At 64.7% G+C, this 57,671-nt stretch carries 49 protein-coding genes, 2 tRNA genes and 2 pseudogenes (1 of these 53 running past the window's edge); 36 read left to right on the forward strand and 17 right to left on the reverse strand.

The window, feature by feature from the left end:
* Positions 1-178, reverse strand: a pseudogene (locus tag DIE06_RS39115) (electron transfer flavoprotein-ubiquinone oxidoreductase); the annotation flags it as partial.
* 106 nt (positions 179-284) lie between these two features.
* Here DIE06_RS39115 and DIE06_RS25685 point away from each other — a divergent pair.
* Together DIE06_RS25685 and DIE06_RS25690 are read left to right on the forward strand one after the other, a co-directional pair.
* A complete protein-coding gene (locus DIE06_RS25685) occupies positions 285-1,061 on the forward strand; it encodes an SDR family oxidoreductase (protein ID WP_059467666.1) in 777 nt (258 codons plus the stop codon).
* Between the two features lie 32 nt (positions 1,062-1,093).
* Positions 1,094-1,525, forward strand: coding sequence for a thioesterase family protein (locus DIE06_RS25690; protein ID WP_124663791.1), 432 nt, complete (start codon positions 1,094-1,096; stop codon positions 1,523-1,525).
* 107 nt (positions 1,526-1,632) lie between these two features.
* On the opposite strand, the gene DIE06_RS25695 is transcribed toward DIE06_RS25690, so the two are convergent.
* Positions 1,633-2,178, reverse strand: coding sequence for a PAS and helix-turn-helix domain-containing protein (locus DIE06_RS25695; RefSeq protein ID WP_124663792.1), 546 nt, complete (start codon positions 2,176-2,178; stop codon positions 1,633-1,635).
* A gap of 223 nt (positions 2,179-2,401) precedes the next feature.
* Between DIE06_RS25695 and DIE06_RS25700 the strand changes: the two genes are divergently transcribed.
* Entirely contained in the window at positions 2,402-3,106 is a 705-nt protein-coding gene (locus DIE06_RS25700; RefSeq protein WP_124663793.1) for a CoA transferase subunit A, read from the forward strand.
* 1 nt (position 3,107) lies between these two features.
* Positions 3,108-3,749, forward strand: a complete 642-nt coding sequence (locus tag DIE06_RS25705; protein ID WP_124663794.1) for a CoA transferase subunit B — start codon at positions 3,108-3,110, stop codon at positions 3,747-3,749.
* Positions 3,750-3,849: 100 nt separating this feature from the next.
* On the opposite strand, the gene DIE06_RS25710 is transcribed toward DIE06_RS25705, so the two are convergent.
* Positions 3,850-4,788 (reverse strand): LysR family transcriptional regulator, encoded by a 939-nt coding sequence (locus DIE06_RS25710; RefSeq protein ID WP_124663795.1) that lies wholly within the window; start codon positions 4,786-4,788, stop codon positions 3,850-3,852.
* A gap of 92 nt (positions 4,789-4,880) precedes the next feature.
* On the opposite strand from DIE06_RS25710, the gene DIE06_RS25715 reads away from it, so the two are divergent.
* The 13 genes from DIE06_RS25715 to DIE06_RS25780 all read left to right on the forward strand — a co-directional run bounded on the left by DIE06_RS25715 (position 4,881) and on the right by DIE06_RS25780 (position 17,965).
* Positions 4,881-5,765: a DMT family transporter gene (locus DIE06_RS25715; protein WP_124663796.1), complete on the forward strand. Its 885-nt coding sequence runs from the start codon at positions 4,881-4,883 to the stop codon at positions 5,763-5,765.
* A gap of 271 nt (positions 5,766-6,036) precedes the next feature.
* Positions 6,037-6,933: an alpha/beta fold hydrolase gene (locus DIE06_RS25720; protein ID WP_124663797.1), complete on the forward strand. Its 897-nt coding sequence runs from the start codon at positions 6,037-6,039 to the stop codon at positions 6,931-6,933.
* 81 nt (positions 6,934-7,014) lie between these two features.
* Complete coding sequence (locus DIE06_RS25725) at positions 7,015-7,368, forward strand: RidA family protein (RefSeq protein ID WP_124663798.1); 354 nt, start codon at positions 7,015-7,017, stop codon at positions 7,366-7,368.
* A gap of 44 nt (positions 7,369-7,412) precedes the next feature.
* Complete coding sequence (locus DIE06_RS25730; RefSeq protein ID WP_124663799.1) at positions 7,413-9,647, forward strand: bifunctional (p)ppGpp synthetase/guanosine-3',5'-bis(diphosphate) 3'-pyrophosphohydrolase; 2,235 nt, start codon at positions 7,413-7,415, stop codon at positions 9,645-9,647.
* A 97-nt stretch (positions 9,648-9,744) separates the two neighbouring features.
* Positions 9,745-9,821 (forward strand) — tRNA-Val (locus DIE06_RS25735).
* Between the two features lie 262 nt (positions 9,822-10,083).
* Positions 10,084-11,991, forward strand: coding sequence for a threonine--tRNA ligase (gene thrS, locus DIE06_RS25745; RefSeq protein WP_124663800.1), 1,908 nt, complete (start codon positions 10,084-10,086; stop codon positions 11,989-11,991).
* Between the two features lie 49 nt (positions 11,992-12,040).
* On the forward strand, positions 12,041-12,565 hold the full coding sequence (gene infC, locus DIE06_RS25750) for a translation initiation factor IF-3 (protein WP_124663801.1): 525 nt from the start codon (positions 12,041-12,043) through the stop codon (positions 12,563-12,565).
* Between the two features lie 190 nt (positions 12,566-12,755).
* Positions 12,756-12,953, forward strand: a complete 198-nt coding sequence (gene rpmI, locus DIE06_RS25755; protein WP_004191477.1) for a 50S ribosomal protein L35 — start codon at positions 12,756-12,758, stop codon at positions 12,951-12,953.
* 30 nt (positions 12,954-12,983) lie between these two features.
* The gene (gene rplT, locus DIE06_RS25760; protein WP_004192938.1) at positions 12,984-13,343 is read left to right on the forward strand and encodes a 50S ribosomal protein L20; all 360 of its coding nucleotides are present in this window, start codon (positions 12,984-12,986) and stop codon (positions 13,341-13,343) included.
* A 148-nt stretch (positions 13,344-13,491) separates the two neighbouring features.
* Positions 13,492-14,505 (forward strand): phenylalanine--tRNA ligase subunit alpha, encoded by a 1,014-nt coding sequence (gene pheS / locus DIE06_RS25765; RefSeq protein WP_006753318.1) that lies wholly within the window; start codon positions 13,492-13,494, stop codon positions 14,503-14,505.
* Between the two features lie 96 nt (positions 14,506-14,601).
* Entirely contained in the window at positions 14,602-17,031 is a 2,430-nt protein-coding gene (pheT, locus tag DIE06_RS25770) for a phenylalanine--tRNA ligase subunit beta (protein WP_124663802.1), read from the forward strand.
* 72 nt (positions 17,032-17,103) lie between these two features.
* Positions 17,104-17,490, forward strand: coding sequence for an integration host factor subunit alpha (locus DIE06_RS25775; protein ID WP_006486093.1), 387 nt, complete (start codon positions 17,104-17,106; stop codon positions 17,488-17,490).
* Positions 17,491-17,551: 61 nt separating this feature from the next.
* A complete protein-coding gene (locus tag DIE06_RS25780; protein WP_124663803.1) occupies positions 17,552-17,965 on the forward strand; it encodes a MerR family transcriptional regulator in 414 nt (137 codons plus the stop codon).
* 79 nt (positions 17,966-18,044) lie between these two features.
* Here DIE06_RS25780 and DIE06_RS25785 read toward each other — a convergent pair whose 3' ends face one another.
* The 3 genes from DIE06_RS25785 to DIE06_RS25795 all read right to left on the reverse strand — a co-directional run bounded on the left by DIE06_RS25785 (position 18,045) and on the right by DIE06_RS25795 (position 21,741).
* The gene (locus DIE06_RS25785) at positions 18,045-20,255 is read right to left on the reverse strand and encodes a hypothetical protein (protein ID WP_124663804.1); all 2,211 of its coding nucleotides are present in this window, start codon (positions 20,253-20,255) and stop codon (positions 18,045-18,047) included.
* A 357-nt stretch (positions 20,256-20,612) separates the two neighbouring features.
* Positions 20,613-21,488 carry a tyrosine-protein phosphatase gene (locus DIE06_RS25790; RefSeq protein WP_311767640.1) on the reverse strand — a complete coding sequence of 292 codons (876 nt, stop codon included), beginning with the start codon at positions 21,486-21,488 and terminating at the stop codon, positions 20,613-20,615.
* Positions 21,475-21,741, reverse strand: a complete 267-nt coding sequence (locus DIE06_RS25795; protein WP_124663806.1) for a hypothetical protein — start codon at positions 21,739-21,741, stop codon at positions 21,475-21,477. The genes DIE06_RS25790 and DIE06_RS25795 overlap by 14 nt, the downstream gene beginning before the upstream one ends.
* Positions 21,742-21,814: 73 nt before the next feature.
* On the opposite strand from DIE06_RS25795, the gene DIE06_RS25800 reads away from it, so the two are divergent.
* The 3 genes from DIE06_RS25800 (at position 21,815) to bamC (ending at position 24,127) form a co-directional block, all read left to right on the forward strand.
* Positions 21,815-22,528 carry a methyltransferase domain-containing protein gene (locus tag DIE06_RS25800; protein ID WP_124663807.1) on the forward strand — a complete coding sequence of 238 codons (714 nt, stop codon included), beginning with the start codon at positions 21,815-21,817 and terminating at the stop codon, positions 22,526-22,528.
* A gap of 172 nt (positions 22,529-22,700) precedes the next feature.
* Positions 22,701-22,777 (forward strand) — tRNA-Pro (locus DIE06_RS25805).
* A 141-nt stretch (positions 22,778-22,918) separates the two neighbouring features.
* Positions 22,919-24,127: an outer membrane protein assembly factor BamC gene (gene bamC / locus DIE06_RS25810; protein WP_124663808.1), complete on the forward strand. Its 1,209-nt coding sequence runs from the start codon at positions 22,919-22,921 to the stop codon at positions 24,125-24,127.
* Positions 24,128-24,835: 708 nt separating this feature from the next.
* Here bamC and DIE06_RS25815 read toward each other — a convergent pair.
* The 3 genes from DIE06_RS25815 to DIE06_RS25825 form a co-directional block, all read right to left on the reverse strand.
* Entirely contained in the window at positions 24,836-25,093 is a 258-nt protein-coding gene (locus DIE06_RS25815; RefSeq protein WP_096506837.1) for a DNA-binding protein, read from the reverse strand.
* Positions 25,094-25,229: 136 nt separating this feature from the next.
* Positions 25,230-25,508 carry a hypothetical protein gene (locus tag DIE06_RS25820; RefSeq protein WP_124663809.1) on the reverse strand — a complete coding sequence of 93 codons (279 nt, stop codon included), beginning with the start codon at positions 25,506-25,508 and terminating at the stop codon, positions 25,230-25,232.
* 222 nt (positions 25,509-25,730) lie between these two features.
* A complete protein-coding gene (locus tag DIE06_RS25825; protein ID WP_124663810.1) occupies positions 25,731-26,447 on the reverse strand; it encodes a YdcF family protein in 717 nt (238 codons plus the stop codon).
* Positions 26,448-26,604: 157 nt separating this feature from the next.
* On the opposite strand from DIE06_RS25825, the gene DIE06_RS25830 reads away from it, so the two are divergent.
* Positions 26,605-26,922, forward strand: a complete 318-nt coding sequence (locus DIE06_RS25830) for a hypothetical protein (protein ID WP_059510817.1) — start codon at positions 26,605-26,607, stop codon at positions 26,920-26,922.
* 185 nt (positions 26,923-27,107) lie between these two features.
* Here DIE06_RS25830 and DIE06_RS25835 read toward each other — a convergent pair whose 3' ends face one another.
* Together DIE06_RS25835 and DIE06_RS25840 are read right to left on the reverse strand one after the other, a co-directional pair.
* A complete protein-coding gene (locus DIE06_RS25835) occupies positions 27,108-27,359 on the reverse strand; it encodes a hypothetical protein (protein ID WP_124663811.1) in 252 nt (83 codons plus the stop codon).
* A 204-nt stretch (positions 27,360-27,563) separates the two neighbouring features.
* A pseudogene (locus tag DIE06_RS25840) lies at positions 27,564-27,959 on the reverse strand (transposase); the annotation flags it as partial.
* A gap of 430 nt (positions 27,960-28,389) precedes the next feature.
* Here DIE06_RS25840 and DIE06_RS25845 point away from each other — a divergent pair.
* The 9 genes from DIE06_RS25845 to truB all read left to right on the forward strand — a co-directional run bounded on the left by DIE06_RS25845 (position 28,390) and on the right by truB (position 40,453).
* The gene (locus DIE06_RS25845; protein WP_124663812.1) at positions 28,390-29,292 is read left to right on the forward strand and encodes a LysR family transcriptional regulator; all 903 of its coding nucleotides are present in this window, start codon (positions 28,390-28,392) and stop codon (positions 29,290-29,292) included.
* A gap of 64 nt (positions 29,293-29,356) precedes the next feature.
* Positions 29,357-30,559, forward strand: coding sequence for a pyridoxal phosphate-dependent aminotransferase (locus DIE06_RS25850; protein WP_124663813.1), 1,203 nt, complete (start codon positions 29,357-29,359; stop codon positions 30,557-30,559).
* A 273-nt stretch (positions 30,560-30,832) separates the two neighbouring features.
* Positions 30,833-31,855, forward strand: coding sequence for an SMC-Scp complex subunit ScpB (gene scpB / locus DIE06_RS25855; RefSeq protein WP_124663814.1), 1,023 nt, complete (start codon positions 30,833-30,835; stop codon positions 31,853-31,855).
* Positions 31,856-31,915: 60 nt separating this feature from the next.
* Complete coding sequence (rluB, locus tag DIE06_RS25860) at positions 31,916-33,628, forward strand: 23S rRNA pseudouridine(2605) synthase RluB (protein WP_124663815.1); 1,713 nt, start codon at positions 31,916-31,918, stop codon at positions 33,626-33,628.
* 417 nt (positions 33,629-34,045) lie between these two features.
* The gene (gene rimP / locus DIE06_RS25865) at positions 34,046-34,504 is read left to right on the forward strand and encodes a ribosome maturation factor RimP (protein WP_014897219.1); all 459 of its coding nucleotides are present in this window, start codon (positions 34,046-34,048) and stop codon (positions 34,502-34,504) included.
* A complete protein-coding gene (gene nusA, locus DIE06_RS25870) occupies positions 34,504-35,979 on the forward strand; it encodes a transcription termination factor NusA (RefSeq protein WP_124663816.1) in 1,476 nt (491 codons plus the stop codon). The genes rimP and nusA overlap by 1 nt, the downstream gene beginning before the upstream one ends.
* A 91-nt stretch (positions 35,980-36,070) precedes the next feature.
* Positions 36,071-38,992 (forward strand): translation initiation factor IF-2, encoded by a 2,922-nt coding sequence (infB, locus tag DIE06_RS25875; RefSeq protein ID WP_124663817.1) that lies wholly within the window; start codon positions 36,071-36,073, stop codon positions 38,990-38,992.
* Between the two features lie 116 nt (positions 38,993-39,108).
* Complete coding sequence (gene rbfA / locus DIE06_RS25880) at positions 39,109-39,507, forward strand: 30S ribosome-binding factor RbfA (RefSeq protein ID WP_006495346.1); 399 nt, start codon at positions 39,109-39,111, stop codon at positions 39,505-39,507.
* Positions 39,508-39,520: 13 nt separating this feature from the next.
* A complete protein-coding gene (truB, locus tag DIE06_RS25885; protein ID WP_124663818.1) occupies positions 39,521-40,453 on the forward strand; it encodes a tRNA pseudouridine(55) synthase TruB in 933 nt (310 codons plus the stop codon).
* A gap of 91 nt (positions 40,454-40,544) precedes the next feature.
* Here truB and DIE06_RS25890 read toward each other — a convergent pair whose 3' ends face one another.
* From DIE06_RS25890 to DIE06_RS25905, 4 genes are all read right to left on the reverse strand, one after another.
* Entirely contained in the window at positions 40,545-42,104 is a 1,560-nt protein-coding gene (locus DIE06_RS25890; RefSeq protein ID WP_124663819.1) for a DHA2 family efflux MFS transporter permease subunit, read from the reverse strand.
* A 28-nt stretch (positions 42,105-42,132) separates the two neighbouring features.
* Complete coding sequence (locus DIE06_RS25895) at positions 42,133-43,350, reverse strand: efflux RND transporter periplasmic adaptor subunit (protein ID WP_124663820.1); 1,218 nt, start codon at positions 43,348-43,350, stop codon at positions 42,133-42,135.
* 52 nt (positions 43,351-43,402) lie between these two features.
* Positions 43,403-44,899, reverse strand: coding sequence for an efflux transporter outer membrane subunit (locus DIE06_RS25900; RefSeq protein ID WP_124663821.1), 1,497 nt, complete (start codon positions 44,897-44,899; stop codon positions 43,403-43,405).
* A gap of 84 nt (positions 44,900-44,983) precedes the next feature.
* A complete protein-coding gene (locus DIE06_RS25905; protein ID WP_124663822.1) occupies positions 44,984-45,478 on the reverse strand; it encodes a MarR family winged helix-turn-helix transcriptional regulator in 495 nt (164 codons plus the stop codon).
* Between the two features lie 334 nt (positions 45,479-45,812).
* Here DIE06_RS25905 and typA point away from each other — a divergent pair, with 334 nt between their 5' ends.
* The 6 genes from typA to DIE06_RS25945 all read left to right on the forward strand — a co-directional run bounded on the left by typA (position 45,813) and on the right by DIE06_RS25945 (position 55,789).
* Positions 45,813-47,639: a translational GTPase TypA gene (gene typA, locus DIE06_RS25915; protein ID WP_124615704.1), complete on the forward strand. Its 1,827-nt coding sequence runs from the start codon at positions 45,813-45,815 to the stop codon at positions 47,637-47,639.
* 608 nt (positions 47,640-48,247) lie between these two features.
* Positions 48,248-51,112 (forward strand): 2-oxoglutarate dehydrogenase E1 component, encoded by a 2,865-nt coding sequence (locus DIE06_RS25925; RefSeq protein WP_124663823.1) that lies wholly within the window; start codon positions 48,248-48,250, stop codon positions 51,110-51,112.
* A gap of 135 nt (positions 51,113-51,247) precedes the next feature.
* Entirely contained in the window at positions 51,248-52,525 is a 1,278-nt protein-coding gene (odhB, locus tag DIE06_RS25930; RefSeq protein ID WP_124663824.1) for a 2-oxoglutarate dehydrogenase complex dihydrolipoyllysine-residue succinyltransferase, read from the forward strand.
* Between the two features lie 81 nt (positions 52,526-52,606).
* Positions 52,607-54,037 (forward strand): dihydrolipoyl dehydrogenase, encoded by a 1,431-nt coding sequence (gene lpdA / locus DIE06_RS25935; RefSeq protein ID WP_124663825.1) that lies wholly within the window; start codon positions 52,607-52,609, stop codon positions 54,035-54,037.
* A 99-nt stretch (positions 54,038-54,136) separates the two neighbouring features.
* On the forward strand, positions 54,137-55,234 hold the full coding sequence (zapE, locus tag DIE06_RS25940; protein ID WP_124663826.1) for a cell division protein ZapE: 1,098 nt from the start codon (positions 54,137-54,139) through the stop codon (positions 55,232-55,234).
* Between the two features lie 144 nt (positions 55,235-55,378).
* Positions 55,379-55,789 (forward strand): transposase, encoded by a 411-nt coding sequence (locus tag DIE06_RS25945; protein ID WP_185733477.1) that lies wholly within the window; start codon positions 55,379-55,381, stop codon positions 55,787-55,789.
* Between the two features lie 102 nt (positions 55,790-55,891).
* Here the strand turns inward: DIE06_RS25945 and DIE06_RS25950 are convergent, their stop codons facing one another.
* Positions 55,892-56,353: a DUF2147 domain-containing protein gene (locus tag DIE06_RS25950; protein WP_124663828.1), complete on the reverse strand. Its 462-nt coding sequence runs from the start codon at positions 56,351-56,353 to the stop codon at positions 55,892-55,894.
* 168 nt (positions 56,354-56,521) lie between these two features.
* A protein-coding gene (locus DIE06_RS25955; RefSeq protein WP_124663829.1) for a ShlB/FhaC/HecB family hemolysin secretion/activation protein crosses the window boundary here: on the reverse strand, positions 56,522-57,671 show its 3' portion. 536 nt of this gene lie beyond the right edge of the window; only the last 1,150 of its 1,686 coding nucleotides appear in the window; its start codon lies beyond the right edge, outside the window — the gene reads right to left on this strand; its stop codon occupies positions 56,522-56,524.

A 57,671-nucleotide genomic window follows, 5' to 3' on the forward strand; every position in this document is an offset into this window, starting at 1 on the left:
GCCGGATCGCCGCAGACAGCCCGGCGGGGCCGCCGCCGACGATCACGACGTCGTATTCCATCGATTCGCGCGGGCCGTATTGCTCGATGAGGCTTGCGGGGGTCATTGGCGTTCCTCTAACCGTTAGAATGCTTTTATTCGGGAGCGTATTGTCTGCGAAACGAAACGCTTGCCGCAACAGCATGCGAATAGATTAGCACGATCGTTCTATTTTTTGTGCTAGGGTTATGCTGCGTGGGACAGGGCGCCCGCGGCGGCGAAACGACATCGAAAGGGGATGTGCAATGGGTCGATCGATCAATCTGGAAGGCAAGGTCGCGTTGGTCACGGGCGCATCGAGCGGCCTCGGGCAACGCTTTGCACAGGTGCTGTCGCAGGCCGGCGCGAAGGTCGTGCTCGCGAGCCGCCGCGTCGAGCGCCTGAAGGAGTTGCGCGCCGAGATCGAGGCGGCGGGCGGTGCCGCGCACGTCGTGTCGCTCGACGTCACCGACGTGCAGAGCATCAAGGCGGCCATCGCGCACGCAGAGACGGAAGCCGGCACGATCGACATCCTCGTGAACAATTCGGGCGTCTCGACGATGCAGAAGCTCGTCGACGTCACGCCGGCCGATTTCGAGTTCGTATTCGATACCAACACGCGCGGCGCGTTTTTCGTCGCGCAGGAAGTCGCGAAGCGGATGATCATGCGCGCGAACGGCAACGGCAAGCCGCCTTACCGGATCATCAACATCGCGTCGGTGGCCGGCCTGCGCGTGTTTCCGCAGATCGGGCTGTATGCGATGAGCAAGTCGGCGGTCGTGCAGATGACGCGTGCGATGGCGCTCGAATGGGGCCGCCACGGGATCAACGTCAACGCGATCTGTCCGGGCTATATCGATACCGAAATCAATCATTACCTGTGGGAAACCGAGCAGGGCCAGAAGCTGCAGTCGATGCTGCCGCGCCGGCGCGTCGGCAAGCCGCAGGATCTCGACGGGCTGTTGTTGCTGCTCGCGGCCGACGAGTCGCAGTTCATCAATGGCTCGATTATCTCCGCCGACGACGGCTTCGGCCTCGCCTGAGTGGATGACATTCAGCAACAAAGAAGACTGTAATGAGCGAATATTCCCCCGTATTTGAAATGTCGATGCCGATCCGCTGGGGCGACATGGATGCGTTCGGCCACGTGAACAACACGGTCTATTTCCGCTACATGGAACAGGTCCGGATCTCGTGGTTCGAGGAACTCGGCATCGCGGGCGGCAACGGCGAGGGGCAGGGGCCCGTGATCGTCACGGCGTCGATGGAGTTCCTGAAGCAACTGCACTACCCGGGCGACGTGATCGCGAGGATGTCGGCCGCGAAGCCGGGCCGCAGCAGCTTCGACACCGGTTTCGAGCTCACGCGCGCCGATGATCCGCAGCACGTCTATGCGCGCGGCAACGCACGCTGTGTGTGGGTCGACTACGCGCTCGGCAAATCGGTGCCGCTGCCGGAACTGCTGCGCGATACGATCGAGCGGGCGCTCGCGGCGAAGGTCGGCTGAGCGCGGCAGTGCCGAAGCCGGCGCCCGGGGCGCCGGTGTGTCGCCATTTCCCGAGGTTCTCCCGAATCGGCCGCTTCACGCGGCCGATTGCCATTCCGGGGCACGTTTTACTGGCCGAGCAGGCGCTGCACCAATTCCGGCGTATTGTTCGTGCCGTACTTGCGCATCAGCCGCGCCCGATAGATGTCGACCGTGCGCGAACTGATGTCGAGCATGCGGCCGATCTGCTTGCTGGTCTTGCCGGTCGCGAGCTGCGCGGCGATCTCGCGTTCGCGTGGCGTCAGCTCGACGGCGACCCGGCGCGTCGCGCTCAGGTCCTCGAAGGTCCAGACGCCGGCCGCGAGCGGTGCGGTGCGGTCGACCGCGCGGCCCGTCACATGGCACCAGAACAGCTCGCCGTCGGCCCGTTTCATGATTCTGTCATCGGCGTAGGTGCCGTTCGCGATCATCACGCGCGAGATGCGCTCGCCGATGCGCTGGAATTCGTCCGGCGACGGATAGAGCACCTCGTACGACTTTCCGATGAGGTCGGCCCGCGCGCAGCGGAAGATCGACGCCAGCGCGTCGTTGCAGTCCTCGATCACACGGTCGCGCGACATCACGAGGCCGAGCGGCGCGAGGTGAAAGGCAGTCTGGTAGTCGAGAGCGGGCATGGCGCAGGCAAGCGGAGGCAAATGCTTATGTATTTTTGCGTATTGTGCCGCATCCGCGCCGCATCGTACCCTTTCAGGCATCTCGCGGCGGTTTGCCGCGATATAAAAACAGCGCGCCTCGACGCAGGTATCGCCGTGCATGCATAGAATGATGCGGCGGGCTTGCGGCCCAATGGGCGCGTGAACCGGTTTTGCTGGTTTCCATAGAGGAAGGGACAAACAGATGAACAAAGTCTATCCAAGCGCGGCCGCCGCGCTGGAAGGGATCGTCCGCGACGGACAGACCTTCGCGGTGGGCGGCTTCGGCCTGTGCGGGATTCCCGAGGCGCTGATCGCGGCGCTGCGCGATTCCGCCATCAAGGGCATCACCTGCATCAGCAACAACGCAGGCGTCGACGGCTTCGGTCTCGGCCTGCTGCTGGAAACGCGCCAGATCAAGAAGATGATCTCGTCGTACGTCGGCGAGAACAAGGAGTTCGAGCGCCAGTACCTGGCCGGCGAACTCGAGCTCGAATTCACGCCGCAGGGCACGCTCGCCGAGAAGCTGCGCGCGGGCGGCGCCGGCATCCCCGCCTTTTTCACGAACACCGGCTACGGCACCGTGATCGCGGAAGGCAAGGAAACGCGCCAGTTCGGTGATCGCCACTACGTGCTCGAGCCGTCGCTGACGGCCGACGTCGCGCTGGTGAAGGCGTGGAAGGCCGACAAGTCCGGCAACCTGATCTATCGCCGCACCGCGCGCAACTTCAACCCGATGTGCGCGATGGCGGGCAAGATCACCGTGGCGGAAGTCGAGGAGATCGTCGAGAACGGCACGCTCGATCCGGACCAGGTCCATACGCCGGGGATCTTCGTACAGCGCATCGTGCTGAACGCGACGCCGGAAAAACGCATCGAACAACGCGTCGTACGCGCGAAAGGAGACTGACATGGCCTGGAATCGTGACCAGATGGCCGCGCGCGCGGCGAAGGAACTGCAGGACGGCTTCTACGTGAACCTCGGCATCGGCCTGCCGACGCTCGTCGCGAACCACGTGCCGGAAGGCGTCGAGGTGTGGCTGCAGTCGGAGAACGGCCTGCTTGGCATCGGCCCGTCGCCGACCGAGGACGAAGTCGACGCCGACCTGATCAACGCCGGCAAGCAGACCGTCACGACGCTGCCGGGCTCGTCGATCTTCTCGTCGGCCGATTCGTTCGCGATGATCCGCGGCGGCCACATCAACCTCGCGATCCTCGGTGCGATGCAGGTGAGCAAGAAGGGCGACCTCGCGAACTGGATGATCCCGGGCAAGATGATCAAGGGGATGGGCGGCGCGATGGATCTCGTCGCGGGCGTGAAGCGCGTCGTCGTGCTGATGGAGCACGTCGCGAAGGGCGACCAGCACAAGATCCTCGAAGAATGCAACCTGCCGCTGACGGGTGTCGGCGTGGTCGACCTGATCATCACCGATCTCGGCGTGATCGAAGTGACGCCGAACGGGCTGAAGGTCCTGGAGCTGGCCGACGGCGTGAGCGTCGACGAGATCCAGGCGAAGACGGGTGCGCCGCTCGACGTGAGCGCGGTGCGCTGAGTTTTTCGGCGCGCAGCGATTCGCCCCGCATGCCGGCAGGCATGCGGGGCGTTTGCGTTTTCGGGCCGCCGCGGCGGCTCGCCGGACGTCTGCGGACGTGTCAGACGGCGACGCGCACCGATGCGGCGTTGCGCCCGGTTGCCGGTGTGCTGTCGTCGGCGTCCGGCGAGCCGAGCTGCAGCGCATCAAACAGGAAGCGCTGCAGCGTCGCGGCCGCCGACGTGCGATCGCCGGCATCCGCATGGCTGAACAGGCCGAAGTCCGCGGCGGGCGGCACGGGGAGCCCGGCCGCTTGCGGGTCGAGCACGCGCATCGTGTCGCCGCGCACGTTCCAGTCGAGCAGCACCGCGATGCCGAGCCCGGCTTCGACCGCCGACTGGATCGCGGACAGGCTCGTGCTCGTGCACACGACGCGCCACGCGAGGCCGGCATCACGCAGTGCCGTGAACAGTTTTTCCTGCCACGGACAGGTGCCGCCGAATGCGACGATCGGCAAACGCTCGTCGCGCGGCAGCGCGTCCTGCGTGAATGCGGCGGCCCAGCGAAGCGGATGCCGCCACGTGGCGAGCGGCTCGGCCCGGATCAGCGCCGGGTCGCCGATGACCAAGTCGAGCGTATTGGTCGTGAGCCGCTGCGATAGCGACGGGCTCGCATCGACGACGATCTCGAGCGCGACGTTCGGAAACGACGCCGCGAACTGTCGCAACGCATGCGGCAGATGGCCCATGGCGATGTCTTCGAGGATGCCGAGCCGGACGGTGCCCGAGATGTCGCCGGCGTTGAGCGCGGCACGCGCGGCGAGCCCGACGTCGAGCAACCGGTGCGCGTAGGGCAGCAGCACGCTGCCGGCCGCCGTCGGCTTCACGCCGCGCGGCGAGCGTTCGAGCAGGCGCTGGCCGACTTCGTCCTCGAGTCGACGCAGCGCCATGCTGACGGCCGCCTGCGTGCGATACAGCACCGTTGCCGCATCGCTGACGCTGCCGGTTTCGACCACCGTGACGAACGTGCGCAGTAGCGTGCTGTCGAGATCTCGGATCATCAATTTTCCTGATGCGGGCATAAGAATTATCAGCTTATACGAAGCGTGCGACCGCGGTTAGCATCGTCGTGTCATCGATATGGAGCGACCGAATGAGCGACGAATTGAGTACGGCACGACCGGATGGCGCCGAGCGCGCGGCCCCGTCGTTCGCGCATGCGGTCGCGCCGTTGCTTGCCGTCGCGTCGATGTGCAGCGTGCAGCTCGGTGCCGCGCTGTCACGTCCGGCGACGCTCGAGTACGGCACCGTCAGCACGACCTGGTTGCGGCTTTGCTTCGCCGCGCTTGCGCTGGCGGTCGTCGTGCGGCCGCCGCTCCATACGTATTCCCGGCAACGCTGGATTGCCGCGATCGCGCTCGGCACCGCGATGGCCGCGATGACGCTGTGCTTTTTCGCGGCGGTCCGTCGCGTGCCGCTCGGGCTTGCCGTTGCGATCAACTTCCTCGGGCCGCTCGCGGTCGCCACGCTCGGCGTGCGCAAGCCGGCGATGCTGGCGTGGCCGGTGCTGGCGCTGACGGGCGTGCTGCTGCTCGCGCGGCAGGACGGCATGTGGGTGGCGACGCCGGCCGCACTGATCTTTCCGGTCGGCTCGGCGCTCGGATGGGCTGCGTACATCCTGCTGATGAAGCGCGTCGGCACGCTGTTCGACGGATTGCAGGGGCTCGCCACGTCGCTGATCGTGGCCGCGCTCGTGACTACGCCGTTCGGGCTCGCGCAAAGCGGCGCCCATCTGCCGGCCGGACAGCTGATCGATGCCGCGTATCTGGCCGTGCTGGTCCCGCTGTTCCCGTATGTGCTCGAACTGATCGCGCTGCGGCGGATGAGCGCGTCGGCATTCGGCATCCTGATGAGCGCCGAGCCCGCGATCGCGGCGGCGATCGGCTTCGTCGTGCTGGCCCAGCCGATGGGGGCGCTGCAGATCGCCGGCACGCTGTGCGTGGTCGGCGCGAGCATCGGCGCGGTCGTGCAGAAATGAAGGTGAACTAGCCAGGGCGTGCTGCGATAACAAGCCCGCGCAACGGTGGCGCATTCGTCTGCCGGACGGCGCCGCGGCGCCTGACGCATCGCGCATCCCGCATCGAGACCTTGCCCGGCTTCGTTTGCGCGCGCGGCTCGGATGCCGCGGGTGCGGCGAGCCGACTCGTGATCCGGAACGGGTTTACAATCGGTTTCGTCCCCGCCCACCCTTCGGGCCGGGCCGGCGCACGTCATCGCGTCGCACCGCACCGTTCGACAGGATGCCTCCGATGCCCACTTCTTCCGTGAATTCCCCGATACCCCGCCAGCGGCGCGTGCAGTGCGCGAGCGCGGCCGGTCTTCACCATGTCGCCTATACCGAATGGGGCGACCCCGCCAATCCGCGCGTGCTGGTGTGCGTGCACGGGCTCACCCGTTCGGGGCGCGATTTCGACCGGCTCGCCGCGGCGCTGTCCGATACGTATCGCGTCGTCTGCCCCGACGTCGTCGGGCGCGGCCAATCCGACCGGCTCGCCGACCCGCGGCTTTATGCGATTCCGCAATATGTGGCCGACATGGTGACGCTGATCGCGCGGCTCGACGTCGAGTCGGTCGACTGGTTCGGCACGTCGATGGGCGGGCTGATCGGCATGGCGCTCGCCGGGCTGCCTGGTTCGCCGCTGCGCCGGATGATCGTCAACGACGTCGGCCCGCGCATCGAGCCCGATTCGCTGACGCGCATCGGCGAATACCTCGGCGTGCAGCCGTGCTTCGCGACGGAGCAGGAGGGCATCGACTATCTGACGTCGCTGTCGCTGCCGTTCGGCGCGTTGACCGGCGACGAGTGGCGCGAGATCAACGCGCCGTTGCTGCGCGAACTGCCCGACGGCGGCTGGACGATGCGCTACGATCCGCGCATCGCCGAGCCGTTCAAGGCGACGACGCCTGAACTGGCCGCGCTTGGCGAGGCCGCGCTGTGGCGTGCGATCGAGACGACCGACGCGGCGCTGCTCGTCGTGCGCGGCGAGCATTCCGACCTGCTGTCGCGCGACACGGTCGCCGAGATGGTGCGTCGCGGCCGGCACGTGACGCAGGCCGAGATCCAGGGCGCGGGCCATGCGCCGGCGTTCACCGGTGCCGACCAGATCGCGCTCGCCCGCCGGTTTTTCGTCGAAGGCGGCGCATAAACGCGTCATAATATGCGGTTCGGCGGCACGCGGGCCGCGTCGTCGCCGATTGTTCACCCACTCACACGACCGGAACATTCCATGGCAGTCATTCGTCACCACGTCGGGGCCCGTCTCTCCGAGACCGCGATTCACAACGGTACCGTGTATCTGGCCGGCCAGATCGCCGAAGACACCACCCAGGACATCAAGGGCCAGACGCGCGAAGTGCTCCGCCACATCGACCGCCTGCTCGCCGAAGCGAACAGCGACAAGGCGCATCTGCTGTCGGTGCAGATCTACATTTCGGATCTCGCGAACTTCGAAGGCATGAACGCGGAGTGGGACGCGTGGGTCGCGCACGGCAACACGCCGCCGCGCGCCACCGTCGAGGCGAAGCTCGCGGATCCGGCGCTGCTCGTCGAGATCGTCGTCGTCGCCGCGCAGCGGAGCTGAACTGAACCAGGCATCACGATGATCGCAATACGCCAGGCCGTGCAATGACCGAGTCCGTTTCCGCTTCTTCCGTCGCGGCGCCGTCGTTCGACGACGTGCTCGCGTTCGTGCGCGAGCGGGCCGGCGACGCGCGCCTGTCGTCGGGCGAACTGCTCGCCGATCACTCGGCGGGCACCGCGTCGATCATGCGCACGCTGAACGTCGACCCGCACGCGATGCAGGCGGCCGCGCTGTTCGTGCTGACGCCGCACCTGAACGATCCCGAGCGGGAGCTGACCGAACGGTTCGGCGAAGAGGTCGCGCGGCTCGTATCCGACGTGCGCAAGCTGCTGCGGCTCGGCACCGTCAGCCTCCGCGCCGCGCAGAACGCGATGCCCGACGCCGGGCGCGACGCCGCAGAAGAGCGGCGCACGCAGATCGAGGCGCTGCGCAAGATGCTGCTCGCGTTTGCGCAGGACATCCGCGTGGTGCTGATCCGGCTGGCATCGCGGCTGCAGTCGCTGCGCTACTACGCGGCGGCGAAGATCGATCCGCCGCCCGACGTCGCGCGCGAGACGCTCGAAATCTACGCGCCGCTTGCGAACCGTCTCGGCATCTGGCAACTGAAGTGGGAACTCGAGGACCTCGCATTCCGCTTCGAGGATCCGGTCACCTACAAGCGCATCGCCAAGCTGCTCGACGAGAAGCGCATCGAACGCGAGGCGTACGTCGCGCAGGCGATCGAGCGGCTGCAGCACGAGCTGGCGGAAGCGCATATCCCGGCCGACGTGAGCGGGCGGCCGAAGCATATCTACAGCATCTGGCGCAAGATGCGCGGCAAGGAGCTCGACTTCTCCGAGCTGTACGACGTGCGCGCATTCCGCGTGATCGTGCCGGACATCAAGGATTGCTACGCGGTGCTCGGCATCGTGCATCACCTGTGGCAGCCGGTGCCGAAGGAATTCGACGATTACATCTCGCGTCCGAAGCCGAACGGCTACAAGTCGCTGCATACGGTCGTGATCGGCGACGACGGCCGCGCGTTCGAAGTGCAGATCCGCACGCAGGAAATGCACCGTTTCGCGGAATACGGCGTCGCCGCGCACTGGCGCTACAAGGAAGCGGGCACGCGCGGCTATGGCGGCCAGTTCTCGGCGAGCGACAAATACGACGAGAAGATCGCGTGGCTGCGCCAGCTGCTTGCCTGGAAGGATGACGTCGAGGACGGCACCGAAGTCTCGGGCGACCAGGCGTGGGCCCAGCTGCGCGAGACGTCGCTCGACGACGACCATATCTACGTGCTGACGCCGCAGGCGCGTGTGATCGCGCTGCCGCAGGGCGCGACGCCGGTCGATTTCGCGTACCACTTGCACAGCGAGCTTGGCCATCGCTGCCGCGGCGCGCGCGTCGATGGCGTGATGGTGCCGCTGAACACGGCGCTCGCGAACGGCCAGACGGTCGAGATCGTCGCGGTGAAGGAGGGCGGGCCGTCGCGCGACTGGCTGAACCTGCAGCTTGGCTACCTGAAGAGTCCGCGTGCGCGACAGAAGGTGCGTGCGTGGTTCAACTCGATCGAGCAGGAAGAGAACATCGCGCATGGTCGCGCGCTCGTCGAAAAGACGCTGCAGCGCGAGGGCAAGACCTCGGTCAATCTCGACAATCTTGCCGCGAAGCTCGGCTTCAAGTCGCCCGATGAGTTGTTCTCGGTTGTCGGCAAGGAAGAATTCAGCCTGCGCAACATCGAGCACGCGCTGTCCGATGCACCGCCGCCCGACCATGCGCCCGAGGCACCCGCCGATTTCGAGAAGCGCAGCAGCGGGGCGAGCGTCGCGCATGGTGCGTCGACCGGCGTGCTGGTGGTCGGCGTCGATGCGCTGCTGACCCAGCTTGCGCGCTGCTGCCGTCCCGCGCCGCCCGACCCGATCAGCGGTTTCGTGACACGCGGCAAGGGGATGTCGATTCATCGCAGCGACTGCCCGACGTTCCGGCGGATGGCCGAACGGGCGCCGGAGCGCGTACTGCAGACGACCTGGTCGGCCGACGTGCTGGGCGGGCGCGGCGTGTCCGTCTATCCGGTTGACCTGATGATCGAGGCGAGCGACCGGCAAGGCTTGTTGCGCGATATCTCCGAAGTGTTCGCGCGCGAGAAGATGAACGTGGTGGGCGTGAAGACGCAGAGCCGCCGCAATGCGGCATTCATGCAGTTCACGGTCGAGGTATCGAATTCCGCGCAGGTGCAGCGTGCGTGCACGCTGCTCGGCGAAGTGCCGGGCGTCGTGCGGGCGGGGCGCAAGGCGTGACGCCACTGTTAATGGGGTCGGAGATCAATCATTTTACTGCGACCGCATAAAAACGCTTGCCAAGTGAGCGATGGCTCCATATAATCTTAGCTTCTCTAGGCTCGTAGCTCAGCTGGTTAGAGCACCACCTTGACATGGTGGGGGTCGTTGGTTCGAGTCCAATCGAGCCTACCAACGAATTAAGAATGCCCGGTTTTCGGGTGTTCGATGCAGCAAACAACTCAAGGCGAATACGGTTATGACACCGCGAACGTTGACCGAAACCTTTTCGGAGCGACGCTAGTCGAGGAACGTTTTCGCCCTTTCAGTTTGAGTGAAGTATCGAATGCGGCCCCTCGAAAGCGGGGCCGCATTTTTTTTGTCGCGAAATTTTCGCGCGTGACTTTGATATCGCGTGCTTGGTTTGCCGCCCACTGTCGGCATCACGGAGATTGCTATGGTTTCGATACGCTTGCCTGACGGCTCAGTTCGACAATACGAGCATCCGGTGACAGTTGCCGAGGTTGCGGCCTCGATCGGTCCCGGCCTTGCGAAGGCTGCGCTTGGTGGCAAGCTCGATGGCGAGCTGGTCGATACGTCCACGGTCATCGATCGCGACGCATCGCTCGCGATCGTGACGGACAAGGATGCCGACGGGCTCGACATCATCCGTCACTCAACCGCGCACTTGCTCGCCTACGCGGTGAAGGATCTGTATCCGGATGCGCAGGTGACGATCGGTCCCGTGATCGACAACGGCTTCTACTACGACTTCTCGTACAACCGTCCGTTTACGCCCGAAGATCTGGAAAAGATCGAAAAGCGCATGCAGGAACTCGCGAAGAAGGACGAGCCGGTGACGCGTCGCGTCGTGTCGCGCGACGAGGCGGCCGGCTATTTCCGCAGCCTCGGCGAGAAGTACAAGGCCGAGATCATCGAATCGATTCCGCGAAGCGACGAAATCAAGCTGTACTCGCATGGCGGCTTCACGGACCTGTGCCGCGGCCCGCACGTGCCGTCGACCGGCAAGCTGAAGGTCTTCAAGCTGATGAAGGTCGCGGGCGCGTACTGGCGCGGCGACTCGAAGAACGAGCAGCTTCAGCGCATCTACGGGACGGCCTGGACCAAGAAGGAAGACCAGGATCAATACCTGCACATGCTCGAGGAGGCGGAAAAGCGCGACCACCGCAAGCTCGGCAAGCAGCTCGACCTGTTCCACATGCAGGAAGAGTCGCCGGGCATGGTGTTCTGGCATCCGAAGGGCTGGGCGCTGTGGCAGCAGGTCGAGCAGTACATGCGCCGCCGCGTGAACGATGCCGGCTACCTCGAGATCAAGACGCCGATGATCATGGACCGCTCGCTGTGGGAAGCGTCGGGCCACTGGCAGAACTACCGCGAGAACATGTTCACGACGGAGTCGGAGAAGCGCGACTATGCGATCAAGCCGATGAACTGTCCGGGTCACGTTCAGGTGTTCAAGCACGGCCTGCGCTCGTACCGCGACCTGCCGCTGCGCTACGCGGAATTCGGTTCGTGCCATCGCAACGAGGCGTCGGGCGCGCTGCATGGCCTGATGCGCGTGCGCGGCTTCGTGCAGGACGATGCGCACATCTTCTGTACGGAAGAGCAGTTCATCTCGGAGTCGATCGCGTTCAATACCCTGGCGATGAGCGTGTACAAGGATTTCGGGTTCGAGCACATCGACATCAAGCTGTCGCTGCGCCCCGACCAGCGTGCGGGCACGGATGAAACGTGGGATCGCGCCGAGCAGGGCCTGCGCGACGCGCTGACGGCGTGCGGCCTGTCGTGGGAAGAGCTGCCGGGCGAGGGGGCGTTCTATGGCCCGAAGATCGAATACCACATCAAGGATGCGCTCGGCCGTTCGTGGCAGTGCGGCACGCTGCAGCTCGATATGGTGCTGCCGGAGCGCCTCGGCGCCGAGTACGTCGCGGAAGACAACAGCCGCCGCCGGCCCGTGATGCTGCACCGTGCGATCGTCGGTTCGATGGAGCGTTTTCTCGGCATTCTGATCGAGCACCACGCTGGTGCGATGCCGGTCTGGCTCGCGCCGTTCCAGGCAATTGTGCTGAATATCGCCGAAAGTCAGGCGGGATATGCACAATCTCTGGCCCAAACGTTGCAAAAACAAGGGGTTAGAGTGGCGGCCGATTTGCGCAACGAGAAGATTAGCTATAAAATACGCGAGCACACGCTGGAAAAGGTGCCTTATCTCCTCGTCGTGGGCGATAAGGAGCGTGATGCGCAAACGGTAGCCGTGCGTGCCCGTGGCGGCGTCGATCTTGGCGTTATGCCGGTCGAAGCCTTCGTTGAGCGTCTGCAGGAAGACCTGCGCTCGTTCAAGTAACCGCCCTGGCAGCGCGGCTCGTTTTTTTAATTTTTAGAGGAAACGTAACATCGCTACTGATAAGTCGTCGCATCGCATCAACGGTGAAATCACTGCGCCGGAAGTGCGTCTGGTCGGGATCGAGAACGAACCGCTCGGTATCGTGAAACTCTCTGATGCTTTCCGTAAATCGGAAGAGCTGGATGTTGATCTGGTGGAAATTGCGCCGCAGGCGGTTCCCCCGGTTTGCCGTCTGATGGACTACGGCAAGTTCAAGTATCAGGAGTCCAAGAAGCAGCACGAAGCGAAGCTGAAGCAGAAGGTCATCCAGGTGAAGGAAGTCAAATTCCGCCCGGGTACCGATGACGGTGACTACAACGTCAAGCTTCGCAATCTCGTGCGCTTCCTCGAAGAGGGCGACAAGACGAAGATCACGTTGCGTTTCCGCGGTCGCGAAATGGCTCACCAGGAGATCGGCATGCGGATGCTTGAGCGTCTGCGCACGGATCTCGAGGAAGTCGGCCAGGTCGAGCAGATGCCGAAGATGGAAGGGCGCCAGATGATCATGGTGCTCTCGCCGAAGAAAAAGAAGTAACGGGCCCGCGCGCATGTCGCGCAGGTTCGAAAGTGGTTCGGTGCGTTGCCCGGTCAGGGCGGCGCACCAGCAATGACGGCGGCCGCGCAAGCGGTTCGCCGTACACAAGTGGACTGGGTTTCGAAGGGCGGGTCAAGGGCGCAAGCCAACCGCACACCCATCGCCATCAAATAAACTGGAGTTGTTCGTCATGCCTAAGATGAAGACCAAGAAGAGTGCTGCAAAGCGCTTCGTGGTGCGTCCGGGCGGTACCGTCAAGCGCGGTCAAGCCTTCAAGCGCCACATCCTGACCAAGAAAACCACGAAGAACAAGCGTCACCTGCGCGGCGCAACGGCAGTTCATGATTCCGATCTGAACTCCGTCCGCGCGATGCTGCCGTTCGCGTAACCCCTCAACTGATACTCTAAGGAGAGAAACATGCCTCGAGTCAAACGTGGGGTAACCGCACGGGCCCGCCACAAGAAGATCATCAACCTGGCCAAGGGTTATCGCGGCCGTCGCAATAACGTCTACCGCATCGCCAAGCAGGCGGTGATGCGCGCTGGTCAGTACGCGTACCGCGATCGCCGCAACAAGAAGCGTGTGTTCCGCGCACTGTGGATCACGCGTATCAACGCGGCAGTTCGCCAGCACGACATGACCTACAGCGTGTTCATCAACGGCCTGAAGAAGGCGTCGATCGAACTCGACCGTAAGGTCCTGGCCGACATGGCGGTGTTCGACAAGGCTGCTTTTGCTGCGATCGTCAAGCAGGTGAAAGCCGCCGTTGCAGCCTAATTGCAAAATTAGCACTGCGTGGTGAGTTGCAGCGATGTTCCGGTAGTCTCGGCCGCTGCAGCGAAAACGGGGCTCTTCCGAGCCCCTTTTTTGTTTGGTGAGCAGTTTTGCTCGCCAAGACCGAATGACGTTGGAAATGATGGGATCTATGGATCTGGACCAGATTGTCGCCGACGCGCAGCAGTCCTTCGAACAGGCTGCCGACATCACCACGCTCGAAAACGAGAAAGCACGATTTCTCGGCAAGTCGGGTGCGCTGACCGAGTTGCTCAAGGGCCTCGGCAAGCTCGATCCCGAAGCACGCAAGACCGAAGGCGCACGCATCAACGTCGCGAAGCAGCAGGTTGAAGCCGCGCTGACCGCACGCCGCCAGGCGCTCGCCGATGCACTCTTGAACCAGCGCCTCGCCGCCGAGGCAATCGACGTCACGCTGCCAGGCCGCGGCGCCGGTGCGGGCAGCCTGCACCCCGTGATGCGCACGTGGGAGCGCGTCGAACAGATTTTCCGCTCGATCGGCTTCGACGTGGCCGACGGTCCCGAAATCGAGACCGACTGGTACAACTTCACGTCGCTGAACAGCCCGGAGAACCATCCGGCGCGTTCGATGCAGGACACCTTCTACGTCGAAGGCAAGGATGCCGACGGCCGCCAGCTGCTGTTGCGCACGCACACGAGCCCGATGCAGGTGCGTTACGCGCGCATGAACCGCCCGCCGATCAAGGTGATCGCGCCGGGCCGCACGTATCGCGTCGACAGCGATGCGACCCACTCGCCGATGTTCAATCAGGTCGAGGGGCTGTGGATCGACGAAAACATCAGCTTCGCCGACCTCAAGGGCGTCTATACCGACTTCCTGAAGAAATTCTTCGAGCGCGACGACATCCTCGTGCGCTTCCGTCCGTCGTATTTCCCGTTCACGGAACCGTCGGCCGAGATCGACATGATGTTCGAGCACGGCAAGAACGCCGGTAAATGGCTCGAGATCTCGGGCTCGGGGCAGGTGCATCCGACCGTGATCCGCAACATGGGCCTCGATCCCGAGCGCTACATCGGCTTTGCGTTCGGCAGCGGCCTCGAGCGCCTGACGATGCTGCGCTACGGCGTGCAGGATCTCCGGCTGTTCTTCGAGAACGACCTGCGTTTCCTGCGCCAGTTCGCATAACGCACGCGCTGCGCCGACATGTGCCCGCGCATGCCCCGCCGGACGTTTCCGACGGGGGCCGGGCGCCGATCTAACCTGTTTCGAACGTAGACATCCATGCAATTCCCTGAATCCTGGTTGAGAACCTTTGTCGACCCGCAGCTGACGACCGACGAACTGTCGCACGCGCTGACGATGGCGGGGCTCGAAGTCGAATCGCTGAGCAAGGCTGCGCCGCCGACGTCGAAGATCGTCGTCGGCCGCGTGCTCGAAGTCGTCAAGCATCCGGATGCGGACAAGCTCAATGTCTGCCAGGTCGACGCCGGCACCGGCGCGACGCTGAATATCGTGTGCGGCGCACCGAACGTGGCGCCCGGCATCAAGGTGCCGGTCGCGCTGGTCGGCGCGGAACTGCCGCCGGCGGAAGAGGGCGGCAAGCCGTTCGCGATCAGGCTGTCGAAGCTGCGCGGCGTGGAGAGCCAGGGGATGCTGTGCTCGGCGCGCGAGCTGAAGCTGTCCGAAGACCACAGCGGCCTGCTGGTCCTGCCGGAAGACACGCCGGTCGGCCAGGACATCCGCGACACGCTCAATCTCGACGACACGATCTTCGAAATCAAGCTGACGCCGAACAAGGCCGACTGCCTGTCGGTGTTCGGCATCGCGCGCGAGACGGCCGCGATCACCGGCGCGCCGCTGACGCCGGTCGATATCCGTCCGGTGCGCGTCGAGCTCGACGAAACGCTGCCCGTGCGCATCGCCGCGCCCGATCTGTGCGGCCGCTTCTCGGGTCGCGTGATCCGCGGCGTGAACGCGCATGCGAAGACGCCGCAATGGATGGTCGAGCGCCTCGAGCGTTCGGGCCAGCGCAGCGTGTCGGCGCTCGTCGACATTTCGAACTACGTGATGTTCGAGCTCGGCCGTCCGTCGCACGTGTTCGATCTGGACAAGATCCACGGCGGCATCGAGGTACGCTGGGGCAAGCGCGGCGAGTCGCTGAAGCTGCTGAACGGCAACACGGTCGAACTCGACGACACGGTCGGCGTGATCGCGGACGACCGTCAGGTCGAAAGCCTCGCGGGCATCATGGGCGGCGACAGCACGGCCGTCACGCTCGATACGACCAATATCTACCTCGAGGCAGCGTTCTGGTGGCCGGACAGCATCCGTGGCCGCGCGCGCAAGTACAACTTCTCGACCGATGCGGCCCATCGCTTCGAGCGCGGCGTCGACTATGCGACGACCGTCGAACACGTCGAGCGCATCACGCAGCTGATTCTCGAGATCTGCGGCGGCAAGGCCGGCCCGGTCGACGACCAGGCCGTGAACCTGCCGCAGCGCGCGCCGGTGAAGATGCGCGTGTCGCGCGCGAACCGCATCATCGGCGTGAAGATCGACGCCGACGAGATCGCGGACATCTTCACGCGCCTGCGCCTGCCGTTCGAGCGTGACGACGACGCATTCCTGGTCACGCCGCCGTCGCACCGCTTCGACATCGAGATCGAGGAAGACCTGATCGAGGAAGTGGCGCGCATTTACGGCTTCGAGAAGATTCCGGCGCGTCCGCCGGTCGCAACGAGCGAGATGCGCGCGACCAACGAGACGCGGCGTTCGATCCACGACATTCGTTACGCGCTCGCAGCGCGCGACTATGCGGAAACGGTCAACTTCAGCTTCGTCGATGCGGAGTGGGAGCACGACTTTGCCGGCAACGACAACCCGATCCGCCTGCTGAATCCGATCGCGAGCCAGCTGTCGGTGATGCGCACGACGCTGTTCGGCAGCCTGATCTCGGTGCTGCGCCACAACCTGAATCGTCGCGCGGATCGCGTGCGCGTGTTCGAGACGGGCCGCGTGTTCCTCGCCGATCCGTCGGTGAAGGCAGGCGAACTGACCGTCGAAGGCTATACGCAGCCGAAGCGTGTCGGCGCGCTCGCGTACGGCCCGGCAGTCGACGAACAGTGGGGCGTGGCGACCCGTGCGGTCGATTTCTTCGACGTGAAAGGCGATCTCGAGGCACTGCTCGCGCCGGCCGCCGCGCGTTTCGTGAAGGACGAGCATCCGGCCCTCCATCCGGGCCGCAGCGCGCGTATCGAAGTCGATGGCCGTGCGGTCGGCTGGATCGGCGAGCTGCATCCGCGCCTGATGCAGAAGTACGAGCTGCCGCACGCGCCGGTGATGTTCGAAATCGATGCAGATGCGCTGATCGCGCGTGCGCTGCCCGCACCGACCGACGTGTCGAAATTCCCGCCGGTACGGCGCGATATCGCCGTCGTGGTCGATCAGGCGGTCGAGGTTCAGGCACTTTTTGATGAAATGAAGAAGGCGCTGGCCGAAGACGCCTGCCGATTCGTTCAGAAGGTTGTACTCTTCGACGAATTTCGTGCAAAATCAAATACTTCCGGTGGTCTTGCCGCGCACGAGAAGAGCCTTGCCTTCCGCGTGACGCTGCAGGACGCGGCTGGCACGCTGCAGGACGAGGTCGTCGACCAGGCGATCCAGACGCTGGTCGAGCGGATGGCTCGTGCGGGTGCCCGCCTGCGCGGCTAAGGAGAGGCGCCACCCGTTCGCGGGTGGCTTTTCCCCGTCGCAAGTTTTGGTTTAACGCGCTGTATGGCAGATATGAACGACATGACCTCGAGTGAATTCGAAGCCCTCCTGACGGCGCAACGCAGCGCCATGAACCGCGACGCTTCGGCGCCGGCGTCCACCGAGACGCCGACGCTGACGAAAGCGGAACTGGCGGAGCTGCTGTTCGACAGCGTCGGGCTGAACAAGCGTGAAGCGAAGGACATGGTCGAGGCGTTTTTCGAAGTGATCCGCGACGCGCTCGAAAACGGCGAAAGCGTCAAGCTGTCGGGGTTCGGCAACTTCCAGCTGCGCGACAAGCCGCAGCGTCCGGGCCGCAACCCGAAGACGGGCGAGGCGATTCCGATCGCGGCCCGCCGGGTGGTAACCTTCCACGCGAGCCAGAAGCTGAAGGCGCTGGTCGAAAACGGCGCGGAGTAACGCCCGCGCGCCGACGTCTCCGCGCGGCCGCCGCGCACCCTTTACCGACGGTTAACCGACGATGACCACTACGGTTGAGAAAGTCGTCTTGCCTCCAATTCCCGCGAAGCGCTACTTCACGATCGGTGAAGTCAGCGAACTGTGCGGGGTCAAGCCGCACGTGCTGCGTTACTGGGAACAGGAATTCACGCAGTTGCGGCCGGTGAAGCGGCGTGGCAATCGCCGGTATTATCAGCACCACGAAGTGCTGCTGATCCGGCGGATTCGCGAATTGCTGTACGAGCAGGGGTTCACGATCAACGGCGCGCGCAACCGGCTCGATTCGCCGGGCGGCGAACGCGCTGCCGCGGCACCGGTCGAGCCTGATGTGCCGGCCGCCGACGCGCGTGCATCGGGCAAGCCGGGTGCAACGGTCGATGTGATCGCGTTGCGGCAGGCGCTGCTCGATGTGATCGACGGACTGAAGCACGACTGAGCGCGCGGCTCGAATCAGAAAAAGCCCGGTTGGCGACGCGCCACCGGGCTTTTTTCATCCATGCGGGCGGGACGCCATGTCAGCGCGATGCGAGCGGATTCGGCTTGCCCATGTCGACGACCAGCGTTCCGTCCGGCAGCATGCGTACCGAGCCCTGCGCGACCTGGCTGCGGTAGCCGTACAGGTCGAAACGCATCGGGCCGGCCTCGGCCGAGTTCCGGATCAGCGCGCGCACGTTGAGCTCGAGCACGTTGAACATCTTCATGTCGCCGCCTTCCATCCACATGTAGCTTTGCGCGTCGATCCGCGGCCGCTTCGGCGCGGGTGCGTCGGCGGCGCGCCGGAACGTGAGGCGCAGGCCGTCGCGCTCGACCGTTGCCTGGCCGAGCTTGCCGTTCAGCACCGGCGGCGGAAACACGGTGTACTGGTCGAGCACGAGCGTGTCGCCGCGCAGTTCCGCGCCACGGCGCTGCAGCGGCGTCAGCGATGCGAGCTCGATGCCGAGCGAGCGCAGCAGTTTCGCTTGCGGGATGCCGAGCACCGATACCTGCGCGGGCTTGAACGCGAGGTGCCGGTCGTCAAGCACCGACAGCGTGCCCTTCATGTCGGTCGGCAGCCACACGCCGGGCACGTGATTCCAGAGCTTGATGCCGCCCTGGACGCGCAGGTCCTGGCCATCCGCGCTCAACTGCAGGTCGTTCAGCGAGCGCGGCGAGTAGTCGAGCAGGTAGTTGTTGAAGAGCGCCGACATCGCCCTCCAAGATTCGACGACCGTCCCGCCGAGAATGCGGATGTCGTACTGGTTCGGATCGTCGAGGTCGACCGGTTCGCCGGGCCGTTTCGCGATGAGCTGGACGTCGAGATCGTCGACATGGAAGCCGATGTCACCGGACAGGTTGAAGTCGACGTTGTGCAGGTGGATCGTCGGGTTGCGATTCGACACGTGCCGTTCGTTGAACGGGGTGGTCGACGAGCGTCGCATCGCGATTTTCTGCATGCCGGGCTGCGGCGCGCTTGCCGCAAGCGCAAATGCTTCCCAGTGCTGGCGCGAGTCGCGCAACGTATTCTGCTGCGCGGCGAGAAAGCTGTCGTTCAGGCGAGCGGTAGCGGTGCCGAGCGCGGCGCCGCTCGCGGGGCCCGCATACGACGGCATCCGGATCGCCATCGCGCCGCGTTCGTCGAAATTGAAATAGCCGGCCGATACCTGGTCGCGATAGTGGTACAGGTCGAATACGAAATTCTGGTCGCGCTTCGTCGGATCGACCGGGCCGATCAGGATGTCGGCATTCATCGGCATCGAGCGCATGAACTTCACGTCGCCGCCGCGGATGTACATCGCCTGTTGCGGGGCGTTCGCGGGCAGTGCGAAGCCGGCGTGCGAGCCGTCGTCGAGCGTCAGGTCGAGGCCGGCCGGCGTTACGCGCAGCGCGGTGATCCTGATCTTCAGCCGGGGCGGCGGCATCAGCTTGTCGACCGACATCACGAGGTCGTCGCCGGCGAGCCGCGCGATCGGTGTCTCGACCTTCAGCAGGTCGGCCATCTTCACGTTGGCCGCGCGCATCACGGGCTGCGCGTTGATGCCCGACACGCGTACGCCAGTCGGGTGGAACACGAGCTGGCTGCCGTCGCGGATCGCGAGCGTGCCGGTTAGCGAGAACGGCACCCAGCCGTCACGCTGCATCTCGCCTTGCAGATGGATCACGCCGTCGCCGGCCGAAACGGCGAGCTTGCGCAGCGGCGCGTTGCGGTAACCGAAGATGTAGGTGTCGAAGAGCGCGGTCAGCTTCGCGTTGTCGAGCGTGACCGCGCCTTCGTGCACGTCGATCTCGAAGCTCGTCGGATCGTCGAACACGATGGGTGCGCCGGTCTGCGTCGGCACGAGTGTCGCGGACAACTGGTGGATGAAGAAGCCGAGGTTGTTGACGATGCGGAAATCGACATCGCGCAGGAACGTCATCGCGCCGTTCTGGCCCGAGTCGCGCAGCGTGAACGGGCGCGGTTGCGTGAGGCTGATCGACGCGAGCGACGGCACGGCGCGCGCGGCCTGCTGTTCGCGGGCGAGGCGTTCGGCTTTGGCGCGCTCGATCTTCGTCGATGCGGCCGACGCGTTGCCGTCGCGCTGCGCGGCCGGTTCCGCGCAGCCGGTGCAGAGCAGCGCGAGCACAAGCGCACCGCAGCCGAGTGCACGGGAGGTGCCGTGTGAGACCGAGGCGGCCGTGCGCCGCGGACCATCCATCCAGTCGAAACTTGCCAAAGGCGTGCGATGGCCGCGCCGGACCGCATTCCGCATCGTCTGTCTCCATGTCTTGTCGTGATCGACGCCGGTACGCTGCCGATGCGCGGCGCGGACGTCGATGTCGTGCAGTGTGGCATAGCGTGCTAGAGCGGCGTTACCAAACAGCCGGCGTCCGGGCAACACCGGTCGGCGCACGACAGGGCAAAGGATTCGCGGCGGCGGGAAGGCGGGATCAAACGGTCGTTTGGTGTTGCGGTCGAGGCGGGCGGCGCGTATTGCGCCGGATCGGCAAACCTGGCGTCGGCGCGGGTTGACGCGGGGTTTCGTGCCGGATGAGGGCTGTGTCCGATCAGGGGGCAGTCGGCAGGGCGACGACAGCCACGCTATCGCGATCGCCGCCTGCCTGGTCGGTCAAACCAGCATGCGCTGCCGGATCGCATTCTGCGTCGACGCGTCGAGCCGCAGGCCGATATCGATGTACGACGTCATCGAGCCATACGACGTGACGACCTGATCGAACGCCGCCTGCAGATAGGCGGCTTGCGCACTTTGCAGCGCGGCCATCATGTCGGCCGCATCCTGCCCGCCGCGCTTCTGCGCTTGCGCAACGTAGGCGGCGATTTTCGATGCGCTGTAGACGTTAGTCAGCAGATAGTCGGCGAGAATCGTCTGCCGGGGGACACCGAGGATCGTGTGCAGAATGGCCGTCGCCCAGCCGGTGCGATCCTTGCCGGCCGTGCAGTGAAAGACCAGATTGTCCCCGTATGCGGCAAAGCCGGCGAATAGCGTGTGGTAACTCGTCCGTGCCGTTTCCGACGTCACGAACGCCCGATACATGCTTTGCATGAAGGCCGGGGCAGTCGCGCCACTCGTCGGAAGCGGACCGAGACTGGCGACGCCGAGCACGTTGAGGTTCTGCCAGGTGGCCCCGGCCAATGGCACATCCGGCTGCGACTGGATTTCGGCGGTCGTGCGCAGGTCGCACACCTGCGTGATGCCGAGCGTATCGATCGTTGCGAGGTCGGCCGCGGACAACGCGAGCGCGGACGACCGGTAGATCGCGCCTTTTTTCATCGCTGCGCCGCTCGAGGTGGCATAGCCCGTTCCGTCCGGTCCCGCGGTATCACGAAAGTTCGCTGCCGAGCCGAGCCTGGGCGTCGTGGCGGGGGCGACCGCGATCGAGTCGCCGCCGCACGCGGACAGAAGCGACGCACTTCCCAGTGCGATGCCGAGCGTGCCGGCACTCAGCCGGAGAAAGTGTCGACGGGAAATTTCATTTTTCTGAATCATTCACTGGCCTTTGTCCGAGACGGTGGCAGGACGTCACGACCGCGGTTGCGACCGAGACCGTTGCCGGCGTGCCGCGCAGCACGGCAACGCGGAGGCGGGCCAAATCGATTGGCATGCAGCCGGACGATGCGCCGTGCGCGTCGATCTCGCGCCGGGTAAGCGCACGGTAGCGATCCGCGGCGAAACGGCCATCGTCTTTTTCGATTAGGGTGCAGCGCAGGCTGCCCGTGCGAATCGTGTAACTGGCCACGGCTGCGGCGCGGTAAGATCGACGTCAGTGGCTTGATGGATCAAAGCATGGTGGCCGACACGGGGGAGGCGTCATGGATCTGAAGGAACTCGACGTATTGGGAGCGGATGTAGGCGATCACTGGTACTACGCGTCGAAGGCGAGCGCGATTCGTCGGTTTCTGGGCGCGTCGGACGCGAATCGAATACTCGACGTCGGTGCCGGCTCGGGTTTCTTTTCAAAGCATTTGCTCGAGCGTACGCAGGCGACGGAAGCATGGTGTGTCGATACGAGCTACGCCAACGATACCGACGGCGAGACGGCCGGCAAACCTGTCCATTTTCGTCGGGCTGTCGATCGGTTCGATGCCGATCTGGTGTTGCTGATGGATGTCCTCGAGCATGTCGACGACGATGTCGGGTTGCTTGCCCGCTATGTGGCGGGCGCGCCGAAGGACAGTCGGTTCCTGATCACGGTTCCGGCGTTTCAGTTCCTCTGGAGCGCACATGACGATTTTCTCGAGCACAAGCGAAGGTATACGCTCGAGGGCCTCGAAGACGTCGTGCGTCGTGCGGGGCTGGATGTCGAGCGCAGCGCATACTACTTTGGCCTCACGTTTCCGCTTGCGGCGGCATTGCGACTGAGCGAGCGGGCGCGTCGGCAACCGCGCGAACCGGCGTCGCAATTGCGCCGGCACCATCCGGTCGTCAACGGTGTGCTCAAGCTGATCTGCCGGGCCGAGTTGCCGATGTTCCGGTTCAACCGGGTGGCGGGCCTCACGGTCATTTGTGTCGCGCGCAGGCGGTGAGCATGGGTGGGGCGCATGGCCGGAACGTGGGCGCGGCGGGATGCGCATTGGCGCTCGCATCGATGCCTTCTCGTCTCGTCACGTCATGTCGCAAAAAATTTCGCAGGAACCTGCACAAAATGCATGCGACCCGTTCTAAATCGGCCAACTGTCTGTTATAATTTTTTTCTTTCGGGGCGTAGCGCAGCCTGGTAGCGTACCTGCATGGGGTGCAGGTGGTCGGAGGTTCAAATCCTCTCGCCCCGACCAGATAAAAAACCCGCGTCAGTTCAGGCTGGCGCGGGTTTTTTCTTGGTCGTCGCTTTTTTGCACATCCCGGCGCGGCCCCGGTAAAATGCAAGGTTGATCCACGGAAAGCGCCGTGATTTAGCGGAAGAGGATTCCCCGAACATGACTGATCTTCGTCTTACCATGCGGTTCGCTGCAGTGCTCGCCACCGGCGCGCTCGTCGCCGGTTGCGGTACGTCGTCGCCCACGAAAGTGGACTACAAGAGCGATTCGAAATCGAAGGAAGCGTCGCTCGCAGTGCCGCCCAACATGCTCGACGAGACGGCCGATCAGCGTTCGCTGCCACCACAGGGCGGCGCGACTTCCCTGTCCGCGCTTCAGCAGGTCCAGCACACGGCACCCGTGACGGACACCGTCGCGCCCGCCGTGGCCGGCATGCATGTCCAGCGCGACGGCACCGAGAGCTGGCTCGTGATCGACGGCAAGAAGCCCGCCGACATCTGGCCGCAAGTTCGCCGCTTCTGGCAGGAGCAGGGCTTCCTGCTCGTCGTCGACCAGCGCGACAAGGGTGTGATGGAAACCGACTGGAACGAAACCCATCCGCAGATCAACGACGGCCTGATCCGCAGCGTGATCTCGAAGGCGATGGGCAATTCGTACGTGACCGCCGAGCGCAACAAGTACCGCACGCGCCTCGATTCGGCGCCGAACGGCGGCACCTACGTGTTCATCAGCCAGAAGGGCATGCGTGAGGCGATCACCGGCGCGAACAACGATTCGAGCAAGTGGGAAGCGAAGCCGAACGATCCGGCGCTCGAGACGGAATATCTGAAGCGGCTGATGGCGGTGCTTGCACAGAACGAGCAGCGTGCGAAGAACGGCGAGCCGCCGGTCGCGAACATCAACGACAACACGGTGCCGAAGGACAAGAAGGCCGATACCGACGCATCGAAGGCTGCTGCCGCGGCGATCGCCGCACAGAACGTCGCGCGTACGTCGTCGCAAGCGAACGAGGTCGACTCGGGTGTGGTGCCGTCCGAAGTCACGCTCGCCGAGCCGTACGACAGGTCGTGGCTGCATGTCGGCCTTGCACTCGATCGTGCGAACTTCACGGTCGACGATCGCGATCGCACGAAGGGTCTGTATTTCGTGCGTTATGTCGATCCGAAGGATCTGAGCGCGGCCGAGCAGGGCTTCTGGAGTCAGCTGTTCCATGGCAAGAAGGAAAAGCAGGCGAAGCAGTATCGCGTCAATGTGAAGGCGCTGACGCCTGACCAGACGCGTGTGGCAGTCGTCGACGATTCGGGTGCGATCGATGCGTCGTCGCCGGCCCGGCAGATCATGGGGCTGCTCGTGAATCAGCTGCGCTGATCGCGGTACGATCCCGCTCTTCGAAAAAGCCCGCCTTCCGGCGGGCTTTTTTTATGGTCGCGCGCACTGAGGGTGGCGCGTGCGGGACGTTCGGTTTCGCCTCGTGACGTTACGTAACATCCGCGCGTTACGGCGGCAGAACAGGTGTCGCATCGTCATGGCAGCAGAAAATATCCTTATGGATCAATGGCATGCTTTCGAAAATGAACCTGGCACGCAAGCTGCTTTATAAGCTCGAATCGTTAGGACAGGGAGATTGGCGTCAGAGACCGGGCAGGCGTCGAGAGCGCCCGACCAACGGTTTCGACGTCTTCAGATGCCGGCGCGGCAAGCGCCGGCGCAACCGATGATGATCCGCGCGGTGCGCGGATCTCGATGGCCCCGTCGCCTATCCTCGTAGGGCGACGGTTTCGCCCGCGCTTCATTTGAAGCGCGGGCAATTTTTTTGGTGGGGCCGCAATGCGAGGGCATGCCGATCCGGCCGATGCGGGATTCGGTGATTCGCAATCTTTTCTGAGGGGGGCGGTTCGCATCCACCGAGCGCCGGCGGAGCCAGATCGCGTTGCCCGTGTATGCGCGTTCCGCGCACATTCCGCCTGATCGAGAAACAGCCGCGGACTGGATCCATCGGCCCGGGAACCGCGTGCCGTCGAAGCTCGCGTGAGCAAGGGTGGTGCGGCCGGGCGCGTTCCCGGCCGCCGCGACGCGTCAGTGCGACGCGCTGGGTACGTCGAGAATCAGGATGATCGTCCAGTCGGCATCGCCGTCGTGGTGATACTGGCGTTCGGCGACGATGAACGGTTGCTGCTTGCCTTGCGGGCCGAGGAAAAGCACGTCGCCCTCCATCGGCAGGCACTCGATCGGCGGCAGCGCGAGGAAGGCGTCTTCCGAGCCGCGCGGCATCAGTTGCTTGATCTTGCGAGTGGCTGCTTCGGTCCACTCGATGTCGAGTTGAATGTTGCTCATGCTGTCCTCCGCACCGGGGTGCGCACGGGTGGAAAATTTCGGTGCGCGACTTTAGCACAGCGCGCAGGCACCGCAACCAAAAAAGCCGAACCCGGTTGCCCGGATTCGGCTTTTCGCTTGTGCGGTGCCGCCGAACTTACTGGCTGGCAGCGTCTGCCGGAGCGGCCTTGGCGGCCTTCTTGCCAGCCTTCTTCGCTGCCTTGTGGTGGGCCTTCTTGCCGTGGTGTTGCTCTTCCTGCGCCGCCGGCTGTGCAGCCTCGGCCGCTTGTTGCTGTTGCAGTGCCTGTGCGCGCTGCTCGATCTCGGCGATCTTGGCCGGGTCGGTGATGGTCTGGATTTGCGTGCTCTCTTGCGCATACGCTGCGCCAGTCAGCGCCGACATCGCGACCAGAATAGCCAGGGACGTCTTCTTCATTGCTTTACCTCCGCTAAGTGGTGATGAACCCGAATGTTGCCGTTTCGTCTGGCGACCGCAATCGAGTGCGTGTCGAGTGTAACAAAAGTGACGGATCAATGTGCATCGGATCGCGGTGCGGCGCAAGGCCCCGTTGAAGTCGCGCAACACTTCGGGCATTCCGTCACGTGCATGCCTTCCTGCGCGGTTCCGTCGTTTTCGCCTTCGGCGCGCGCATGGCCATCAAAACCAGCCGAGCCATCGATAGACGTGGAATTGCGCGATGCCGATCAGCTCGTGCAGCGCCTGATTTGCGTCCTCCAGGTTGCGCCAACGGGGCAGCCAGCCGGTTTGCGCGCGCCGGCGGTTCGAATAAACGGGTTGCGGGTCGATGTCGAAACGGCGGAAATCGAGCAACGCGCGGTGCATCTGATAGGACGATGTGACGAGAATGCGCGTGTCGTCATGTTGTGAGCGTAGTATAGATGCAGTGAATTTCGCATTTTCGTAGGTGGTGCGGCTGTTCGGCTCGAGAACGAGGTCGCCGGAAGCGACGCCCTCTGCGACCAGCCGGCGCCCGTAGACGGCCGCCTCGGTTTCGCCGTGATGTTGCGGGTCGCCGCCCGACATCACCACGGTGCAGCGGGTGGCCTGCTGCCGGCACGTGCGGTAGAGTGCCGCGGTCGTGCGAATGCGTGCTTCTCCGTCGGGAGGCGGTCGCAGGCCGGTATCGCTGCGCCGCGTGCCGGCGCCGATAATGATCAGCGTGGTCCGGCCGTGCATGTCGGGGCGCTCGACCGGTGTCACGCCTGCCTCGGTCCACGCGATGAGCGGCGCGGCGAGCCAGCCTGTCGCGAGCAGCCAGAACACCGCAATGCTCGCGATCATGATGAGTCGCCGCTGCTTGCGGCAGAGCATGAAGCCGATGAAGAGAAGTACAAATGAATCGAACAGAATCAATTTGATTGGGGTATGGTGTCTTTTTATGGACGGCTGACGATCCGGCCCTGACGCGACGCCGAACGTCGGCCTCCAGAATCGGTGGCGGTATCGGCGGGCGGAGCTCCCGCCCGGCGCGCCGCTTCGCATTGTCGCTGCACTTTAAGAAAGAATCGAGATGGCCACGTATTCCAACGAAGCGGTGCTCGACGCATTGAGACGAGTGCAGTACCGCCAGGTACCGTGGGCGCGCCGCCCGGGCGTGTTCGAGTATCTCCGTTCGCTCGGGCTTATGGACACGGTCAGGCAGAAGACCGTTGCACCTGCGCCGGGTTTTCATGCGCCGGTCGATATCGCCGTGCTGACCGATAGTGGTCGGGCCGAATGCGCGCGCCTCGAGCGCGATGAGAAATTACTTTCCTGGACCGATCGCCGTATGGATGACTACGCATTGAGCGAAGCGAGCGCCGTGGCGATTCTCGAAAGCCGCCTGTAGCGGTGCAGGCCTGAGCTCGCGCTCCGTCCATCGGAGGCGCCCCAAAAAAAAGCCCGTATCGCGAGGATACGGGCGTACCGGATACTTTTTGCTGTTGCCACGCTGTGCTCATGGCAACGGATGTGACTCGTCGCATGTCGAGCAGTTCCCGATTCCGGTAATTTTCTTTGACGAAATCCTGCGGACTACGGATGGCGCGGCAGGTCGGACGGCTGCGAGCCATTGCGCGCCCGCGCGTTGCTGGCGATGTCGCCGCGCAGATCGCCGCGCGGCACGGTCTGCCGATTGGGTGGCGTGACGGGCGATTGCTGGCGAAGGGTGTTCCGATGATCCTGCTGGCGGTGAGGCGGCTTTGCGCGATCGTCGGCGCGAGCGGGGGCGGTCAGCGCCAGCGAAATGACAATGCCGCATGCGACGAGCAGTGACATTGATTTCATGGCGGGGCTCCCTTCAAGCCACCGGCGCGGCTTGTTGATATTTCGCTAAGGTAAGCGTGGGAGTGCAGGCCTGCTGTAAATAATAGTAAATAGATGTATCGCGGCACGACAGCGGTAATCGACGACGGCGGGGTGCCGCGCAAAGCGCGGGGCGCTGAAACAAACCGGGCGGCCGAAGCCGCCCGATCGAGCATGCATGCGTTACGCCATCTTCACGGGGGCGCGCCAGGATTCCGGGTTGGTCCAGAAGGCGCCGCGCAGCCGGTCGCGGCTCGGCGGTGCGGGCGGCTTCGTCGCGCTCGCCCCGATGCGCCCGCGCAGCGAGATCTGGCGGCCGCTCGTGCCGAGTCGCTTGACGATTTCGGCGAGCGTGCCGTCTGCCTGCCATTCGTCGAAGCGACGGCGACAGGTCGGCGGTGACGGATAGCGGCCCGGCAGCTTCGACCAGCCTTCACCTGTCGACAATACCCACAGCACGGCGTTTACCACCGAACGGGCCTCCACGCGGGGACGGCCGCGCCGTTCACTGCGTGCGGGTTCCGAGCAAAACAGACCCTCGACCAGCGCCCACTCGTTATCTCTCAAATCGTCGAACAGCATCATGTCCTCACCTCAGCGAAGCTAACTCCGGTGCGCTGCCCTGCGCCGCGCACTCTTCAAGCACTCGAGCGTCGAGTGCCGGGTGGGGGCGTCCGGTTGGCCGGCAGCGGCGTTTCTGCCTTCCGTCCGACTCAACCTGCGCCCTGTGCGTCAGATAAAGCACGATATGTGCCATGTCGGAGGCGATTCCCTCGAGAGCCGCTTGGCAGCGGGCTAACGGCTAAGTCAGCTAGGGGCGTATAAGACGCCAAAATAGCCCGCCAGCAAATCAGGACAATCACCAATCTAGTGCAATCCGCCCGTGCCACGTGCGTTTGCGCGGATATTGCACCGCAGCGAAACATGTGCGGCCGGTGCCGGATTCGCACATCGAAGCCGATCTTGCGCATTAAAATCGCGCATCGGTATCGACGATTGATGAGGTGAGGGGATGAACGTTACGCTGCGCCAGCTTCGCGTATTCATCGAGGTTGCGCGGCTCCGGAGCTTCAGCCGCGCGGGCGATGAGATCGGGCTCACGCAGTCCGCGGTCAGCCGTTGCGTGCGCGAACTCGAGGCCGAGCTCGGGCTGAAGCTGATCGATCGGACGACACGCGACGTGCAGTTGACCGACGTCGGGGCGAACCTGATCGCGAGCGTGTCCCGCCTGATCGACGATCTCGACGACACGCTGCGCGAGATTCGCGAGATTGGCGAGCAGCGGCGCGGGCGCGTGATCGTTGCCGCGAGCCCGACGATCGCGTGCCGGCTGATGCCGCGCGTCGTCGCGTCGTGCGAGCGCCAGTTCCCGTACGTCACGCTCGGCCTGCGTGACGACGTGCAGAGCGACGTGCTGCGCAAGGTGAAGTCGAGTGAGGTCGATTTCGGCGTCGTCATCGGGCCGCTCACGGTTGCCGATCTCGTGTGCGAGCCGTTGATGACCGACTCGTTCTGCCTGGTCGCGCGCGCCGATCATCCGCTCGCGGCGCGGGCCGAGGTGCCGTGGACGGCGCTCGACGGCGAGCGCCTTGTCCTGCTCGACCATGCGTCCGGAAGCCGGCCGCTGATCGACGCGGCGCTGGCCGCCCATCAGGTGAATGCGACGGTCATGCAGGAGCTCGGGCATTCGGCGACGGTATTCGGGCTCGTCGAGGCCGGTGTCGGCGTGAGCGTGCAGCCGTGGCTGTCGCTGCCGCTGCCGGCCGGATCGACGCTGGTCGCGCGGCCGCTGACGCCACGTACCGAACGTACGGTCGAGCTGGTGCGCCGCCGCGACCGCTCGCTGTCGCCCGCCGCGCAGGCGATCTGGGAGCTCGCGCGCCAGATGCCGGCGAGGGCTGAGGATCTCGACTGAGGGTGCGGATCCGGCGTGCGCGCCGGTACACTACGCGGATCGTGTTCCTCGGTGGCGGTTCTCGATGACGCATTCCGCAGATGTCGGCCCGGCGACGGGCGAGCCGGCGGCACGCAGCGCTGTCCAGGCGCTGCGTCCGTCGCTGATCAGGGAAGTGGCGAACGCCGGCTTCGGCGTGTCCGACGTGCTGCCGTTCTGGTTCGGTGAATCCGATCGCGTGACGCCGGCATTCATTCGCGACGCGGCTGCCGCGGCGCTGCGCGACGGCGCAACCTTCTATACGCACAACCTCGGCACGGTACCGCTGCGCAACGCGATTGCGGCTTACGTCAGCGCACGTCACGGCGCGACGGCGGCCGATACGATCGCCGTGACGAGTTCGGGCGTGAGTGCGCTGATGCTGGCCGCCCAGTTGCTGGTCGGTCCGGGCGATCGCGTCGTCGCGGTCACGCCGCTTTGGCCGAATCTCGTCGAGATCCCGAAGATCCTCGGTGCACAAGTCGAGTGCGTGCCGCTCCATCATGGCGATGGGGGCTGGCGGCTCGACGTCGACCAGTTGCTCGCGACGCTGACGCCCGGCACGCGGATGCTGTTCGTCAACTCGCCGAACAATCCGACCGGCTGGACGATGTCCCGCGATGACCAGCGGGCTGTGCTCGCGCATTGCCGGCGCCACGGCATCTGGGTGGTCGCCGACGAGGTGTACGAACGGCTCGCGTTCGGCACGGACGGCGCGTCATCGTTCCTCGATATCGCGTCGCGAGACGAGCGGGTAATCGTCGTGAATTCGTTTTCGAAGGCCTGGGCGATGACGGGCTGGCGGCTCGGATGGCTGGTCGCGCCGGCGTCGGTCATGGGCGATCTGTCGAAGCTGATCGAATACAACACGTCGTGCGCGCCGGGTTTCATCCAGGCCGCGGGCGAAGTCGCGCTGCGCGACGGCGAGCCGTTCGTGCATTCGTTCGTTGCCGCACTGCGCGCCGCGCGTGACCATCTGGTTGCCGCGCTGCGCACGTTGCCGGGCGTCGACGTGCCGCCTCCGCCTGGCGCGATGTACCTGTTCCTGCGCTTGCCGGGCGCGGACGACAGCCTCGCGCTCTGCAAGTCGCTGGTGCGCGAGGCCGGCCTCGGACTGGCGCCGGGACGCGCCTTCGGTCCGGAGGGGGAAGGGTTCGTGCGCTGGTGCTACGCGTGTGATCCGGTACAGATCGATGCGGGCGTCGAGCGCTTGCGGGCATTCCTTGCGCGCGGCGCGGGCCTGCGTTGAAACGGGGACGGAACGGCTGCGGCGTGGGGGGCGGTGGCCCGTTCGGCTCATCTTTACGCACAGGGCAATTTTGCGTAAGATGGCGCTCAGTCACGCGGTTCCGTCGTTGAGCCGTGCTGTTCCGTCCGGTTTGGGCCTGGCTTGAAGTTGGTTCGCCACCCCCGGTTCGTGCTCCCATCAATATGACCGATCAGAATCGGGCGAGCGCGTCTTCCGTTCCTTTCGTCTGTTTGTTGATCCGGTTCGTTTGACCACAGGGTCTGGCCTAGCTGCATGAATACCCAAGAGGCGAAGATCGTCCTCGAGACTGCTTTGATCTGCGCGCAGGAACCGCTGAAGCTCGGCGACTTGCGCAAGCTCTTTGCCGACGGCGTGTCGGCTGACACGGTCCGCACGTTGCTCGAAGATCTGAAACAGGATTGGTCCGGCCGCGGTGTCGAACTGGTAGCGCTCGCAACCGGATGGCGCTTTCAGAGCAAGCCGGCGATGCGCCATTATCTGGACCGACTGCATCCCGAGAAGCCGCCGAAATATTCGCGCGCGGTGCTCGAAACGCTCGCGATCATTGCGTATCGGCAACCCGTCACGCGCGGCGACATCGAAGAGATTCGCGGCGTCACGGTCAATACGCAGGTGGTCAAGCAGCTCGAGGATCGCGGCTGGATCGAGGTGATCGGGCATCGCGACGTGCCGGGCCGTCCGGCGCTGTACGCGACGACCAAGCAGTTCCTCGACGATCTCGGCCTGAAGGCGCTCGACGACCTGCCGGCGCTCGAGGAGCCGGCCGCGAACATCGAGGCCGCACTGCTCGCGCAGCAGGCGATGGATTTCGACGGCGAAGCGCCGGCGGCGGACGCGATGCCGGAAGCCGACGAAGCGGCGGCCGGCGAGCCGCGCGTGCAGCCGGATGAATTGCCGGGCGACGCTGCAACGGAAGTAGCGTCGACGCAGGAAATGCCGAACCGCGATACGCTGGAAGCTGATCGCGTTCAGATGGAACAGGGCGGCGCCGAAGCAGCGCCGGCCGGCGGGCAGCCCGAGTCGCTGCGCGCGGAATGGAACGAGGAAGATCGCAAGCCGGCCGCCGACGCGGTTGCCGGAGACGGAGCGGAAGCGGCTGGCGACATGCCGGGCGAGCCTGGCCAGGCCGACGCCTCACGCTCCCGTCCCGCGGAAGGCGAGTTGCTGGACGATACGTCCGACAGCCTCGCCGATGCCGTACGCAGTGCCAGCGCGCCCATCGGCGCCGACGCGCTGCCGGACGACGAAGCAGAACCCGAACAGCGCCGCGCCTGATCGCGGCCGACTTCTTGCCGCGCCCGAGTCGGGCGCGAGACCTGACATTTTGAGGTTGTTTTGACTGATATCCACGATATTGAATCGTCCGCGCCTGCCGTGCAGGCCGCGCGTGCCGACGATGCGCCGGAGCAGGACGCTCCGGCCGCGGGTGGTGACGAGCGTCCCCGCCGCGGCCTGCGGCGTGGCCCGCGCAGCCTGATCGCGCGTCGCCGCGCGGCGGCCAAGTCGAAGGGCGACGGAGAGTCGCAGGGCGGCGAAGGCGCGGACGCGCAGCCGGCCGAGGCGGCGGAAGCGCAACCCGCACGCGCGCCGCGTAAGGAAGGCACGGCCAAGGGCACCCGCAAGCCGGCCGGGAAGCGCGAAGGCGCGGCCAAGGGTGCCCAGGGCGGCCAAGGCGGTCAGGGACGGCGCGGCGGTGCGGCGAAGGCCGAAGGCGGCGCGGCGAAGGCCGACGTCGATGCGGCGTCGCAAGACGATCTGTTCGCGTATGTGACGTCGCCGGCATTCGATGCGGACAACTCGGCGGGCGGCAGCGGCGTGCGCGCGCCGATGCTGCGCCGCGGCCGCAGCCAGCCGACGAACAAGCGCGTGCTGTCGCCGGACGACGACGCGCCGAAGCTCCACAAGGTGCTCGCGGAAGCCGGCATGGGTTCGCGCCGCGAAATGGAAGAGCTGATCGTCGCCGGCCGCGTGTCGGTGAACGGGGAACCCGCGCACATCGGCCAGCGCATCATGCCGACCGACCAGGTCCGCATCAACGGCAAGCCGGTCAAGCGCAAGCTGCCGAACAAGCCGCCGCGCGTGCTGCTGTATCACAAGCCGACGGGCGAGATCGTCAGCCATGCGGACCCGGAAGGTCGTCCGTCTGTGTTCGACCGCCTGCCGCCGATGAAGACGGCGAAATGGCTTGCGGTGGGCCGCCTCGACTTCAACACGGAAGGTCTGCTGATGCTGACGACGTCGGGCGATCTTGCGAACCGCTTCATGCATCCGCGCTACAGCGTCGAGCGCGAGTATGCGGTGCGCGTCGTCGGCGAGCTGTCCGAAGGGATGCGGCAGAAGCTGCTGCACGGCGTCGAGCTCGATGACGGCCCGGCGAACTTCCTGCGCATCCGCGACGGCGGCGGCGAAGGCACCAACCACTGGTATCACGTCGCACTGGCCGAAGGCCGCAACCGCGAAGTACGCCGGATGTTCGAAGCGGCCGGCCTGATGGTGAGCCGCCTGATCCGCACGCGCCACGGTCCGATCCCGCTGCCGCGCGGCCTGAAGCGCGGTCGCTGGGAAGAGCTCGACGAGGCACAGGTGCGCAAGCTGATGGCGACCGTCGGCCTGAAGGCGCCGTCCGAGGAAAAGGGCAAGCGCGGTGGGAGCGGGCAGGCCGAGCGCCGCCAGCCGGATCCGATGCAGACGTCGATGGGCTTCATCGGCCGCGAGCCGGTGCTGACGGCGCATGGTCAGCTCGACCAGCCGCGTCGCGGTGGTGGCCGGCGCGGCGCTCCGGGCCTGCCGGGCCTGAGTGGCTACGGCAGCTTGCCGGTTTCGCCGTCGGGCTATGGCAACCGCTCGGGTGGCGGTCGTGATGTCGATGGCAATCGCGCGTCGTATGGCGCCGGCCCCAAGCGTGGTGAAGGCGCGGGCGCCAAGCGCGGCGGCGGCAAGGGCGGCAACCGCAATCCCAACGGCAATCGCGCCGAAGGCGCCGGCAACGGCGGTGGCGGTGCGCGCGGCGGCCAGCGTCCGCAGCGCAATCGCTCGCGCGGTCGCTGAGCGTTTGCGGCGTACGGCGGCGTGAGTCGCCGGTGTGCCGGCGAAATCGGCGTGAGTCCGGTTGGGTCGGCACCTCGCCTTGCGTGGTTTGCTTTTGACTGTATATATATTGCGCCGCCGGATTGTGCCGCCTGGTCGGACAGTCCGGTTTCGCATTTTTGGTCGGTAAAGGTGGGCTGGACGCTGCTTTTACCGGCTGGCTTGGCGTTTGCGCCAAAAATCGCTATAATCGCGGAGTCGCTGGGCGTACGGATTCAATGTGCGGCTCAGGTGCGACCACCAGTAAGAAGATGGGCGTTCCGCCCATTTTTTTTTGCTGAAACGGTTAGGCATCTCGGGTAGCGCTTCCTGCGCCGGCTAAGGCGCGCGCCCGCGGGTGAATCGCGAGCGGCGGGCGCGAACACCTGAGAGGACACAGTGCAACTGACGGAACTGATAGAAACCACGGTCACCGGGCTCGGCTACGAGCTGGTGGATCTCGAGCGCACCGGGCGCGGCATGCTTTGCATCTATATCGATCAGCCTGCCGGCATCTCGCTCGAAGATTGCGAAAAGGTCACGCGTCAGCTCCAGCACGTCTTGACGGTCGAAAACATCGATTACGAACGGCTCGAAGTCTCGTCCCCGGGGCTCGACCGCCCGTTGAAGAAGCTGGCCGACTTCGAGCGCTTCGCCGGCAGCGAAGTTTCCGTGACCTTGAAAAAGCCGCTGGACGGGCGCAAGACGTACCGGGGCATTCTGCACGCGCCGAATGGCGAAACGATCGGTTTGGAATTTGAGAGGAAGAAGGGCGAGGCGGCCATGCTGGATTTCACGCTGGCCGATATCGACAAAGCCCGCCTGATTCCGCAAGTTGACTTTAGGAGCCGCAAATAATGAGTCGCGAAGTGTTGATGCTGGTGGATGCGCTGGCGCGCGAGAAAAACGTCGACAAGGATGTGGTGCTGGGCGCCCTCGAGGCTGCGCTCGCTTCCGCTTCCAAGAAGCTGTTCGACGAAGGCGCCGAAATCCGCGTCCATATCGATCGCGAAAGCGGCGAGCACGAAACCTTCCGTCGCTGGCTCGTCGTGCCCGACGAGGCAGGCTTGCAGGAGCCGGATCGCGAGATCCTGCTGTTCGAAGCACGTGAGCAGAAGCCCGACGTCGAAGTCGGCGAGTTCATCGAGGAGCCGGTACCGTCGATCGAGTTCGGTCGTATCGGTGCGCAGGCCGCGAAGCAGGTGATCCTGCAGAAGGTGCGCGATGCCGAACGCGAGCAGATCCTGAACGATTACCTCGAGCGCGGCGAAAAGATCATGACGGGCACGGTGAAGCGCCTCGACAAGGGCAACTTCATCGTCGAATCGGGTCGTGTCGAGGCACTGCTGCGTCGCGATCAGTTGATCCCGAAGGAAAACCTGCGCGTGGGCGACCGCGTGCGTGCATACATCGCGAAGGTCGACCGCACCGCGCGCGGCCCGCAGATCGAACTCTCGCGCACGGCGCCCGAGTTCCTGATGAAGCTGTTCGAGATGGAAGTGCCGGAAATCGAGCAGGGCCTGCTCGAGATCAAGGCAGCCGCTCGCGATCCGGGCGTGCGCGCGAAGATCGGCGTGATCGCCTACGACAAGCGGATCGATCCGATCGGCACCTGCGTCGGCATCCGCGGCTCCCGCGTGCAAGCCGTGCGCAACGAGCTCGGTGGCGAAAACATCGACATCGTGCTATGGTCCGAGGATCCCGCCCAGTTCGTGATCGGCGCGCTCGCGCCGGCAGCCGTCCAGTCGATCGTCGTCGATGAAGAAAAGCACTCGATGGACGTCGTCGTCGACGAGAACGAGCTGGCTGTCGCGATCGGCCGCAGCGGTCAGAACGTTCGCCTTGCCGGCGAACTGACCGGCTGGCAGATCAACATCATGACGCCGGACGAATCCGCCCTGAAGCAGGGTGAGGAGCGCGACCGACTGCGTTCGCTGTTCATGGCGCGTCTCGACGTCGACGAAGAAGTTGCCGACATCCTGATCGACGAAGGCTTCACGAGCCTCGAAGAGATCGCTTACGTGCCGCTCAACGAAATGCTCGAAATCGAGGCGTTCGACGAGGACACCGTGCACGAGCTGCGCAACCGCGCACGCGACGCACTGTTGACGATGGCGATCGCGAACGAAGAAAAGGTCGAGAATGCAGCGCTGGATTTGAAGGGCCTCGACGGCATCACGCCGGAGTTGCTCGCGAAGCTGGCCGAACACGGCATGCAGACGCGCGACGATCTCGCCGAGCTTGCCGTGGATGAACTGGTCGATATGACCGGGATGGAAGAGGATGCCGCTAAGGCGTTGATCATGAAAGCACGTGAACACTGGTTCCAGTGAGAAATGACCATGGCGCACTGATTTGATGGCGGCCGTATGGCCTGACCCGATGCTAACCGCAAGGAATTGGTCCTTGCACTAAGAGGAATGAATGGCGAGTAACAACGTAGCCCAATTTGCCGCGGAACTGAAAATGCCTGCTGGTGTGCTGCTCGAACAGCTGCAGGCAGCGGGCGTCCAGAAAGCGAGTGAAGACGATGCGCTGTCCGAGGCGGACAAGGCGCGTCTGCTCGATCATTTGCGCAAGTCGCACGGCGCAACCGACGGCGACAAGCGCAAGATCACGCTGACCCGCAAGCATACGTCGGAGATCAAGCAGTCTGACGCGACGGGCAAGGCTCGCACCATTCAGGTCGAGGTCCGCAAGAAGCGTACGTTCGTCAAGCGCGACGACGTGGCCGAGGGTGCGGAACAGGGTCAGGCGCAGGTCGCCGAAGCGGACGACGATGCAGAACTGAAGCGTCGCGAGGAAGAAGCGCGCCGCGAGGCCGAGCTGCTCGAGAAGCAGGCGCAGGAACTGCGCGAGCGCCAGGAGCGCCTCGAGCGCGAGGAAGCCGAGCGCCGCGCCCGAGAGGAAGCGGCCGAAGCCGAGCGCCGCCGTGCCGAGGAAGAAGCGGCGGCGAAGCGTGCCGCGGCCGAAGCCGCTGCGGCGCAGCAGGCTGCTGCCCAGCAGGCCGCCGAAGCTCAGCAGGAAGCAGCCGGTGCGCAGTCCGCGCAGGACGAAGCACGTGCGGCCGCCGAACGTGCGGCCCAGCGCGAAGCGGCTAAGAAGGCCGAGGATGCTGCCCGCGAGGCGGCGGACAAGGCGCGCGCCGAGCAGGAAGAGATCAGCAAGCGTCGCGCGGCGGCAGAAGCCGAGGCACGTGCGATCCGCGAAATGATGAACACGCCGCGCAAGGCCGTGGTCAAGGCAGTCGAGCCGCCGAAGCCGGTGGAACCGCCGAAGCCGGCCGAAGCGAAGGGCACGCTGCACAAGCCGGCCAAGCCGGCAGGCGCAGGCGCACAGGCACGTCCGGCCGTGAAGAAGCCGGCCGGCGCAGCGCCGGCGACCACGCAGGCACCGGCAGGCGCGGGCGACCGCAACAAGAAGCCGGGCGGCGGCAAGGGCGGCTGGCAGGACGACGCGGCCAAGCGTCGCGGCATCAAGACGCGTGGCGACTCGAGCGGCGGCGTCGACCGCGGCTGGCGCGGCGGCCCGAAGGGTCGTGGCCGTCACCAGGACAGCGCATCGTCGTTCCAGGCGCCGACCGAACCGATCGTGCGTGAAGTGCACGTGCCGGAGACCGTCTCGGTCGCCGATCTCGCGCACAAGATGTCCATCAAGGCGTCGGAAGTCATCAAGGTGATGATGAAGATGGGCCAGATGGTCACGATCAACCAGGTGCTGGACCAGGAAACGGCGATGATCGTCGTCGAGGAACTGGGCCACCGCGCGGTTGCCGCGAAGCTGGACGATCCGGAAGCGCTGCTGGTCGAAGGCGAGACCGGTACCGATGCGGAGCAACTGCCGCGTCCGCCGGTCGTCACGGTGATGGGTCACGTCGACCACGGCAAGACCTCGCTGCTCGACCACATCCGCCGCGCGAAGGTCGCAGCGGGCGAAGCGGGCGGCATTACGCAGCACATCGGCGCATACCACGTCGAAACGCCGCGCGGCGTCATCACGTTCCTCGATACGCCGGGTCACGAGGCGTTCACGGCAATGCGTGCACGCGGCGCGAAGGCGACCGACATCGTGGTGCTGGTGGTGGCTGCCGACGACGGCGTGATGCCGCAGACGAAGGAAGCCATCGCCCACGCGAAGGCGGGTGGCGTACCGATCGTCGTGGCGATCAACAAGATCGACAAGCCGGAAGCGAACCCCGATCGCGTCAAGCAGGAACTGGTCGCGGAAGGCGTCGTGCCGGAAGAATACGGTGGCGATTCGCCGTTCGTGCCGGTGTCGGCCAAGACGGGCGCCGGTATCGACGACCTGCTCGAGAACGTGCTGCTGCAGGCCGAAGTGCTGGAACTGAAGGCACCGGTCGAGGCGCCGGCCAAGGGCATCGTGATCGAAGCGAAGCTGGACAAGGGCAAGGGTCCGGTCGCGACGATCCTGGTGCAGTCCGGTACGCTGAACCGCGGCGACATCGTGCTCGCGGGCTCGGCCTACGGCCGCGTGCGTGCGATGCTCGACGAGAACGGCAAGCCGACGAAGGAAGCCGGCCCGTCGATCCCGGTCGAAATCCAGGGTCTGTCGGAAGTGCCGGGTGCGGGCGAGGAAGTGATCGTGCTGCCGGACGAGCGCAAGGCACGTGAAATCGCGCTGTTCCGTCAGGGCAAGTTCCGTGACGTGAAGCTCGCGAAGCAGCAGGCCGCAAAGCTGGAAAGCATGCTCGAGCAGATGGGCGAAGGCGAAGTGCAGAACCTGCCGCTTATCGTCAAGGCCGACGTGCAGGGCTCGCAGGAAGCGCTCGTGCAGTCGCTGCTCAAGCTGTCGACCGACGAAGTGCGCGTGCAGATCGTGCACGGCGCGGTGGGCGGCATCAGCGAAAACGACGTCAACCTTGCAACGGCGTCGAAGGCCGTCATCATTGGCTTCAACACGCGTGCGGATGCGCAGGCGCGCAAGCTCGCGGAAGCCAATGGCGTCGACATCCGCTACTACAACATCATCTATGATGCAGTGGATGAGGTGAAGGCGGCGATGTCGGGCATGCTGGCGCCGGAGAAGCGCGAAGTCATCACCGGTACGGTCGAGGTGCGCCAGGTGTTCAAGGTGCCGAAGATCGGCGCGGTCGCTGGTTGTATGGTCACGGACGGTATCGTCAAGCGCTCGTCGTCGGTTCGCGTGCTGCGCAACAACGTCGTGATCTTCACGGGCGAACTCGAGTCGCTGAAGCGCTTCAAGGACGACGTGAAGGAAGTGAAGCAAGGCTTCGAGTGCGGTATGTCGGTGAAGAACTTCAACGACATCATCGAAGGCGACCAGTTCGAGGTCTTCGAAGTGACCGAAGTCGCACGTACGCTGTAATCGTCGCGTATCGGCTCATGGGGCGGGGCAGGCTTGGGCCTGTCCCGCCCATTTTCATGGTGGCGTGCCAACAATGGCCCGCCGCTTCATCCTGATAAACCGATCACGGATCGATCATGTCCAGGAAACGTACTTCCCCCAATCGCAACGTTCAGATTGCCGACCAGATTCAGCGCGATCTGTCCGAACTCATCATGCGCGAGGTCAAGGACCCGCGCATCGGTATCGTGACCATCCAGAGCGTCGAGCTCACGCCGGACTACGCGCACGCGAAGGTTTACTTCACGGCGCTCACCGGCGATCCGGACAAGACGCAGGAGGCGCTGAACCACGCGTCGGGCCACCTGCACAACCTGCTGTTCAAGCGCCTGCACATCCATACGGTGCCGACGCTGCATTTCCATTACGACCAGACGATCGAGAAGGCCGTGGAAATGTCGCGTCTGATCAAGGAAGCCAACTCGACACGCGCGAAGGACGACGACGAAGCCGACGCGCCCGCGAAGGACGATTGAGCGCGCGCGCCCTATGACGACTGCAGCCCCCCAGCGTCCATGCGTGCCGCGGCGCGCGCTGGACGGCGTCCTTCTGCTCGATAAGCCGGTCGGCCTGTCGAGCAACGACGCACTGATTCGCGCGAAGCGTCTGCTTCTCGCGAAGAAAGCCGGCCATACCGGCACGCTCGATCCGCTGGCCTCGGGCCTGTTGCCGCTGTGCTTCGGCGAGGCGACGAAGTTCTCGCAGGACTTGCTGGAAGCGGACAAGACTTACGAAGCGACGATGCGTCTCGGCGTGCGTACGACCACCGGCGACGCGGAAGGTGACGTGCTCGACACGCGCGCTGTCGCATGCGACCGCCCGGCGGTGGAGGCGGCACTCGCGCGCTTTACCGGCGAGATCGTGCAGGTGCCGCCGATGTATTCGGCGCTCAAGCGCGACGGCAAGCCGCTCTATGAATATGCGCGCGCGGGCCAGACCGTCGAACGGGAAGGCCGGAACGTGACGATCCATGCGCTCGACCTGCTGGCCTGCGAACTGCCCGACGTGACGTTTCGCGTAACCTGCAGCAAGGGTACGTATGTGCGCACGCTCGCCGAAGATATCGGTGAAGCGCTCGGTTGCGGCGCGCATCTGACGATGCTGCGTCGCACGGGTGTCGGCGCGCTGACGCTCGAACATGCGGTGACGCTTGACGCGCTGTCCGATGCCGCCGAAGCGATGCGCGACGCGTGGCTTCAGCCGGTCGACGCGCTGTTGTCGACGTTTCCGCTGGTGCGTCTCGATGAAGCCTGCGCGAAGCGGTTCCTGCATGGCCAGCGTTTGCCGCTGTCGGCGCTCGATTCGATCGATGCGGCGGAGGGCGAGCGTGTGCGCGTGTACGACGCGGTCCGGTTGCTCGGCGTGGCTCGCAAGGTCAACGGCGTGCTCGCACCCGAACGCCTCGTCGTGACGGCCGCATGACGCGCGGCGCGCAAGCGCCGTCGGAGCGAAAAAAAGCCCGGTCGATTTTCGACCGGGCTTTTTGTTGGGCGCGCTCGTTCGAGCGCGGTGCTCAGTGTGCAGCCGACGCCGCGGCACCCGCATCGCCGCCGCCCGCGCGTTCGGGCTTCGTGATCCAGATCAGTCCGATCAGCAGCACGAAGATCGCCGCCGAGATGTAGAACAGGTCGTTCACGCCGAGTTGCGCGGCCTGCTGCGTGGCCATGTTGTTGATGAGGCCGTGCGCCTGGTCCTGCGTCAGCCCGAGGTTGCCCATCTGCGTGACGGCCTGGTTGAACGTCGGGTTGTACGGGTTGGTCTGCTCGACCAGCTGCGCGTGGTGGAAGTTGTTCCGGTGGTCCCACGCGGTCTGGAAGATCGACGTGCCGATGCCGCCGCACATGATCCGCACGAAGTTCGACAGGCCCGATGCCGCGGGAATGCGGTGGCCGGGCAGGCCGGACAGCGTGATCGACACGAGCGGGATGAAGAAGCCGGCCATCGCGATGCCTTGCACGAGCGTCGGCAGCGTCAGCGACCACTCGTCGACACCGGTGGTGTAGCGCGAGCGCATCCAGAAGCACAGCGCGAACGTCAGGAACGCGGCGGTCGCGATGTAGCGTGGGTCCGTACGCGGCAGGAACTTGCCGGTCAGCGGCGACAGCAGGATCGCGAACAGCCCGACGGGTGCCATCACGAGGCCTGCATCGGTCGCCGTATAGCCGATCTGGGTCTGCAGCCACAGCGGCAGCAGCACCAGGTTGCCGAAGTAGAGCCCGTAGCCGACCGCGAGCGCGATCGTGCCGCCCGTGAAGTTGCGCCTGCGGAACAGCGACAGGTCGACGACCGGATGTTCCGCCGTCAGCTCCCAGATCACGAAGAACGCGAACGAGATGACCGCGATCAGCGCGAGCGCGATGATCGTGGTCGACGAGAACCAGTCGAGATCCTTGCCCTTGTCGAGCATGATCTGCAGGGAGCCGACCCACAGCACGAGCAGCGCGAGGCCGACGCCGTCGATCGGCGCGCGGCGCACCGTCGATTCGCGCGTGCGATAGATCGACCATGTGGTCAGCGCGGCGGCGATACCGACCGGGATGTTCACGTAGAAAATCCACGGCCACGAATAGTTGTCCGAGATCCAGCCGCCGAGGATCGGGCCCGCGACCGGTGCGATCAGCGTCGTCATCGACCATAGCGCGAGCGCCATCGGCGCCTTCGCGCGCGGATAGCTCGACAGCAGCAGCGATTGCGACAGCGGAATCATCGGCCCGGCGACCGCGCCCTGGAGCACGCGCGACGCGAGCAGGAACGGCAAGCTTGGCGCCAGTCCGCACATCCACGACGAGATGACGAACAGGATGATCGACGCGAGGAACAGGCGGACCTGGCCGAAGCGGTCGGTCAGCCAGCCTGTCAGCGGCACGGAGATCGCGTTCGCGACCGCGAATGACGTGATGACCCATGTACCCTGGTCGGACGACACGCCGAGATCGCCCGAGATGGTCGGGATCGCGACGTTCGCGATGGACGTGTCGAGCACGTTCATGAACACCGCGAGCGATACCGCGATCGTTCCGAGCACGAGTTGCCCGCCCTGCAGGGGCGGGTGGGAGACGGGAGCCTGTGCCATGTCGGTAGTTTTTCCGGAGTCGGAGCCGTTACATCATCTTCGCGGCGCCGTTCGACTTCGCCGCGGCTGGTGCCGGCGCGTTGCCGCCAGCGTTCTCGGCGATGATGCGCGCGATCTCGGCGTCGGCTTCGTCGCCGTACTTTGCGAACACGTTCGTTTCGTAGACCGTGTTCTGCGCGTTGGCGAGCTGGTCGCCACGCTCGTCCTTGATGTTGACGTCGACCTGCATCGACAGGCCGATGCGCAGCGGATGCTTCTCGAGTTCCTTCGGATCGATCTCGATACGCACCGGCAGACGCTGCACGACCTTGATCCAGTTGCCCGTCGCGTTCTGCGCCGGCAGCAGCGAGAACGCCGAACCCGTCCCGGCCGAGAAGCCGACGATCTTGCCGTGGTAGACGGCTGAAGAGCCGTAGATGTCGGCGGTCAATTCGACCGGCTGGCCGATGCGCATGTGCTTGAGCTGGACTTCCTTGAAGTTCGCGTCGACCCACACCGCGTTCAGCGGCACGACCGACATCAGCGGGTTGCCCGGCGACACGCGCTGGCCGACCTGCACCGAGCGCTTCGCGACGTAGCCGGTGACCGGCGCGGGCAGCACGTTACGCGCGTTCGCGAGGTACGCGTCGCGCACCTTCGCTGCCGCGGCCATCACGTTCGGGTGCGACGCGATCGTCGTGTTCGCGGTCAGTGCGCGGTTCGATGCGAGTTGCTGTTGCGCCGCGTCGACCGACGCCTGCGCGGCGCGCACCGCGTCGCGTGCATGGGAGATTTCCTCCTGCGACACGGCGCCCGTCTGCGCGACGGCCATCCGGCGGCGCAGGTCGTCGTCCGCCTTCGACAGGTCGGACTGGCGCAGCGCGACTTGCGCGCGGTACTGATCGTCGTTGACGAACAGGCCGCGCACCTGGCGCACCGTCTGCGCGAGGTTGGCCTCGGCCTGCTGCAGCGCGACTTGCGAGTCGGCCGGGTCGAGCACGACCAGCGGATCGCCGGCCTTGACCGTCTGCGTATCGTCGGCCTTCACGGCGATCACGGTACCTGTGACCTGCGGCGTGATCTGCACGACGTTGCCGTTCACGTACGCGTCGTCGGTCTCTTCATGGAAGCGCGCGACGAGGAAGTAGTACAGACCGTACGCGATGGCCGCGATCACGATGACCGCGATCAGCAGCGTCATCATCCGTTTGCGCTTCCCGTTGTTCTGCGGCTGTGCGCTGGCGGCGTTTTGTTGAGGGTCGCTCATGGCGATTTTCTCCGTCCGTTATTTCGAGTGTCTGCGTAGTAGTGGCGCCGGATCAGTTCGCGGCCTGGCTTGTCTGCATGTCGGCGTCGGGTGCGGCGAGCCGCGTGCCGGTTGCGTCGAACCCGCCGCCAAGTGCCTTGATCAGCGCGAGCTGCATGTCGCGCCGGCGCATCTTCAGGTTGGTCACCGTCTGTTCCGATGCGAGGCGGTTGCTGTCTGCGGTCAGCACCTGGAGTTGCGGCGACAGGCCGGCCTTGTAGCGGATCACGGCGAGGTCGTACGCACGTGTCGACGCATCGAGCGCACGCTGCGCGTCGTCCATCTGGCGATCGACCGCGCGGATCGACGCGACCTGCGTCGCGACGTCGTTCAGCGCGTTGATCAGCGTCTGGTTGTAGTTCGCGACCGACAGGTCGAAGTCCGCATAGCGGCCCTTGAGCTGCGCGCGCAATGCACCGGCATCGAAGATCGGCAGGTGGATCGCCGGGCCGAACTGTGCCTGGCGGCTCGCGAAATTCAGGAATTTGCCCCAGCCGAACGCATCGAAGCCGAAGGCGGCCGCGAGGTTCACGTCGGGAAAGAATTCGGCCTTCGCTTCCTTCACGTCGTGCATCGCGGCCTCGACCTGCCAGCGCGCGGCGACGATGTCCGGGCGGCGCGACACGAGGTCGGCCGGCAGGTTGCCGGGCAGTGCGACTTCGCCGGTCGGGTTCATGACCGGCGCGGCGATCTGCAGCCCGCGGTCCGGACCCTTGCCGAGCAGCGCGGCGAGCTGGTAGCGCACGGTCGTGATCTGGCCGTCGAGGTCGGACAGCGACGCCTGGGTCGTCGCGATGTTGCCGCGCGCCGTCTGGCGTTCCACGTTGGTGTCGAGACCGGCCGACACGCGGCCGTCGGTGATCTTGCCGACCGTCTGGCGGTTGGTGATCTCGCGTTGCGCGATGTCGCGCAGCGCATACAGTTGCGCGAGCGAGTTGTAGGTGCGGGCGACCGACGACGCGAGCGTGATGCGCGCCTGCTGCATGTCGGCTTCGGCGGCCTTTTCCTGCGACACGGCCATATGCAGGCGCTCGCGGTTCTTGCCCCACAGGTCGAGATCCCACGACGCGCTCGCGAGCGCGTTGTTCTCGCTGTACCACTGGCCGCCGTAAGGGGGCGGGAACAGCGCGTTCGACGAATACAGCTCGCGCGTCCACGAATAGCTGGCTTCGGCCTTCGGCATCAGGTTCGAGCGCGACGATTCGATGTACGACGACGCCTTCGCGATGCGCGCCTGCGCCTGGGCGATCGACGGGTTGCCCTGCAGCGCCTCGTCGATCAGTTTCGGCAGCTGCGGATCGCCGAACTGGTTGGCCCAGTCGAGCGCCGGCCACTGGCCGCCCTGGGCGGGCAGGCTCTGGGTGGTTTCGAATTGCGATGGAGGAGCGATCTGCTTGTCGCTCTTGATGCCGATGTAGTTTGCGCAGCCCGCCAGCGCCAGTGCGGCAACCGCGGCGGCGACGGCGGCGCGGCACGACCCGGCGCGCACGGACAACGGGGAGGATTTCATCGCGCGGCTCCCTGACTCGGAATGAATGATGGACACTGCAAGGATTTCCTTACATTAATCTGTCAAAAGTAATTGTTATGGCAACTATTGCGCGACGCCACCGCCCGCAGTCTCGCAGTAGTTGCTGAGAATGCGGCGCAGCATGCTCTTCAGGAAGCCGACTTCTTCGGGCGTAAACCCGCCCAGCAGTTCGTCGAGCACGCTGCGGAACACCGGGGGCAGCCGCTCGGCAAGCGCGCGGCCTTCGTCGGTCAACTCGAGGCGCACGACCCGCCGATCCTCGATGCTGCGCACACGGGACAGCAGGCCGCGCTTCTCGACACGGTCGAGCAGGCGGGTGACCGCGCTCGCGTCGATCCCGTATTCCCGCGCGAGCTCGGCGGCCGTCGAGCATTTGCCGACCGCGATCATGAACAGCATGCTCGCCTGCGTGCCCGTAATGCCGAGCTCTTCCTGCGTGCGCTGCGTGACGAGATTGGTCATCACCGATTTCACGCGCGACATCAGATAACCGACGCTGTCGTTCATCTGATACGTGGAAAGCGGTGAAACCGGCGGTTGGGAAGGAGAATCCGACATAAAACCCTGAAGCTGCAATAGTTGACTAGGCAGCAGTATAGGCGCAATTTGCTTGCCGCGGCAAATGTTAATCGATCGGGCGAGGGCGCGCTCCGCGGTCCGGAATCTCCTTGTGGTCGCCAGGGTTTTCGGCTCACCGGTGGCGGCGCCGGCCGGTTTGCCTCGCTTGTGGCGAGGGCGGGAAGGCTTCGTTTGCTGCGTTGCAACCGCTGGTCCGGCTTTCGACATTCTCACGTGCTATAATTTGTGGCTTTCCAAGCTGCAACGCGCGCGCACGTGTCCCGGTGACTGACGAGCGTGCGCGTTTGCGCGTTCAACGAATTTCCAGGTTTCTATGACCCGCGCCCTTCGCAATATCGCCATCATCGCTCACGTCGACCACGGCAAGACCACGCTCGTCGACCAACTGCTCCGCCAGTCCGGCACCTTCCGCGAGAACCAGCAGATTGCCGAGCGGGTGATGGACTCGAACGACATCGAAAAAGAGCGCGGGATCACGATTCTCGCGAAGAACTGCGCGGTCGAATACGAAGGCACGCACATCAACATCGTCGACACGCCGGGGCACGCGGACTTCGGTGGCGAGGTGGAGCGCGTGCTGTCGATGGTCGACTCGGTGCTGCTGCTCGTCGACGCCGTCGAAGGTCCGATGCCGCAGACGCGCTTCGTCACGAAGAAGGCGCTCGCGCTCGGCCTGAAGCCGATCGTCGTCGTCAACAAGATCGACCGTCCGGGTGCGCGGATCGACTGGGTCATCAACCAGACCTTCGACCTGTTCGACAAGCTCGGCGCGACCGAAGAGCAGCTCGACTTCCCGATCGTCTACGCATCGGGCCTGAACGGTTATGCGTCGCTCGATCCGGCGGCCCGCGAAGGCGACATGCGCCCGCTGTTCGAAGCGATCCTCGCGCACGTGCCGGTTCGCCCGGCCGATCCGGAAGCGCCGCTGCAGCTCCAGATCACGTCGCTCGACTACTCGACGTATGTCGGCCGGATCGGCGTCGGCCGCATCACGCGCGGCCGCATCAAGCCGGGGCAGCCGGTCGTGATGCGCTTCGGTCCGGAGGGCGACGTGCTGAACCGCAAGATCAACCAGGTGCTGTCGTTCAAGGGCCTCGAGCGCGTGCAGGTCGAGTCGGCCGAAGCCGGCGACATCGTGCTGATCAACGGTATTGAAGACGTCGGCATCGGCGCGACGATCTGCGCGGTCGATACGCCCGAAGCGCTGCCGATGATTACCGTCGACGAGCCGACGCTGACGATGAACTTCCTCGTCAACTCGTCGCCGCTGGCCGGCCGTGAAGGCAAGTTCGTGACGAGCCGCCAGATCCGCGACCGCCTGATGAAGGAACTGAACCACAACGTCGCGCTGCGCGTGAAGGACACGGGCGACGAAACCGTGTTCGAAGTGTCGGGCCGCGGCGAACTGCACCTGACGATTCTCGTCGAGAACATGCGCCGCGAAGGCTATGAGCTCGCCGTGTCGCGTCCGCGCGTGGTGATGCAGGAAATCGACGGCGTGCGGCACGAGCCGTACGAACTGCTGACCGTCGACGTCGAGGACGAGCACCAGGGTGGCGTGATGGAGGAGCTCGGCCGCCGCAAGGGCGAAATGCTCGACATGGCGTCGGACGGCCGTGGCCGCACGCGTCTCGAATACAAGATCTCGGCGCGCGGCCTGATCGGCTTCCAGAGTGAATTCCTGACGCTGACGCGCGGCACGGGCCTGATGAGCCACATTTTCGACTCGTACGCGCCGGTCAAGGACGGCTCGGTGTTCGAGCGCCGCAACGGCGTGCTGATCTCGCAGGACGACGGCGCGGCGGTGGCATACGCACTGTGGAAGCTCCAGGATCGCGGCCGCATGTTCGTGAAGCCGGGCGACGCGCTGTATGAGGGCATGATCATCGGCATCCACAGCCGCGACAACGACCTCGTCGTGAACCCGATCAAGGGCAAGCAGCTGACCAACGTGCGTGCGTCGGGGACCGACGAAGCCGTGCGTCTCGTGCCGCCGGTCCAGATGTCGCTCGAATACGCGGTCGAATTCATCGACGACGACGAACTCGTGGAAGTGACGCCGCAGTCGATCCGCCTGCGCAAGCGCTTCCTGAAGGAGCACGAGCGTCGCCGCGCGAGCCGCGAAGGCGCGGTCGACTGAGCATCGACTGTTCCCGTGCATGACGGAAAGGGCTGCCTTCGGGCAGCCTTTTTTGCATGTGCGCCCAGCATGGGCGCACTCCTGCGGGTGCAAGTCCCGCCATGAGCTGATCACGGCAAATGAAGTGAAGCGCAACTGCATGAGGGCGACCGAGTGTGGGGAGGAACAGCCGTTGCTGGTGGCGCAATAGCTATCAGATGCTGAACCGAGCGTTGCCCACTGCTTACTTCGACCGGCTTGGCGTTCCCCGACTCTCCTGACCTCAACTGCTCGAACCGCCCGGTGCGGACCCGCATGCCGGGTGGTGTGGGAGGGGATCGGCCAGGTTACTGACCGCCCCTATCCCGATTGGCGCGATGTGCAGTCGGGCGGACTGCAAAACACTGTTCCCGCGGGGCGTGGCAATCCGGCACAACCCCGTCACGCGGTGCTTTCAGGCACATTTCGTCGTGAACTCCGGTAACGGTTCTGTGATATGCTGCGCGCACGCAAGTTTTAGGTCCTTCCAAGCAAGACTTGATTCGCAATCCGCTAAACGGTCAGGCCGTGTCGCGGAAGGTTGAGTAACCCGCTATTTCTCGAGAAGCTCGAAGAAAGGTGAGCGTAAAATGTCAGATGTAATGAAGCAGTTTCAGCTGAACTCCTATCTGTTCGGCGGCAATGCTTCGTACGTTGAAGAACTGTACGATGCATATCTCAACAATCCGGCGTCGGTGCCGGAGAACTGGCGAGAGTATTTCGACGCGCTGCAGAACGTGCCTGCAACGGACGGCTCGAATGCCAATGACGTCGCTCATTTCCCGATCGTCGAATCGTTTGCCGAGCGTGCGAAGGCCAATGCCTTCATCCCGCGCGAAAGCACCAGCAATCTGGCGACCGCGCGCAAGCAGGTCCACGTCCAGTCCCTCATCAGCGCATATCGGTTCCTCGGCTCGCAATGGGCCAATCTGGATCCGCTGAAGCGTCGCGAACGTCCCGCCATTCCCGAACTCGAACCCGCGTTCTACGACTTCTCGGAAGGCGACCTCGACCAGACGTACAGCGCAAGCAACCTGTATTTCGGTTTCGACCAGGCTTCGCTGCGCGACATCGTCAAGGGCCTGCGTGACACGTACTGCGGTACGATCGGCGCCGAGTACATGTACATCAGCGATCCGGAGCAGAAGCGCTGGTGGCAGGAGCGCCTGGAGTCGACGCGCGCGACGCCGTCCTTCTCGATCGACAAGAAGAAGCACATCCTGAATCGCCTGACGGCAGCGGAAGGCCTCGAGCGCTATCTGCACACCAAGTACGTCGGCCAGAAGCGCTTCTCGCTCGAAGGCGGCGAAAGCTTCATCGCGGCGATGGACGAAGTCGTCCAGCATGCAGGCAAGAGCGGCGTGCAGGAAATCATCATCGGCATGGCGCACCGCGGCCGCCTGAACGTGCTGGTCAATACGCTGGGCAAGATGCCGGCCGACCTGTTCGCCGAATTCGAAGGCAAGCACGTTGACGACCTGCCGGCCGGTGACGTGAAGTACCACAAGGGCTTCTCGTCGGACGTGTCGACCGAAGGCGGCCCGGTCCACCTGTCGCTCGCGTTCAACCCGTCGCACCTCGAAATCGTGAACCCGGTGGTCGAAGGTTCCGCGAAGGCGCGCATGGACCGTCGCGGCGACGAAGACGGCCTGCAAGTGCTGCCGGTGCAGATCCACGGCGACGCGGCCTTCGCCGGCCAGGGCGTCGTGATGGAAACGCTGAACCTCGCGCAGACGCGCGGTTACGGCACGCACGGCACGCTGCACATCGTCATCAACAACCAGATCGGCTTCACGACGTCGGACCCGCGCGATGCGCGCTCGACGCTGTACTGCACCGACGTGGTCAAGATGATCGAAGCGCCGGTGCTGCACGTGAACGGCGATGATCCGGAAGCCGTCGTGCTCGCGATCCAGATCGCGATCGACTACCGGATGCAGTTCCACAAGGATGTCGTGATCGACATCGTCTGCTTCCGCAAGCTGGGCCACAACGAGCAGGACACGCCGGCCGTCACGCAGCCGCTGATGTACAAGAAGATCGCGCAGCACCCGGGCACCCGTGCGCTGTACGCCGAAAAGCTCGTGCAGCAGGGCGTGATCACCGCGGAAGATGCCGACAACTACGTGAAGGCATACCGCAAGGCGATGGACGACGGTCATCACACGGTCGACCCGGTCCTGTCGAACTACAAGAGCAAGTACGCGGTCGACTGGGTTCCGTTCCTGAACCGCAAGTGGACGGATGCAGCCGACACGGCCGTGCCGCTCGCCGAACTGAAGCGCCTCGGCGAACGCATCACGACGGTCCCGGATAACTTCAAGGTTCACCCGCTCGTCGAGCGCGTGATCAACGACCGCCGCAACATGGCGCGCGGCGACCAGCCGCTCGACTGGGGCATGGGCGAACACCTCGCATTCGCGTCGCTCGTCGCATCGGGCTACTCGGTGCGCCTGACGGGCCAGGACTCGGGCCGCGGCACGTTCACGCACCGTCACGCGGTGCTGCACGACCAGAACCGCGAGCGCTGGAACGACGGCACGTACGTGCCGCTGCAGAACATCGCCGACGGTCAGGCGAAGTTTACGGTGATCGACTCGGTGCTGTCGGAAGAAGCGGTGCTGGGCTTCGAATACGGTTACTCGACCGCCGAGCCGAATACGCTCGTGCTGTGGGAAGCCCAGTTCGGTGACTTCGTCAACGGCGCGCAGGTCGTGATCGACCAGTTCATCTCGTCGGGCGAAGTGAAGTGGGGCCGCGTGTCGGGTCTCACGATGCTGCTGCCGCACGGCTACGAAGGCCAGGGTCCGGAACACTCGTCGACGCGCATCGAGCGTTTCCTGCAGCTGTGTGCCGATCACAACATGCAAGTCGTTCAACCGACGACGCCGGCGCAGATCTTCCACCTGCTGCGCCGCCAGATGATCCGCCTGTTCCGCAAGCCGCTGATCGTCGCCACGCCGAAGTCGCTGCTGCGTCACAAGGAAGCGGTGTCGGACCTGTCGGAACTGGCGAAGGGTTCGTTCCAGCCGGTGCTGGGCGAAACCGACGGCGGCATCGACGCGAAGAAGGTCAAGCGCGTGCTGGCCTGCTCGGGCCGCGTGTACTACGACCTCGTCGCGCATCGCCGCGAAGCGAAGGCGAACGACGTCGCGATCATCCGTATCGAGCAGCTGTATCCGTTCGCGCACAAGCAGTTCGAAGCCGAAATGAAGAAGTACGAGAACGCGACTGAAGTGGTCTGGGTGCAGGACGAGCCGCAGAACCAGGGTCCCTGGTTCTACGTCGAGCACCATCTGAAGGAAGGCATGAAGGAAGGGCAGAAGCTGGCATACAGCGGCCGTCCGGCTTCGGCCTCGCCGGCGGTTGGCTACTACGCGAAGCACTACGAGCAGCAGAAGGCCCTGATCGAAGGGGCATTCGGCCGCCTGAAGAGCGGATCGATCGCGAAATAACCGACGGAAGCGAAACGGGAAGGCGCGCGGCGCTTTCCCGTCTTCCTTGGCCTGCCGGGCGCGTGGCGCGCCGCATCGGCCGAAGGAGTCGCACGAACCTCGTCATTACCCAGATTAAGCATCCAGGAAAATCACATGGCTATCGTAGAAGTCAAAGTCCCCCAGCTTTCGGAGTCGGTTTCGGAAGCGACCATGCTGCAGTGGAAGAAGAAGCCGGGCGAAGCAGTTGCGCAAGACGAAATTCTGATCGAACTCGAGACCGACAAGGTCGTGCTCGAAGTGCCGGCACCGGCAGCGGGCGTGCTCGCGCAAGTGCTGCAGAACGACGGTGACACGGTGGTTGCCGATCAACTGATCGCGACGATCGACACCGAAGCGAAGGCAGGTGCTGCCGAAGCAGCGGCAGGTGCCGCCGAAGTCAAGCCGGCAGCAGCGCCCGCCGCAGCCGCACCGGCCGCACAGCCGGCTGCCGCAACGGCATCGAGCTCGGCCGCCGCATCGCCGGCCGCAGCGAAGCTGCTGGCCGAGAAGGGCCTGTCGACGGGCGACGTCGCAGGTTCGGGCCGCGACGGCCGCGTCACGAAGGGCGACGCGCTGGCCGCAGGCAGCGCACCGAAGGCTGCTCCGGCCGCCGCACCGGCGAAGACCGCCGCTGCGAAGCCGTCGCTGCCGGAAGTGAAGGTGCCGGCGTCGGCAGCGACGTGGCTGAACGACCGTCCGGAACAGCGCGTGCCGATGTCGCGCCTGCGTGCGCGTATCGCCGAGCGCCTGCTCGAGTCGCAGCAGACCAACGCGATCCTGACGACGTTCAACGAAGTCAACATGGCTCCGGTCATGGAACTGCGTAACAAGTACAAGGACAAGTTCGAGAAGGAACATGGCGTGAAGCTCGGCTTCATGTCGTTCTTCGTGAAGGCGGCCGTGCACGCGCTGAAGAAGTTCCCGCTGGTGAACGCGTCGATCGACGGTAACGACATCGTCTACCACGGCTACTTCGACATCGGTATCGCGGTCGGTTCGCCGCGCGGCCTGGTCGTGCCGATCCTGCGCAACGCGGATCAGCTGAGCCTCGCCGAGATCGAGAAGAAGATCGCCGAATTCGGCCAGAAGGCGAAGGACGGCAAGCTGTCGATCGAGGAAATGACGGGCGGTACGTTCTCGATCTCGAACGGCGGCGTGTTCGGCTCGATGCTGTCGACCCCGATCATCAACCCGCCGCAGTCGGCCATCCTCGGCGTGCACGCGACGAAGGAGCGCCCGGTTGTCGAAAACGGCCAGATCGTGATCCGTCCGATCAACTACCTGGCACTGTCGTACGACCATCGGATCATCGACGGCCGCGAAGCAGTCCTGTCGCTCGTCGCGATGAAGGACGCGCTGGAAGATCCGGCACGCCTGCTGCTCGACCTGTAAGCCGAGTCTCACTGCATTGACCCGCCCCGCACGCTCGCGCACACGCGCGAGCGTGCGGGCGTACAAGTAGAAAGGATTGTCATGTCCAAGGAATTTGACGTCGTCGTGATCGGCGCCGGCCCCGGCGGCTACATCGCCGCGATTCGCGCCGCGCAGCTCGGCAAGACCGTTGCCTGTATCGAGAAGTGGAAGAACCCGGCCGGCGCGCTGAAGCTCGGTGGCACGTGCCTGAACGTCGGCTGCATCCCGTCGAAGGCGCTGCTCGCATCGTCGGAAGAGTTCGAGAACACGTCGCATCACCTGGCCGACCACGGCATCACGGTCGACGGCGTGAAGATCGACGTCGCGAAGATGCTGGGCCGCAAGGACGCGATCGTCGAGAAGATGACGAGCGGGATCGAGTTCCTGTTCAAGAAGAACAAGATCACCTGGCTGAAGGGCCATGGCAAGTTCACCGGCAAGACGGACGCCGGCGTGCAGATCGAAGTGAGCGGCGAGGGTGAAACCGAAGTCGTCACCGCGAAGAACGTGATCATCGCGACGGGCTCGAAGGCGCGTCACCTGCCGGGCATCCCGGTCGACAACAAGATCGTGTCGGACAACGAAGGTGCGCTGACGTTCGACTCGGTGCCCAAGAAGCTCGCCGTGATCGGCGCAGGCGTGATCGGCCTCGAGCTCGGCTCGGTGTGGCGCCGCCTGGGTGCCGAAGTGACGGTGCTCGAAGCGCTGCCGGCATTCCTCGGCGCAGCCGACGAAGCGCTCGCGAAGGAAGCGGCCAAGCTGTTCAAGAAGCAGGGCCTCGACATCCATCTCGGCGTGAAGATCGGTGAAGTGAAGGCGACCGAGAACGGTGTGTCGATCGCCTACACGGACAAGGACGGCAACGCGCAGACGCTCGACGCCGACCGCCTGATCGTGTCGGTCGGCCGCGTGCCGAATACCGACAACCTCGGCCTCGAGGCAATCGGCCTGAAGGCGAACGAGCGCGGCTTCATCGACGTGGACGACCACTGCCGTACGGCGGTGCCGAACGTGTACGCGATTGGCGACGTGGTGCGCGGCCCGATGCTCGCGCACAAGGCGGAAGACGAAGGCGTGCTGGTCGCGGAAGTGATCGACGGCCAGAAGCCGCACATCGACTACAACTGCATTCCGTGGGTGATCTACACGTACCCGGAAATCGCATGGGTCGGCAAGACGGAACAGCAGCTGAAGGCCGAGGGCCGCGAGATCAAGTCGGGCAAGTTCCCGTTCTCGATCAACGGCCGCGCGCTCGGCATGAACGCGCCGGACGGCTTCGTGAAGATGATCGCGGATGCGAAGACCGACGAACTGCTCGGCGTGCACGTGATCGCCGCGAATGCGTCGGACCTGATTGCGGAAGCCGTGGTGGCGATGGAATTCAAGGCGGCGTCGGAAGACATCGCCCGCATCTGCCATCCGCACCCGTCGATGTCGGAAGTGATGCGCGAAGCGGCGCTCGCCGTCGACAAGCGCTCGCTGAACAGCTGAGCGCGGTATAGCGTCGGCCGGCCATCGGTCGGCGCAGCCGTCTCATGACGAAGGCGGGCGGGGGTTTCCCGCTCGCCTTCGTTTTTTCCGGTTTGCCTGATGAACGTCACCGAATACTACACGCGCGAATTGACCACGCGCGGCTATCAGTCCGATCCCGCGCAGCGCGCGGCCGTCGATCGCCTGCAGCACTGTTTCGACGAATGGGTCGACTACAAGGCGCGCCGCTCGAACGCGTTCAAGAAGCTCATCAATCATCCGGACCTCCCGCGCGGCGTCTACATGTGGGGCGGCGTCGGTCGCGGCAAGAGCTTCCTGATGGACAGCTTCTTTGCGGTGGTGCCCGTGCAGCGCAAGACGCGCCTGCACTTCCACGAATTCATGCGTGAAGTCCACCGCGAGCTCGAGGAACTGAAAGGGCAGGCCGATCCGCTCGACGAGCTCGCGCGACGTATCGCGAAGCGCTATCGGCTGATCTGTTTCGACGAATTCCACGTGTCGGACATCGCGGACGCGATGATCCTCTACCGGCTGCTCGATCGCCTGTTCAACAACGGCGTGCAGTTCGTGATGACGTCCAACTACGATCCCGACGATCTGTATCCCGATGGCCTGCATCGAGACCGCATGCTGCCGGCGATCGCGCTGCTCAAGCAAAAGCTCGACGTGCTGAACGTCGACGCGGGTGTCGACTATCGCCAGCGCACGCTCGCGCAGGTGCAGATGTATCACACGCCGCTCGGCGCGGACGCGGATCGCGAACTGCGTCATGCGTTCGCGAAGCTCGCCGCGGTACCGGACGAAAGCCCGATCCTGCATATCGAGAAGCGCGAGTTGAAGGCACTGCGCAAGGCCGACGGGGTCGTCTGGTTCGATTTCGCGACACTGTGCGGCGGCCCGCGTTCGCAGAACGACTATCTCGAGCTGGCCAGCCGCTTCCACGCGATCGTGCTGTCGGAAGTGCCGCAGATGTCACCGCGGATGGCGTCCGAGGCGCGGCGGTTTACCTGGCTCATCGACGTGCTGTACGACCACAAGGTCAAGCTGCTGATGTCCGCGGCGGTGCCGGCGGAGCAACTGTACGTCGAAGGGCCGATGGCGAACGAGTTCGCGCGCACGGTATCGCGGATCGTCGAGATGCAGTCGAAGGAATACCTCGAAACGCCGCGCCGCATCGTCGATACTTCGCTGACCTGATCGCAGTTTTCGACAAGTGACGGGCATCAAACGTCAATTCCGGTCAAATTCTCGCGGTCTCGGGGTATTTTCGGACTTGTCTTATATTCACGGTTGAGGTCAGCCGATATCGTTGTGTCATGGTTCCTAAGGCTGGAGATGTTCATGACACCGTATCGCGATCTGACCGACCATGAGTGGCGCTGCGTCGTGCCGCTTCTACCCGAAATGCAGCCGCGCACCGAGTTGCGCGGCCGACCATTGGCCAACACGCGCGCCGTCCTGAACGGCGTACTTTGGGTGATCTATAGCGGCGCGACCTGGTCCGCGATGCCGCGTCGTTACCCGTCGTATCAGACATGCCATCGCCGCTTCAAGGTCTGGCATGAGACCGGTACGTTGATGCAGGTGATGCGCGAGCTGTACGGTGACGCAGGCGTGAACCTGTGCAACACACTGTCCGCACGGATGCGCAAGCACACGCAATCGAAGGCGGCGGCGGTGCGGAGTGCGGCAGCGCCGGCGTATCGCGCACCGGGCAGCTATGCACCGGATACGTTGAAGCATGCGGCGTGATATCGATCGATTTCATTCACGCCCACATCAAAAGGAAATCGGCCTGACGACGTCGTCGCAGGCCGATTTCTCATTGCGTCGCGCGTGTCGACGCGCGTCGCATTATTGCGCGCGAACCCAGGTCTGCGACCGGCCGAGCAGCGATACGCCGATGTAGCCGCGCACGACGAGCTTCTGGCCGCCGTCTTCCAGCGACATCTTGCACTTGTAGACCTTGCCGTTTTCCGGGTCGAGGATGTTGCCGCCGTCCCAGTGGTCGCCGTCCTTCTTCATCGCCTTGATGATCGTCATGCCCTTGATGAGCTGATCCTTGCGTTCGTCCGTGCATGCGGTGCAGCGGCGATCGGGCGTGTCGTTGGCGCCGAGACCCTTGACGACCTTGCCCGACAGCGAACCTTCGCCGTCGTCGGCGATCTGCACGAGCGCCTTCGGTGCATGGGTATTGTCGTCGATCGTCTGCCACATGCCGATGGGGCTGTCGGCCTGGGCGAAGGTGGGGGCGGCGCAAGCGAGCAGTGCACTTGCGACGGCCAGTGCGCGCAACGGGCGGGTCAGTTGAATCATTGTCTTCCTCCTTGTTTCATGTCGTGTTCGATGTGCTCGCACGACCGTCTGCATGGGGCGGTGGCATGTTGCGAGCGTTGCCAGAATACGTGAAACCGCGCGCTGCGTTTGATAGAGGGGACTCTAATCGAAACAGCCCGCGAGAGACGCGGGCTGTTTGGTGACCGATCAGTTGAGCTGATACGAGAACGCCGCATTCACGCGCGGGCTGCGCGATGCGCTTTCGACGGGCGCATCGCCAACCGGCTTGGCGATATTCAGGTCGAGACTGTAGTAGCGACTGTCCGTAAACCGCACGCCGATACCGACCGACGACAGGCGGCTCGGTGACGGCGTGCCTGTGTGCAGGTATACACGCGCCATGTCGTACGCGATGTACGGCGTGATCGATTTCATGTACGTCCAGCCCGGTGTGAACCCGCGGTTGACTTCCAGCGACATCCCCCAGCCCGAGTCGCCCGACGTTTCGCCCGGCTGATAGCCGAGCGCGTAGCGCGTCGAACCGAACGAGATCTGCTCCGACGTCGGCAGCGAGTCTGGGCTGTACTGGCCGGTCAGCGAGACCGACGTGCCGATCTTGAACGGCCATTCGTTGGTCTGCGTGAAGGTCGCGCCGGTGCGCACGAAGGTCAGCGAGATCGGGCTGTCCACCGACGTCGTGTTCGAGCCGATCGTGATGTCCTGCGATTTCGACGCACCAAGGATGTTGAAGCCCTTCGCGACGTTCACGCTCAGCTTCTGTACCTGCTTGGCCGACACGCTCGTGTAGTCGAGCTGCATCTGCAGCACGCGGACCTGCGAGCGCGTGTCGATGCTGTTGCCGGTGATCTTGTTCTGGTAGCGGTCTTCGTTGTGCGACGCATAGCCCGACACGGTGCCGAGCAGGCTGCGCTGGTTGTTCAGCAGCAACGGATAGGATGCCGAAAGACCGAGCTTCTCGTTCTTGACCGTGCGCTCGACGGTCGACGGCAGCCCCGGATTATCGGTCGGCTTGCCGCGATACGTGCTGGCGTCGAGGCGCGTGACAAGTCCGCTGCTGCCGACCGGCACCGCGCCGCTGAATGCGACGTAGGTCTGCTTGTCGCGTCCGGGCGGCACCAGCGCGGAAATGCTCAGTTGCTCGCCGAACGACGTGAGGCCGTTCTCCGTTGCGGTGATGAGCCCCTGGACGCCCGGGTGATTGAAATCGATGCCGGTACTGATGTTGAATGCCTTGCGGTCGACGGCCAGTTCGAGCGTCGTTGCGCCGTCGGTCGTCTGCGGTGGCGGAACATTGGCCTTCACCGTCACGCCGGGCAGGAGGCCGAACGTGTTCACA

Source organism: Burkholderia sp. Bp8998 (assembly GCF_003854235.1).
Taxonomy (GTDB): domain Bacteria; phylum Pseudomonadota; class Gammaproteobacteria; order Burkholderiales; family Burkholderiaceae; genus Burkholderia.

Excerpts from the sequence above, each read along its gene's own strand:
- rbfA (WP_006495346.1), top strand. The coding sequence starts at position 39,109 with ATGTCCAGGAAACGTACTTCCCCCAATCGCAACGTTCAGATTGCCGAC.
- DIE06_RS25705 (WP_124663794.1), top strand. The coding sequence starts at position 3,108 with ATGGCCTGGAATCGTGACCAGATGGCCGCGCGCGCGGCGAAGGAACTG.
- DIE06_RS25695 (WP_124663792.1), bottom strand. The coding sequence starts at position 2,178 with ATGCCCGCTCTCGACTACCAGACTGCCTTTCACCTCGCGCCGCTCGGC.
- DIE06_RS25835 (WP_124663811.1), bottom strand. The coding sequence starts at position 27,359 with ATGAAATCAATGTCACTGCTCGTCGCATGCGGCATTGTCATTTCGCTG.
- DIE06_RS25815 (WP_096506837.1), bottom strand. The coding sequence starts at position 25,093 with ATGAGCAACATTCAACTCGACATCGAGTGGACCGAAGCAGCCACTCGC.
- pheS (WP_006753318.1), top strand. The coding sequence starts at position 13,492 with ATGGATCTGGACCAGATTGTCGCCGACGCGCAGCAGTCCTTCGAACAG.
- bamC (WP_124663808.1), top strand. The coding sequence starts at position 22,919 with ATGACTGATCTTCGTCTTACCATGCGGTTCGCTGCAGTGCTCGCCACC.
- scpB (WP_124663814.1), top strand. The coding sequence starts at position 30,833 with ATGAATACCCAAGAGGCGAAGATCGTCCTCGAGACTGCTTTGATCTGC.
- DIE06_RS25905 (WP_124663822.1), bottom strand. The coding sequence starts at position 45,478 with ATGTCGGATTCTCCTTCCCAACCGCCGGTTTCACCGCTTTCCACGTAT.
- DIE06_RS25820 (WP_124663809.1), bottom strand. The coding sequence starts at position 25,508 with ATGAAGAAGACGTCCCTGGCTATTCTGGTCGCGATGTCGGCGCTGACT.
- DIE06_RS25690 (WP_124663791.1), top strand. The coding sequence starts at position 1,094 with ATGAGCGAATATTCCCCCGTATTTGAAATGTCGATGCCGATCCGCTGG.
- DIE06_RS25900 (WP_124663821.1), bottom strand. The coding sequence starts at position 44,899 with ATGAAATCCTCCCCGTTGTCCGTGCGCGCCGGGTCGTGCCGCGCCGCC.
- DIE06_RS25720 (WP_124663797.1), top strand. The coding sequence starts at position 6,037 with ATGCCCACTTCTTCCGTGAATTCCCCGATACCCCGCCAGCGGCGCGTG.
- truB (WP_124663818.1), top strand. The coding sequence starts at position 39,521 with ATGACGACTGCAGCCCCCCAGCGTCCATGCGTGCCGCGGCGCGCGCTG.
- DIE06_RS25715 (WP_124663796.1), top strand. The coding sequence starts at position 4,881 with ATGAGCGACGAATTGAGTACGGCACGACCGGATGGCGCCGAGCGCGCG.
- DIE06_RS25730 (WP_124663799.1), top strand. The coding sequence starts at position 7,413 with ATGACCGAGTCCGTTTCCGCTTCTTCCGTCGCGGCGCCGTCGTTCGAC.
- DIE06_RS25830 (WP_059510817.1), top strand. The coding sequence starts at position 26,605 with ATGGCCACGTATTCCAACGAAGCGGTGCTCGACGCATTGAGACGAGTG.
- DIE06_RS25780 (WP_124663803.1), top strand. The coding sequence starts at position 17,552 with ATGACCACTACGGTTGAGAAAGTCGTCTTGCCTCCAATTCCCGCGAAG.
- zapE (WP_124663826.1), top strand. The coding sequence starts at position 54,137 with ATGAACGTCACCGAATACTACACGCGCGAATTGACCACGCGCGGCTAT.
- DIE06_RS25710 (WP_124663795.1), bottom strand. The coding sequence starts at position 4,788 with ATGATCCGAGATCTCGACAGCACGCTACTGCGCACGTTCGTCACGGTG.
- typA (WP_124615704.1), top strand. The coding sequence starts at position 45,813 with ATGACCCGCGCCCTTCGCAATATCGCCATCATCGCTCACGTCGACCAC.
- DIE06_RS25845 (WP_124663812.1), top strand. The coding sequence starts at position 28,390 with ATGAACGTTACGCTGCGCCAGCTTCGCGTATTCATCGAGGTTGCGCGG.
- infB (WP_124663817.1), top strand. The coding sequence starts at position 36,071 with ATGGCGAGTAACAACGTAGCCCAATTTGCCGCGGAACTGAAAATGCCT.
- rpmI (WP_004191477.1), top strand. The coding sequence starts at position 12,756 with ATGCCTAAGATGAAGACCAAGAAGAGTGCTGCAAAGCGCTTCGTGGTG.
- DIE06_RS25895 (WP_124663820.1), bottom strand. The coding sequence starts at position 43,350 with ATGAGCGACCCTCAACAAAACGCCGCCAGCGCACAGCCGCAGAACAAC.
- DIE06_RS25685 (WP_059467666.1), top strand. The coding sequence starts at position 285 with ATGGGTCGATCGATCAATCTGGAAGGCAAGGTCGCGTTGGTCACGGGC.
- DIE06_RS25800 (WP_124663807.1), top strand. The coding sequence starts at position 21,815 with ATGGATCTGAAGGAACTCGACGTATTGGGAGCGGATGTAGGCGATCAC.
- odhB (WP_124663824.1), top strand. The coding sequence starts at position 51,248 with ATGGCTATCGTAGAAGTCAAAGTCCCCCAGCTTTCGGAGTCGGTTTCG.
- DIE06_RS25850 (WP_124663813.1), top strand. The coding sequence starts at position 29,357 with ATGACGCATTCCGCAGATGTCGGCCCGGCGACGGGCGAGCCGGCGGCA.
- nusA (WP_124663816.1), top strand. The coding sequence starts at position 34,504 with ATGAGTCGCGAAGTGTTGATGCTGGTGGATGCGCTGGCGCGCGAGAAA.
- DIE06_RS25700 (WP_124663793.1), top strand. The coding sequence starts at position 2,402 with ATGAACAAAGTCTATCCAAGCGCGGCCGCCGCGCTGGAAGGGATCGTC.
- rplT (WP_004192938.1), top strand. The coding sequence starts at position 12,984 with ATGCCTCGAGTCAAACGTGGGGTAACCGCACGGGCCCGCCACAAGAAG.
- DIE06_RS25945 (WP_185733477.1), top strand. The coding sequence starts at position 55,379 with ATGACACCGTATCGCGATCTGACCGACCATGAGTGGCGCTGCGTCGTG.
- thrS (WP_124663800.1), top strand. The coding sequence starts at position 10,084 with ATGGTTTCGATACGCTTGCCTGACGGCTCAGTTCGACAATACGAGCAT.
- DIE06_RS25785 (WP_124663804.1), bottom strand. The coding sequence starts at position 20,255 with ATGCGGAATGCGGTCCGGCGCGGCCATCGCACGCCTTTGGCAAGTTTC.
- DIE06_RS25775 (WP_006486093.1), top strand. The coding sequence starts at position 17,104 with ATGAACGACATGACCTCGAGTGAATTCGAAGCCCTCCTGACGGCGCAA.
- DIE06_RS25950 (WP_124663828.1), bottom strand. The coding sequence starts at position 56,353 with ATGATTCAACTGACCCGCCCGTTGCGCGCACTGGCCGTCGCAAGTGCA.
- DIE06_RS25725 (WP_124663798.1), top strand. The coding sequence starts at position 7,015 with ATGGCAGTCATTCGTCACCACGTCGGGGCCCGTCTCTCCGAGACCGCG.
- pheT (WP_124663802.1), top strand. The coding sequence starts at position 14,602 with ATGCAATTCCCTGAATCCTGGTTGAGAACCTTTGTCGACCCGCAGCTG.
- DIE06_RS25925 (WP_124663823.1), top strand. The coding sequence starts at position 48,248 with ATGTCAGATGTAATGAAGCAGTTTCAGCTGAACTCCTATCTGTTCGGC.
- DIE06_RS25890 (WP_124663819.1), bottom strand. The coding sequence starts at position 42,104 with ATGGCACAGGCTCCCGTCTCCCACCCGCCCCTGCAGGGCGGGCAACTC.
- lpdA (WP_124663825.1), top strand. The coding sequence starts at position 52,607 with ATGTCCAAGGAATTTGACGTCGTCGTGATCGGCGCCGGCCCCGGCGGC.